Origin of the sequence: Halodesulfovibrio marinisediminis DSM 17456, assembly GCF_900129975.1 — a bacterium.
Lineage (GTDB): Bacteria > Desulfobacterota > Desulfovibrionia > Desulfovibrionales > Desulfovibrionaceae > Halodesulfovibrio > Halodesulfovibrio marinisediminis.
Genome location: NZ_FSRG01000007.1, coordinates 173,015 through 219,762, shown reverse-complemented (window position 1 = coordinate 219,762; position 46,748 = coordinate 173,015). Strand labels below are relative to the sequence as shown.

46 protein-coding genes and 2 pseudogenes (1 of these 48 cut by a window edge) are annotated in these 46,748 nt (G+C 43.4%); 15 read left to right on the top strand and 33 right to left on the bottom strand.

Translation table 11 applies throughout. The features are described from left to right. Together BUR09_RS16995 and BUR09_RS15125 are read left to right on the top strand one after the other, a co-directional pair. Window positions 1–1,216, top strand: a pseudogene (locus tag BUR09_RS16995) (hypothetical protein); the annotation flags it as partial. A gap of 183 nt (window positions 1,217–1,399) precedes the next feature. Beyond that, window positions 1,400–1,978, top strand: coding sequence for a TetR/AcrR family transcriptional regulator (locus BUR09_RS15125; protein WP_074217785.1), 579 nt, complete (start codon window positions 1,400–1,402; stop codon window positions 1,976–1,978). 96 nt (window positions 1,979–2,074) lie between these two features. Here BUR09_RS15125 and BUR09_RS15120 read toward each other — a convergent pair whose 3' ends face one another. The 12 genes from BUR09_RS15120 to BUR09_RS15065 all read right to left on the bottom strand — a co-directional run bounded on the left by BUR09_RS15120 (window position 2,075) and on the right by BUR09_RS15065 (window position 12,424). After that, on the bottom strand, window positions 2,075–2,566 hold the full coding sequence (locus BUR09_RS15120) for an FCD domain-containing protein (RefSeq protein ID WP_074217784.1): 492 nt from the start codon (window positions 2,564–2,566) through the stop codon (window positions 2,075–2,077). 220 nt (window positions 2,567–2,786) lie between these two features. Further along, window positions 2,787–4,154: a hypothetical protein gene (locus BUR09_RS15115; RefSeq protein WP_074217783.1), complete on the bottom strand. Its 1,368-nt coding sequence runs from the start codon at window positions 4,152–4,154 to the stop codon at window positions 2,787–2,789. A 12-nt stretch (window positions 4,155–4,166) separates the two neighbouring features. Then, window positions 4,167–4,658 carry a hypothetical protein gene (locus tag BUR09_RS15110; RefSeq protein ID WP_074217782.1) on the bottom strand — a complete coding sequence of 164 codons (492 nt, stop codon included), beginning with the start codon at window positions 4,656–4,658 and terminating at the stop codon, window positions 4,167–4,169. Beyond that, the gene (locus BUR09_RS15105) at window positions 4,637–5,116 is read right to left on the bottom strand and encodes a hypothetical protein (RefSeq protein ID WP_074217781.1); all 480 of its coding nucleotides are present in this window, start codon (window positions 5,114–5,116) and stop codon (window positions 4,637–4,639) included. Before BUR09_RS15105 ends, BUR09_RS15110 begins: the two co-directional genes overlap by 22 nt. Beyond that, the gene (locus BUR09_RS15100) at window positions 5,113–7,170 is read right to left on the bottom strand and encodes a hypothetical protein (RefSeq protein WP_074217780.1); all 2,058 of its coding nucleotides are present in this window, start codon (window positions 7,168–7,170) and stop codon (window positions 5,113–5,115) included. Before BUR09_RS15100 ends, BUR09_RS15105 begins: the two co-directional genes overlap by 4 nt. Before the next feature lie 29 nt (window positions 7,171–7,199). Continuing rightward, a complete protein-coding gene (locus BUR09_RS15095) occupies window positions 7,200–7,760 on the bottom strand; it encodes a hypothetical protein (protein ID WP_074217779.1) in 561 nt (186 codons plus the stop codon). Between the two features lie 95 nt (window positions 7,761–7,855). Further along, the gene (locus BUR09_RS15090; protein ID WP_074217778.1) at window positions 7,856–8,257 is read right to left on the bottom strand and encodes a hypothetical protein; all 402 of its coding nucleotides are present in this window, start codon (window positions 8,255–8,257) and stop codon (window positions 7,856–7,858) included. A gap of 20 nt (window positions 8,258–8,277) precedes the next feature. After that, complete coding sequence (locus tag BUR09_RS15085; RefSeq protein WP_074217777.1) at window positions 8,278–9,192, bottom strand: major capsid protein; 915 nt, start codon at window positions 9,190–9,192, stop codon at window positions 8,278–8,280. 12 nt (window positions 9,193–9,204) lie between these two features. Further along, complete coding sequence (locus BUR09_RS15080; RefSeq protein ID WP_074217776.1) at window positions 9,205–9,948, bottom strand: hypothetical protein; 744 nt, start codon at window positions 9,946–9,948, stop codon at window positions 9,205–9,207. A 61-nt stretch (window positions 9,949–10,009) separates the two neighbouring features. Next, a complete protein-coding gene (locus tag BUR09_RS15075; RefSeq protein WP_074217775.1) occupies window positions 10,010–10,387 on the bottom strand; it encodes a hypothetical protein in 378 nt (125 codons plus the stop codon). A gap of 14 nt (window positions 10,388–10,401) precedes the next feature. After that, window positions 10,402–12,132 (bottom strand): portal protein, encoded by a 1,731-nt coding sequence (locus tag BUR09_RS15070; RefSeq protein WP_074217774.1) that lies wholly within the window; start codon window positions 12,130–12,132, stop codon window positions 10,402–10,404. Between the two features lie 64 nt (window positions 12,133–12,196). Next, window positions 12,197–12,424, bottom strand: a complete 228-nt coding sequence (locus BUR09_RS15065; RefSeq protein WP_074217773.1) for a hypothetical protein — start codon at window positions 12,422–12,424, stop codon at window positions 12,197–12,199. Window positions 12,425–12,868: 444 nt separating this feature from the next. Between BUR09_RS15065 and BUR09_RS15060 the strand changes: the two genes are divergently transcribed. Then, window positions 12,869–14,233, top strand: coding sequence for a M23 family metallopeptidase (locus BUR09_RS15060; protein WP_074217772.1), 1,365 nt, complete (start codon window positions 12,869–12,871; stop codon window positions 14,231–14,233). A gap of 82 nt (window positions 14,234–14,315) precedes the next feature. On the opposite strand, the gene BUR09_RS15055 is transcribed toward BUR09_RS15060, so the two are convergent. The 4 genes and pseudogenes from BUR09_RS15055 to BUR09_RS15040 form a co-directional block, all read right to left on the bottom strand. Continuing rightward, window positions 14,316–15,380 (bottom strand): metallophosphoesterase family protein, encoded by a 1,065-nt coding sequence (locus tag BUR09_RS15055; RefSeq protein WP_074217771.1) that lies wholly within the window; start codon window positions 15,378–15,380, stop codon window positions 14,316–14,318. 280 nt (window positions 15,381–15,660) lie between these two features. Further along, window positions 15,661–17,040, bottom strand: a complete 1,380-nt coding sequence (locus BUR09_RS15050; protein ID WP_074217770.1) for an alanine/glycine:cation symporter family protein — start codon at window positions 17,038–17,040, stop codon at window positions 15,661–15,663. Between the two features lie 447 nt (window positions 17,041–17,487). Further along, on the bottom strand, window positions 17,488–18,054 hold the full coding sequence (locus tag BUR09_RS15045) for a hypothetical protein (protein ID WP_074217769.1): 567 nt from the start codon (window positions 18,052–18,054) through the stop codon (window positions 17,488–17,490). Next, window positions 18,047–19,351 (bottom strand): annotated as a pseudogene (locus BUR09_RS15040) (phage terminase large subunit family protein); the annotation flags it as partial. The gene BUR09_RS15045 and the pseudogene BUR09_RS15040, both read right to left, overlap by 8 nt. A gap of 270 nt (window positions 19,352–19,621) precedes the next feature. On the opposite strand from BUR09_RS15040, the gene BUR09_RS15035 reads away from it, so the two are divergent. Beyond that, complete coding sequence (locus BUR09_RS15035; RefSeq protein WP_074217768.1) at window positions 19,622–19,831, top strand: hypothetical protein; 210 nt, start codon at window positions 19,622–19,624, stop codon at window positions 19,829–19,831. Window positions 19,832–19,838: 7 nt separating this feature from the next. Here BUR09_RS15035 and BUR09_RS15030 read toward each other — a convergent pair whose 3' ends face one another. Both BUR09_RS15030 and BUR09_RS15025 read right to left on the bottom strand, forming a co-directional pair. Further along, window positions 19,839–20,219 (bottom strand): winged helix-turn-helix domain-containing protein, encoded by a 381-nt coding sequence (locus tag BUR09_RS15030; RefSeq protein WP_074217767.1) that lies wholly within the window; start codon window positions 20,217–20,219, stop codon window positions 19,839–19,841. A gap of 36 nt (window positions 20,220–20,255) precedes the next feature. Then, window positions 20,256–20,576, bottom strand: a complete 321-nt coding sequence (locus tag BUR09_RS15025; protein WP_074217766.1) for a helix-turn-helix domain-containing protein — start codon at window positions 20,574–20,576, stop codon at window positions 20,256–20,258. Window positions 20,577–20,887: 311 nt separating this feature from the next. Here BUR09_RS15025 and BUR09_RS15020 point away from each other — a divergent pair, with 311 nt between their 5' ends. Then, on the top strand, window positions 20,888–21,148 hold the full coding sequence (locus BUR09_RS15020; RefSeq protein WP_074217765.1) for a hypothetical protein: 261 nt from the start codon (window positions 20,888–20,890) through the stop codon (window positions 21,146–21,148). Between the two features lie 198 nt (window positions 21,149–21,346). Next, complete coding sequence (locus tag BUR09_RS15015) at window positions 21,347–21,670, top strand: DUF2958 domain-containing protein (protein WP_074217764.1); 324 nt, start codon at window positions 21,347–21,349, stop codon at window positions 21,668–21,670. 82 nt (window positions 21,671–21,752) lie between these two features. Here BUR09_RS15015 and BUR09_RS15010 read toward each other — a convergent pair whose 3' ends face one another. From BUR09_RS15010 to BUR09_RS16920, 4 genes are all read right to left on the bottom strand, one after another. Next, window positions 21,753–22,202, bottom strand: a complete 450-nt coding sequence (locus tag BUR09_RS15010) for a MucR family transcriptional regulator (RefSeq protein WP_074217763.1) — start codon at window positions 22,200–22,202, stop codon at window positions 21,753–21,755. A 158-nt stretch (window positions 22,203–22,360) separates the two neighbouring features. Next, window positions 22,361–22,768: a replication protein gene (locus BUR09_RS15005; protein ID WP_074217762.1), complete on the bottom strand. Its 408-nt coding sequence runs from the start codon at window positions 22,766–22,768 to the stop codon at window positions 22,361–22,363. 16 nt (window positions 22,769–22,784) lie between these two features. Then, entirely contained in the window at window positions 22,785–22,928 is a 144-nt protein-coding gene (locus tag BUR09_RS16925) for a hypothetical protein (protein WP_175566048.1), read from the bottom strand. Window positions 22,929–23,675: 747 nt separating this feature from the next. After that, window positions 23,676–23,831: a hypothetical protein gene (locus tag BUR09_RS16920; RefSeq protein WP_175566047.1), complete on the bottom strand. Its 156-nt coding sequence runs from the start codon at window positions 23,829–23,831 to the stop codon at window positions 23,676–23,678. 556 nt (window positions 23,832–24,387) lie between these two features. Here BUR09_RS16920 and BUR09_RS14995 point away from each other — a divergent pair. Together BUR09_RS14995 and BUR09_RS14990 are read left to right on the top strand one after the other, a co-directional pair. Next, the gene (locus tag BUR09_RS14995; RefSeq protein ID WP_074217760.1) at window positions 24,388–24,951 is read left to right on the top strand and encodes a tyrosine-type recombinase/integrase; all 564 of its coding nucleotides are present in this window, start codon (window positions 24,388–24,390) and stop codon (window positions 24,949–24,951) included. A gap of 184 nt (window positions 24,952–25,135) precedes the next feature. Further along, window positions 25,136–25,387: a hypothetical protein gene (locus BUR09_RS14990; RefSeq protein WP_074217759.1), complete on the top strand. Its 252-nt coding sequence runs from the start codon at window positions 25,136–25,138 to the stop codon at window positions 25,385–25,387. Between the two features lie 147 nt (window positions 25,388–25,534). On the opposite strand, the gene BUR09_RS14985 is transcribed toward BUR09_RS14990, so the two are convergent. Then, complete coding sequence (locus BUR09_RS14985; RefSeq protein WP_074217758.1) at window positions 25,535–28,258, bottom strand: DUF5906 domain-containing protein; 2,724 nt, start codon at window positions 28,256–28,258, stop codon at window positions 25,535–25,537. 767 nt (window positions 28,259–29,025) lie between these two features. On the opposite strand from BUR09_RS14985, the gene BUR09_RS14980 reads away from it, so the two are divergent. The 3 genes from BUR09_RS14980 to BUR09_RS14970 all read left to right on the top strand — a co-directional run bounded on the left by BUR09_RS14980 (window position 29,026) and on the right by BUR09_RS14970 (window position 31,828). Next, the gene (locus BUR09_RS14980) at window positions 29,026–29,427 is read left to right on the top strand and encodes a very short patch repair endonuclease (protein ID WP_074217757.1); all 402 of its coding nucleotides are present in this window, start codon (window positions 29,026–29,028) and stop codon (window positions 29,425–29,427) included. A gap of 411 nt (window positions 29,428–29,838) precedes the next feature. Then, window positions 29,839–30,942: a DNA cytosine methyltransferase gene (locus BUR09_RS14975; RefSeq protein WP_074217756.1), complete on the top strand. Its 1,104-nt coding sequence runs from the start codon at window positions 29,839–29,841 to the stop codon at window positions 30,940–30,942. Between the two features lie 67 nt (window positions 30,943–31,009). Continuing rightward, window positions 31,010–31,828, top strand: a complete 819-nt coding sequence (locus BUR09_RS14970; RefSeq protein ID WP_074217755.1) for a Cfr10I/Bse634I family restriction endonuclease — start codon at window positions 31,010–31,012, stop codon at window positions 31,826–31,828. Window positions 31,829–32,101: 273 nt separating this feature from the next. Here the strand turns inward: BUR09_RS14970 and BUR09_RS14965 are convergent, their stop codons facing one another. The 5 genes from BUR09_RS14965 to BUR09_RS14945 all read right to left on the bottom strand — a co-directional run bounded on the left by BUR09_RS14965 (window position 32,102) and on the right by BUR09_RS14945 (window position 35,743). Beyond that, window positions 32,102–33,145, bottom strand: a complete 1,044-nt coding sequence (locus BUR09_RS14965; RefSeq protein ID WP_074217754.1) for a tyrosine-type recombinase/integrase — start codon at window positions 33,143–33,145, stop codon at window positions 32,102–32,104. After that, on the bottom strand, window positions 33,145–33,384 hold the full coding sequence (locus BUR09_RS14960) for a hypothetical protein (RefSeq protein WP_074217753.1): 240 nt from the start codon (window positions 33,382–33,384) through the stop codon (window positions 33,145–33,147). Before BUR09_RS14960 ends, BUR09_RS14965 begins: the two co-directional genes overlap by 1 nt. 164 nt (window positions 33,385–33,548) lie before the next feature. After that, the gene (locus BUR09_RS14955; protein WP_074217752.1) at window positions 33,549–33,929 is read right to left on the bottom strand and encodes a hypothetical protein; all 381 of its coding nucleotides are present in this window, start codon (window positions 33,927–33,929) and stop codon (window positions 33,549–33,551) included. A gap of 313 nt (window positions 33,930–34,242) precedes the next feature. Beyond that, entirely contained in the window at window positions 34,243–34,620 is a 378-nt protein-coding gene (locus tag BUR09_RS14950) for a hypothetical protein (protein WP_074217751.1), read from the bottom strand. A 226-nt stretch (window positions 34,621–34,846) separates the two neighbouring features. After that, window positions 34,847–35,743, bottom strand: coding sequence for a GGDEF domain-containing protein (locus tag BUR09_RS14945; RefSeq protein WP_074217750.1), 897 nt, complete (start codon window positions 35,741–35,743; stop codon window positions 34,847–34,849). Between the two features lie 166 nt (window positions 35,744–35,909). On the opposite strand from BUR09_RS14945, the gene BUR09_RS14940 reads away from it, so the two are divergent. Together BUR09_RS14940 and BUR09_RS14935 are read left to right on the top strand one after the other, a co-directional pair. Next, on the top strand, window positions 35,910–36,557 hold the full coding sequence (locus tag BUR09_RS14940) for a peroxiredoxin (RefSeq protein WP_074217749.1): 648 nt from the start codon (window positions 35,910–35,912) through the stop codon (window positions 36,555–36,557). 267 nt (window positions 36,558–36,824) lie between these two features. Continuing rightward, a complete protein-coding gene (locus BUR09_RS14935; protein ID WP_074217748.1) occupies window positions 36,825–37,937 on the top strand; it encodes an NAD(P)/FAD-dependent oxidoreductase in 1,113 nt (370 codons plus the stop codon). Window positions 37,938–37,983: 46 nt separating this feature from the next. Here BUR09_RS14935 and BUR09_RS14930 read toward each other — a convergent pair whose 3' ends face one another. The 5 genes from BUR09_RS14930 to BUR09_RS14910 all read right to left on the bottom strand — a co-directional run bounded on the left by BUR09_RS14930 (window position 37,984) and on the right by BUR09_RS14910 (window position 44,252). After that, entirely contained in the window at window positions 37,984–38,196 is a 213-nt protein-coding gene (locus BUR09_RS14930; RefSeq protein ID WP_084539515.1) for a hypothetical protein, read from the bottom strand. A 212-nt stretch (window positions 38,197–38,408) separates the two neighbouring features. Next, window positions 38,409–38,663 (bottom strand): DUF2188 domain-containing protein, encoded by a 255-nt coding sequence (locus BUR09_RS14925; RefSeq protein ID WP_074217747.1) that lies wholly within the window; start codon window positions 38,661–38,663, stop codon window positions 38,409–38,411. Window positions 38,664–38,790: 127 nt separating this feature from the next. After that, on the bottom strand, window positions 38,791–40,677 hold the full coding sequence (locus BUR09_RS14920; RefSeq protein ID WP_074217746.1) for a peptidylprolyl isomerase: 1,887 nt from the start codon (window positions 40,675–40,677) through the stop codon (window positions 38,791–38,793). Between the two features lie 41 nt (window positions 40,678–40,718). Then, window positions 40,719–42,650, bottom strand: a complete 1,932-nt coding sequence (locus tag BUR09_RS14915) for an aconitate hydratase (protein ID WP_074217745.1) — start codon at window positions 42,648–42,650, stop codon at window positions 40,719–40,721. A gap of 168 nt (window positions 42,651–42,818) precedes the next feature. Beyond that, window positions 42,819–44,252: a sigma-54 dependent transcriptional regulator gene (locus tag BUR09_RS14910; RefSeq protein ID WP_074217744.1), complete on the bottom strand. Its 1,434-nt coding sequence runs from the start codon at window positions 44,250–44,252 to the stop codon at window positions 42,819–42,821. Between the two features lie 203 nt (window positions 44,253–44,455). Between BUR09_RS14910 and BUR09_RS14905 the strand changes: the two genes are divergently transcribed. Both BUR09_RS14905 and BUR09_RS14900 read left to right on the top strand, forming a co-directional pair. After that, window positions 44,456–45,595: a pyridoxal phosphate-dependent aminotransferase gene (locus BUR09_RS14905; protein WP_074217743.1), complete on the top strand. Its 1,140-nt coding sequence runs from the start codon at window positions 44,456–44,458 to the stop codon at window positions 45,593–45,595. Window positions 45,596–45,883: 288 nt separating this feature from the next. After that, window positions 45,884–46,748, top strand: partial view of a sigma-54 interaction domain-containing protein gene (locus BUR09_RS14900; RefSeq protein ID WP_139296869.1) — the 5' end (the start) only. It continues 998 nt past the right edge of the window; 865 of the gene's 1,863 nt are visible here — the first part of the coding sequence; the start codon lies at window positions 45,884–45,886; its stop codon lies off the right edge, out of view.

The window sequence follows — 46,748 nt, the reverse complement described above, 5'->3', positions numbered from 1 at the left end:
AGAGCCAGAGCCAGAGCCAGAGCCAGAGCCAGAGCCAGAGCCAGAGCCAGAGCCAGAGCCAATAGTTCTGCTAAAAGAAGATATAATTCAAGTAGAAACCACAACGGAAGAACTTGAAATTACTTCAGAGGCTGATGCTGAACCATCTTCACCTATTGTAAAGAAAACTCTGCAGTCAGAGTTTACTGAAAAAGAGCAACCTGCTGATGATGGTCACTCAACTGAAGACCCTCTTGAAACTATCGATTCATCCATCCAACAAGATGACGTTACTGAAGACCTGACTGATGACGCGAAGCCCGCTCCCAACAAGGACGAAGACTGTGAAAAAGCTGAACAGTCCGCTACCCAGTTTAACGCTGAATACACAAAGCAATCAGATGAACACGAACAGGGCAAAGTAGATGAAGAATTTATTTTAGAAGAAATTGAAGAAACGCTTGTGCATGACTCTACTGACGCGGAGCTACCCACCCCAAAACTGATTACTCCAGAAGAGGAAGCGTACTTAAAAGAAGTGCTCGAAAGTAATAGTGGGGCAGGAAACACGTCTGAGCAACCTGATGCATTTTCTGACAACAATGAAGAGTTGCTACTTGATGAAAATCAAGCACATGACCATATTATGGAGGAAGAAGAAAACAGCATAACACCTCCACCGTTATTGTCTTTTGATGATTTGGATAGCGAAGAAGCTACAAACGCGATTTTTGAACGCATAGCTCAAGAACGAAGAACTCAAGAAGCCCAGAGCCGTGTAACATCTGATAACCATGAAGCCTTCAACAGCATTACTGAAAACAATGAAGAGACACCAACCTGGGATGATACCCCCCTTACTGAGGCAGTAAGCCACCTGACACTTAATTCAGACAAAGTGTCCCATCCGGCAGAGGTAATTGATAGTGTGTTTCTTCCACAAATTCCTAAAATAATCTCTCAACTGCAGGAAACTTTTGAAGAAGCCTCTCTTCTTCTTGAGCAAGAGAGTATGTCAGGAATTCTCCATACTGCCGAAAGGCTACAACTGCAGGCACAAAAATATGCACTCCGCGAAATTGATAAAATGGCAAGTTGCGTTGCCCGTGCAGCAGAGGCACAAGACCAAAAAGCAGTTGTTAATCTTATGAAAGAATTAGAATCGACAGTGGTACAAACAGGTAAGGCCTTGCGAGATGTCTACAAGCACAGCACAGACACAACAGAAAATCTGTAGAAAAGCACGGTCTACGTGCCCTGCACGCTATTCGCCCCTAGGTGAAATTTTATAGCCTCCCGTACCGAATATCTGCTTCAAGTCGTTGACAGCCTCACGGTATCGCGTTATCCCCTCTCACCTGTGCGAGTACACACTGGCGCAACTGATTCACATACTGACAAATACAGGTATGAGGCTACCATGAAACGCGATATTATTCTTGATACTGCTGCACGTCTTTTTGCTGAACGTGGATTTAGTAATACACCTACCAGTCTTCTCGCCAAAGAAGCAGGTGTTGCAGAAGGTACCATATTCCGTCACTTCCGCACTAAAGACGATATTTTTCTTACACTCATTACAAACGTAAAAAACCAGCTCATTGAAGATATTGAAAAATATCTTGAAGTACGTGAGCCGGAAAATGCGCTTGAAAAAGTAGAATCTGTGATTAAATCTTTTTACGTCTTCGTAAAAAAGAATCACATGGAATTCTCCCTTATTTTCCGCGATGCACCAACCCGTTACTGCGGTAACAGCGAAGATTTCTTCGTACAGATCAAAGAAATCTATGCATACGTTACTGGCTACCTTTGTGACTCTATTGAAGAAGGTAAACTTGACGGCTCAATCATCGCAGACATTGATTCTCAGGAAACAGCGGACATGCTTATGGCTACTATGGTCGGTCTTGTTCGCGGCATGCACTTTGGCTTTATTGAGCCATCTGACAACATGCTTAAGACTGTTTTGCGTAACTTCAAAAAAGTTCTCTGCTAAAACAGCCTGATTTACTCGCAGCACCCGCGCAGCTTCCGCACGAATATTTCCGCTGCCGAGTACACATAAAAAAAGCCGCTTTATGCGGCTTTTTTGTCAATTAAGATACACAGAATAGTATGTTCCCATTCGTAGCAACTGGCCGCGTAAAGCAGCACACGCACCTACTTCGTCAAACTCTTCAATACAACGCACGAGCTTTTTATTATGCTCATACAACACCTTTCGGTTAAACACGACTGACATGTATAGTTCCCGACCTTCTTCAAACATCGGTATCAACTGCACTGAAAGCATAGACAACATACAGTTTGAGGCCAAAACAAAAAGCTCTTCATAGAACCGACGCAAAACAAGCTTTGTTTCGACATCCGAATGTAACACGGCTTCCTGCATTGATAGCAAATCGTGCAACCGCCCGACCCCTTTGACAGTGGCATTTCTCACCACAGATTCAAGTAACGCCGTCTCAATGTTGTACTGAACTTGTAAAATATCCTGCAAACGAGAGCTATACTCGCACGCTCTTCCATTCGGGCCACACGAACCACTACACACCTGTTGAACACACTTCATCTGTTGATACACGACTACTCCTATCACTTAGAAATAAAAGGATATCAGAGAAAAGTGTAAGCTCCATTATATTGTATAGCTTAATTAAACAACAAACAACATCATCCTCTATTCTATCTACATATAAGAAGAATCTTCCTCTATAAAAAATCTAGACATCAATTAGTCTTATTATATGCTGTAGTCCTTCTAGAAGCTATACAACAAACAGGACATTGAGCATAGCCTGCGACTAACAAAAAACATCTTTCTCCAACGCATTCAAAACCGTAGAAATGTCCTTATCTTCTTTTCGAGCCGAAATTACAGAAAAAAATATATAGCGCAGTAAGGTCACATCCAATAGTACACCCCGCCGCTCTAGGTTATAGTCAGCATCTGCATATTTAATCTTTTGTTCTGTAACCAGCATCTGCAACTTTGATTGAGCTCTTTCCAACAAGTCTAATAGGCGTTCATTTTCAAACTGAATTTTCGGCGAATACTCCTCTAGAACATCATACAGCAACAGAACATCATATGGAGCCAACGCCTCATCTGGAAAAACACAATATGGTTCTGCATCACGTTCACCGTTTACAGCAGAAGCAAAGGCTTCGACAAACCTCTCAGGCTTCGTTTCCCACCGCTGTTTGCGCAACACGTGTAATAGAGCTTGTCGGTCACTTTCAGGAAACAGCTTGGAATCATACAAAACTGCTACTGCCTGTACTCTATCGCCATTGACCAAAAACTCACACATCTCTCGTGCTGCATTTCTTCGTTTTACCGCTGTAAGCATAGTATCAATCTGGAAAAACTGTGCACGCTCTGCTTCAACCCGTTCCAACAAGAACGAATGACTTTTTTCTGAAATATTTAAAGATGTTGGCGAAGTCTCATGACAAGAAGTATATAGTTCTTCCACACGTTGATGCGGATCATCGGTAGTCAGTGTTTTTAAAAGTATACTATAAGCATGATCACTTGCACTGCGCAAAAGAATATTCGACACGGTCTCTGCATCTGCCTTCCGAAGCAACTCTTTGCGTTCTGCAAATAGTACCGATGCAGCATTAGGATTATAGACAGCAATCTCAGAAAGGAAACTGCACAACAGAGCTGAAGTATTTGTACGCTTCTGTACCATGTTCTCTGCACAGTTCTCACCTCTGACTGCCCATACCAAATCTTCAGTCTGTGACATCTTCTCCAGTAAGTCATTCAAAGCTTCCAGCATACTTTTCCGAGAAACATCGTCACTTGCTGACTCACTAGCAGTTGCATACGCACGACCAAGAAGCATAGCATCATCACACAACCCTTTAAGACGGGTACGGCACAATACTTCTGCGTGCTCTTCTATCTGCTTTTTGTTTGCAAACAGTTCTGACTGTGAATGTAGCACGGCACTGCCTATCAGCTGAGAAGCAACTGCACCTTTTGTAAAGTCGTTTCCACCGGACATCGCTTCAAAAAAAACTTCAGAAACGGCTGCACCAGACGTCAGTCCGTTATCTGCCACCGAACGCATTTCCTGCTCGGCACTTACAACTTTCTCAAGAGCTTGCAACGCCTCTACAGAATCCACAGGCATAGCTTTCTTATCAGTATTACGCATGGTCATTAGCCCTTACTTAAATAGTGAAAGCCCTTTTTGTGCTGATTGAATAAGAAATAACGGGTCAGAAAGTGTCTCTTCCCACGAATCTCGTTCATAAGACTGTCTCGGAGTAACACTGCGGGCTTCAGCCTTGGTTTTGGCCACATCATATTCCCATGCTTTAATTTCACTTTCATAACGAATATCGTTCATCCGCTCCTGAGCATAGGCTCTGTTATTTACAAGCAGATCAAGTGCACTTCCAGAAGCAAGAGATACATTGTTTGCCGCAAACGTACTTTGTATGCGACCTTCAGATTGGAGGTAGTTACGCCGCTCCCGTTCAACGTTACGCTCTCCCTCCGCCAAAGCATAACTTGCTTTTTGCTGTGCTGCGTATGCATCAACCGGTGCCGTATTAACTGCGTAGCCACTGGTTTTGATTTTTGCACTCCCCTGATTACTCGCCACTGCCGACGCAGCAACGCTCAGCAAAACACCTACCCCCACGACGGAACACATACTCTTTCCTCCTTATAAAAAACATAAAACGGCATATTGAACGGACCATACGGTACAGAAGTATCTTCAATGGTGAACCCCATTCTCCGAAGCCAGCAAATCGACCTGGTATTACGGGCATCAACCCTATTTCTAAGCACCGGAAAAGCCCGATGCATCAATAATAGAATTTGCTTCGGCCAACGAAAAAACACCCGTGGATCGGAACAAATTTCATCTGCTCCAAGCAACCAAGGTTGCCCTACTCCCAATTCATCTATCGAAGGGGCAACACCGAATACAGCCACAATAGCCTCACCTTTTTCTGCACACCAGAGCATTGTAGAAAATCGGGCGCATGCAACCAGCACATCATCCGGATTATGCCCGTAGGCTGCCCATACCTCATCATAATCCTGCTGCCGCAAACGCCCTCGTAACGCTATTGCGTCCTCAATCGTTGCCTTGCGGACTATCATCGTTCACCTATTTCGACCTGCATTGAATATGAAAGTAACGTAAAAGGAAGCGGCTCTTCCTGTCTAAACAGAACATTAGATTGCATTTCATAACCGCCATTAACCTCTACAACCGTTTCCCCGCTAAACAATGCAGGTGTAGCATCAAGGACAGCACCATCACCCAACAGCACCGGTAGAGGCTCTACATTTCCAACCCCGACCTGAACGCCCGAAGATTCGTACAGATGCAGACACATTCTGTTTACACGCCTAGTTCGCCCTCTACTACTGCCGCTTTTCAGCATCACATCTTGCTCAGTTGGAATAAGTTCCGATGAGTACTGTAATCCGGCATGCACAACAGACGCAGCGTACGGCAAGATAATCCTACCTTCTGACACAACTTGCGGAGGTATTACAAAACCATCAGCCAAAATCTGAATGCTCTTTCCTTCAAGATGATCAAGCCCTGAAAATGTAGCTGTTTTCTCTCCACGATAGCTTACACCCGAATCAACAAAGAACTGTTCCTCTATACCATCCATACTGTATGGAGCCAGTCGCTCAACGTAACGATATGCTGCCCCGTTAACATTGCGCGTGACCACACACCACAGCTCATCCCCTTCACTCCCCTTGATGCAACATACCGACTCAAATTTTCCTTCAGTCACATGTCTATGCCATCCAACCACATCATGCTCACGCTCGTAGGTAAAGGCGGCCAAGGAGCCATCTGACAGCACGCACCACACAACAGAATACGGCTCCTGCTGATACGCCCACGACACAACAGGATTTCCTTTAAGCAAGTGTTCAGAAAGAATTGAAAGCTCAGTCCCCATATATCCGTCTTTCTGCAAGGAATACAGGAACTCACGGATAACTTTCCCTCCTTGCTGTAAAAAGAGAATACTTTCTCCAACAACCAGAGGTGGAACAGGTGCTGCACCAATGGTGCTTTGTCGTTCGAACTTGATTGAGGACGGGGTGACAGCCTTGTTATCTCCGCCACTCAGGCTCCATTCACTTCCCGCTGTGCCAACTATGAGTTGTCGCCCCGGAACCATCCATTCAATCTTGTTCACCCTCTCTGCAGCAAGAGTTGCAGCAATACCGTCATCATCACGTAACGGGTCAGATATATTGAAATTCGTATAGCTTCCCGAGCGACTCATCCAGATTGTCTGTGGCTGACTGCGGGTTGCAGCAAAACACAATCGCTGTTGATAAAACTGCACTGCACTTGGATACTCATCAACACGCTGAAATAATTTACGAGAAACTGGATATCCCTCTGAAAAATCAGGAGTTGCCCCGCGATCTACCCATTTTTTGCTGGAGGCATGTCCTACAAATCCATATTTTCCGGACTCATTCCAGCACTTATAGATGGCATAAACAGCGTCAGCCTGTTCCGACTGCCATGTGAGTGTTACAGTAGAGGCAACAGAAATAGTTTCAGGTCCCTGAAATGTTATTGCTTCAGAGGGCTCACTTTCTTCCCTAGTAAATGGATCAATAGCAGTAACCACATATGAATACTCTCTTGAAGCGATTCCCTTACTCTGCGCATTCAAGTTTATCGGCGGCTTCATACTGCTACCCAAAACCATCTGTTCAATGTACCACAGAGCATGGCCTCCACGGCACAACTTATGAGGCAGAGTAAAGCTGCTCGCAATAAAAAGGACATCCGCAGACTGACAGATTGAAAGAAAGTCCAGCATCTCGCTAGTCCATGGAGTTCCAATTTCTATAGGAGTACCTGTTTTGTTAACAACTAGACCACCATCCTTCCACACCCGAATATATTTATTTCCAAACTCAAGAATATATGTCTGGTCTACATTAAATGAAAAAGGAATAAGCCTGACACGGGAGGTGTTCTCACGACACTTGCCTATGAACTGAAACCCCGGTCGCCGCAATGCTGGCCCATGAGGAAGCACCAGCATGTTGTGTAATTTTGTACAGCCGTTCCCGTACCTAACCTGATCTGTCCGGGCTCCCATGAGAGGAGATAACTCACCCCCGTTAAAGTTGTTCTGTATTACAGTGACCGCACTCATTCTTCTCTCCCGTTACCCCGCCTAAAGACTTATAGCGTTCTGGCCTGTAACCAACCATCAGACTCGTCAACCTGCTGTACACCTTCTGCTCCATCTACCGCCGCAGCCCGTGCAAAGGCATCAGCAAACTTGCGATACATAGTTTGTTCAAGCTTTGTACTGTTCATCAAGGGCACGGCCAGCTCAGCAGCGAGTTTGCGTGCCAGCACCTCAACAAAAAGCGCTGGATACTGCGCTGGATCTGTCACTCGTACTGTAATGATAGCCTTTGCCGGATTACTATCCGTGTACAAAACACGTCGCTCCACAACTTCAAACGGTTTGCCGTCCTGTAACTGGCGTACACCAATGCAGTCTGCTGGAAGCTGATACGCCCATTCAAAACCAAATGGCGGACTGTCGGGTAGCTTGGGCAGCCGTTCGTAACGAGTTGCAAAACTCCAATGATGCGCCTCCAGCAATTCATCGCGAACCTCTTCATACAGATAACTACATAACTCGGCCCCGCGTGTTTTTTCTTCCAGTGAACTGATGGGACTGCCTCCTACAAACTGCAAACCTTTATTGCAGATGGATACTGCTGACCTCATAAATACTTCCTTTTCATAAATCCTTACATGTCCAGAGAGCTGGGCATACCCTCTGGACATTATGGATAACGCCCTTTGATATCGCGTTTTATTACTTATCGAGGCAGGAAGTCACAGAAGACATCCACGCCTCCAGTCACTCCCGTCTTATTCGTAACTATTCTGCAACGAACATGCTTTGGGGCATTAGACGGAATAGGCAGACGAGCAAGTTCTTCGCCTTTCTTGTACTTTGTTACGCTGCCCGCAGTGGTCACAACAAAATTCACAGGCAGCAAAGTGAAGGTTGTATTATCGTCACTACCTTCAAGCTGTAAGGTCAGCTGGGTAGAAGCCGGAATACTCACAGCATCCGCCGCCGCCATCACAACTTCAACAGCCCCCATGGTAGAACCTGCTTTAATAGAACCACCGTTTCCTACAGAGCTGCTGTTAGCAGGAAGAGTCTGCGCCTTTGCCAAATACTCGCCGTTTACTCGCAAGGTATGCTTATACATTGTTGTCTCACCTCATTTCGTTACACAGTTCGCGCTGCTTCTGTACCATCAAGGAAGTTGTATGAAGTCACAATTTCCACACCGTTCCAGTGAGTAATCTGACGATCAAGATCGCGACCGCCAGGGAGCACCTGAAGTGATTTCCCTTTATGTTCATTGAGCAAAGTCTGCGCCTTACCATGCATAAACAGATATGTAGTGCCAGAGGTCGCACGCACATCTGCAAGAAGGTCATCAATCATCATCGCAGTAGGTGTGTTACTTTTGTTGATGTTAACCAAAGCTGCTACAGAATACGCATTGGCAATCTGCAAACCGAAATAGGCTTTCAAGCGACAGCCATAACAGAGAACTCCTTCATGCTTCCCAGAAGACGCCTTATAAAGCTGACCGCCGTTGATTGGCTGTACATCAAGCAATGTGCCCTGCTTAAAGCTTTCGCTAGAATACAGGCCGGTGGTTTCACCAGACACAAAACGTACAGCAATAATTGAGTAGCAATCGTCAGTAGAAGCGCCGGCACTTACCACACGCTTGTTATCTGCTGCCCAGCGGAGAAAGTTGTCGTAGATAATGCGCTGTTCCGCAGCCATACCGGATTTACGGATAATCTTAGGAAGCTTGCGTGCAAAGTAGGCTTCCTTACTGCCAAACATACGAGCAGTATCTTCCGGACACTCAATTTCACCGCCAAGAATGGAAAGATCGACTTTTTTAAGATCGCTGGTTACATCCACCCCCGGTAAAGGCGCATTCATTTCAACCCAACCTGCACCTTCAACGTCTGTCACATCCTCGTACATGTTCCACAGGCCATGGGATGCTTCCTCAAATGGAATAACCCCCAGTACCGGTGCTTCCTCGGTTAAGCTATCCACCTGCTGTGGCTGCTTTGTGCTGTGAACAGTTGCGAGCTCTTTCAGTGTTGCACCCATAATTCACCCCTCCTAACGGGTTTTAAATACTTCGTTACGTAAGAAATCTTCAGTAGACATAGAGCGTGCTGTCGCACTGCCACCCGCATGCGGAATAAAATTCTCCTCCTGAAGCAGATCCCCCACACAGGCCATCATTTCTGCAAACACATGGTTGTTACCCAACCCTGCCTCAAGCATCGGCTTCAGGCGTCCACCAAGCTGTGTATCCAAGGCACGCACTGCACTGTTTGCCACCGCTAGGCGCTGTTCAAACTGTCCTTTCCATGCGCCGTTCTGCAAAATATTCATAGAGAGCTCACGCTCAGCATCCATCTGGCGCGTCTGTTCCTTCAAGTAAAAGTCTACCGCCTGTTGAGCCTGCTCGTTACTCAATCCACAGTCCGCACAAAACGCCTGATAATTATCCAACAGCTCCTGGCTTACAGGAATATCGTCTGGAAACTTCACAGCAAACGGCGACATCTGCCCAACCTGAGAGCCCGCGGACTCCTGTTGTCCATTTGTAGACTGACTCTCTCCCTGTGCTGAAAAAGTCTGCGACACGTCCTCCACACCTTGTTGATTTGACTGACTGTTGCCACTCAATACAGTATGTCCTGTATTCGCAGTGGATTGTACAGGCCGCCCATGGGCACCTACGCCTGTTGAACTATTCTGTTCTGCACCCACAACAGGGGCAGAAGAAACGCCCTGCTTACTCCCATCCGCTTTCAAATCCGACACAGTACCTGTTTTATCCATCACGGTATGCATATCTACCCTCCCGTTTTCGACGGTGCTACCGAGTTCCGTTCATTGTTATCCCAACCGCTAGTTACATTCCGCTGTTCCCAGTTGCCGCCCACTCCTGAGAAAACTGGAGTTGCAATCGCACGTGGCATACCGGATCAGCCAATGCGACATCCGCCATGCGGTCACGCGCATACTCCAATAGAGCCACCCGCTCCCGCATATGCTCATCCCGTGCAAGCCTGTTATTCATACATGCCTCATCCAGCCACATGCGCAGCACTCGCACCCCTGCTCCAGATTCAAGGCGCAGCACTTCCCGTAAATCTTGTAAATACGAAATAATCCGAGTCTCTGCGTCTGCGCTTCGTGCCTGTTCCACACCATAGTCTTCTGCTAATAGCCGCGAGAGTTCTGTTTCACTCAATTCACACAGCCCTTGCAGTTCTGTATCTGTCTGCATTTTCTCTCCACAGTCTACCGTCCAGTGAATGTCAGAGCTTCCTTAAGCAGTTTCTGTGACTTCACGTCCGTTCCACTGCCAACTACAGAACCAACCATTTCAAGAAGTTCAGGAGACTCTTTAGTAGCTCCCACAACAGAAGAAACAGCACTTGCCATCTTTTCAATTTGTTCCGGAGCTTGAAGCTCTGTAGCTTGAGCCCTTGCAGCCTCACGTCGCGCCGCAACATCTTCATCAGACCTGAGAACCCGTGCCGGGACACCTGCTGTAGAAGCAAGCTCATCCACACATTGATCAAAATCCAATTTATCGAGAACTGACGGGGCCACTGTCGCCATTCTTCCAACCTGTTCCGTCAACTGGCGGATTGCATTAGAGCCTGCAAGCTTCTGCGCCTGAGCAAGCACAGACACGTACTCTACTTCCAGCGCTCTGCCATCCAACTCCGGTGGAGCTTCCGGCATTCTTCCGCTACGCTGGAGAACACCAAGCATTCGCGCCAGCAACGGATCAAGGATTTCTGTCTGATGTCTCTCTATGACCGGTCCGAGCATGACCATCTTTTCCTGACTACGCTCAAGCACCTCTGTTGCGGTGATATTGCTGCGCCCTTCTCCCGTGAACATTAAGAACAGGTCATTAAAAAAGCCTTCGCGGATACCTCGGCGCACATCATCTATCTTATAAGAAACAGCCTGAATATCAGGATTAATTTGATACAGCGGAGAAACCGCATCCTGCTGTGTGCTGTTTACAAAGTTCTGTGCACCCGGAATAAGATTCAGACGCTGCTTATAGCCCGCTGGTACACGCATTGGCGGATTCACCACCTTATGCACCGCAAGCAATTGGCTCTTTGCCATTTCCTGAAGCATCTTTACATCCGGCATTACATCCATTGCCGGTGAATACCCGTAAGTATCCATGCCTGTTACATCCCATCTACCGCACAAATGAGGGAATTCCATAAAGCCACTTTCATTCAAGACTGTGGTCGCGTCTGTTCCCATTTCAAATGTAATGGATGCCCACGGCATGTTTTTCTTACCCACGAAAAATGGTTTGCTTTTCCCAGAAACAACAATGCTTTTCCCCTCTCGCGGGCAAACAAGGTGCCCAACCTCAATCATATTGTACGGATCACGTGCCAGCATTCGTCGGGCAGTTGCGGACAAACCCTCCTCACCAAACAGTGCTGCCACCTGACGAACAGTCATTTTTGTGCGGCGAAGCACGGTGTCTATTTTTCCATAACGGTCTGACGCCCATGCGTACTCACCGCATGTCAAACAAGAAAAACTGAAAGGTCTTTTCTCATCCGACGCCATGTACATATTTGCTGAGCCGAATGCTGCGAGCTCGGAGTACATACTGTGGGCTGCCTGATAAAACCCTGCATGTGCCAGTTCGTTGTAAATGCGGTTCTCAACAGCATCGAGCCACAAACGTACCGGTGCATACTCCATCAAATCCCTATCCACGAGTCGCAGCCTGAACCACGGCTGCGCCGGAGACGTAAGCCCACTCTGCATTCCTGCTGCAAGAATGCGGATTGACCTAGATGCCGTTCCATCAATAATCTTCTTACTGAACCGAGAAGTGCTTCCAGAGTCTGAAAAACCAAAAGTCCCCTTATGCGGCACAATATAATGCGCCACATCCCGCCATGCAGGTTCCCAGTCTTGCTTCTGCGCCTCCAAAAACGCGCTCGTAGTTCTGACGGCCTTTAATAATGATTGGGACATAATCCTTCCTTCTGCCTATTCTCCGAACTGCCATTACGGCTCCTCAGGACAGGCCTCCGTAATCTTAGCTACCAAGCAGGGTACTTTTCTTCAGCTGCGCCTCCGACTCATCCCCCTGGCTACCTGTCAAAATAGTTGCTCGTCTGCTGTCCTTACCAGCCTGACGGCTTGTGATGCTGGAATACATCTCAGTCTTACTCACAGTATTCTGTTCCTGCACCGGTGGAGCCGCAGGAGGCACAGGTGCTGGTGGTGGCGCTGAAACAGAAATCTTTCCTTTTCCTCCGCCCATCTCAACTCTCCTTACAATTTGAATAACTGCCGGTTGTACTAATTCTAACCATCAACCGATCTAACCAACTTCGCCAAGTATGATCACATCAAAATAGCCAACCGGCAGCATCTCTACCCTGTAAAAATACTGACACAAAAACAAAAACGCCCTGTGCTCAGCACGCAGGGCGACTCTAATGCATATTTTTTTCAAATTCAGTGAAACAAGGGTGATACGAGGGTGATGACATGGTTCCATACATGCGAGAGAAGGGTGGACGCCATATAAAAGAGAATACTCACCTGCATAATGTTAAAAAATGTAAACAATGCGATGATGATTATAATCGGAATAACGTTACAGCTATTCAACTGTGTATAATTTCACCCAAAAAAGAAGGGGTAGACAAGTATCATCGAAGCAAGTAGTGCACTCCGAGCATTGGGAAACGAGAAAACACTTATGAAAAGCTATTTTTTAACCAAACAAAAAAAGGATTATCTGTTTTTTACCGTCGCGTTACTACTATTTACTTCACTACTTGCACTCCCTAATCTTGCAAACGCTTCTGCGACTAGTACCGCATCTATAACTAAACGTTACGATCTTTCCTATCTCTTAAACGGTTTAGAACAAGGTAATCCCAAAAAGCCGCTCCCTACGGAGCAGCTCCCAGATTTCGCCAACGAACAACTCATTACCAAAAAGGTTACAGTAAAAAGAGGGGACACCCTGTATGGGGTGCTCAAAAAAGCTGGCGTTCCGCTAAAGCAACAGCGTCAAATCGTTGCTACCACATTAAAACAAAAGGCTTTCCGATTCGACGTAGGGGAAACTATCACCCTATCACTGCGCAAGATTCCAAAAACAAAAAGAAAGGAATTAGTGCAGCTCAGTGTACAGCTTAACAAAACCAAACGTTTTGCTGTAAGATTGCAGCCAAACGGCACGTACAAAGCTGGCGTCGAGCGTACTCAGTACAAGGGAAAATTGCAGTACGTTGTAGGTGTCATCAAGAACTCATTTGTTAAAGATGCACAGCATTTTGGACTCCCGGCCTCTCTGGCAAAACAAGCCGAAAAGCTGTTAGCGAAGAGAAAGAAACTAACTAGAAAAACCATTGCTAATAAAGACTTTGAAGTTATTTACGAAGTCTACCCAAAAGCCTCTGGCATTGCCCCGCGTATCCAGTACGTTCGTTTAGGAAAAACCCCAGCCCTGCAACTCTACTACTTTGAAGGAGAATCAGGAGGATCGTACTACGACGCAAACGGGAACACCACTGTCAGCAAAGGAAAAATCGAACCTGTTAAGAATGCTCGCCTTTCTTCCAAGTTCGGTTACCGTCGCCACCCTGTCCTTAAGCGCAGATTGATGCATAAAGGAGTAGATTACGCAGCACGACGGGGGACCCCCATTTATGCTGTGGCAGACGGTACAATTGACTTTATTGGACGCAAAGGCGGATTTGGTAACCACATCAGCCTCCGTCACGATAAATCCACCCAGACAACATACTCACATATGCGAAAGTTCAAAAAAGGGCTCAAGCGCGGCAGCAAAGTAAAAGCTGGTGATATTATCGGGTATGTTGGGAATACAGGTCGTTCCACTGGACCGCACTTACATTTTGAAGTGCGCAAGAATGGTAAAGCAGTTAATCCGCTTACAGCGCAACTGCCTCGCCCTTCCAAGCTTGAGGGTGTTGAACTTGCTCAGTTTAAACTCTCTCAGGTACGTTTATTCTTACAGGTTGCACAGCAACGTGTGATGACAGAAACACTGGCGTCACTGACCCCAGAAGCTCTTGCTAAAGCAGCCTTATAAAGTTTGCTTACATTGCTAAATAAAAGCCCCGCAGAAATTTTCTGCGGGGCTTTTTCATACCATAAATCGGACTAATAAGTAGCTAAAGTATCTTTGTACCGATTCTCTGAGAATTTTTTTCGTAGAATTCAAGAACCTCAACATCATTCGTTCCACTGCGTTCTGCATACTGAGTTTCACGCCACCATTTCGCGCCTAGCAAATTACTACGAGCCTCAACATGTACTGATTCAGGAACACCTACCATAGGAGTTTTCCATGTCACCGCCTCCGGTGATACCGTCAAGACAGAGTATCGCATAGGGTGTGTGTTAGCAGACGGGGCAACCATATAGTTCACGCCAGCAAGCTCATTCACACGCATGCCAATATGACGATGCCCTGTAATCATAAGCGGTGCTGCTTCAGCATGTTTTTCCAATACCGCACGAACTGCTTCAGCATTGTCCACACAGAACCACTGCTTCGGACCGCCCTTCAGTTCATCACTGGACCAAGGAATAACATTGTGATGCATGAATACGATATTCATTTCGTCTTTGTGCTCTGTCAGCTGCTTATCAAGCCACTCCAACTGTTCCTGCGGGAGCACACCACCCCATTTCTTTTCTTCATGAGGCAGGTTGGCATCAAGACCAATAATACGCAGACCAGGAACAATAGAATGTGCCCAGTACCGCTTACCAGAACCATCATAGCCTTTGCCTTCAAAAAACTTAACGAACTCTTCAATAGTGAGATAATCAAAGCCACCACGATGCTTCGCGGGATTTACAGGAACAAAATCGTGGTTACCAGCAATAACAAAATACGGCACCTTCAAAGTATCCAATAATTCTTTAATAGCTTCTGCATTCTGCTTTTCACCATCAAGAAGCAAGTCCCCAGTAACAACTACAAAAGATAATTCTTTTTCCTGATTAAGTCCGTTCACGGCCTGACGAACGCAATCCACACTTGCTGCGCTCATCTTCATGCCGTTTTTACCTTTAATATCAAGATGCGGATCAGAGATCACACCAAAACGTACTGGAGCAAAGCCTGTTTTACTTGGAGCAGCAAAAGCTTTGCTTCCCATTAAAGACATCCCCATCAGTGTAAAAGCACCAGCCTGAAGAAATTGACGACGATTTGTACTTTTTTTCATTGCTCACTTCTCCCTAAGAGTTACAAGTTCCGACGATTAAATAAGAACTTCAAAAAGCTGAATTCTTCAAAACAACTTATAGCTTTCCGCGCACGGCAAGCTATGTACATCTAACTCAACATAGCTTTATATCTTCGTTATCAATTTATTTCAAAAGTTACAGTAGAACTCTAGCAGTATCAGGTCACACACTTCTCTATGTCACCGCAGCAATTCTTTTTTGTGACAAAAAAAGCCCCTTCTGAGAATTCAGAAGGGGCTTTTCTACTTGTTCAGTTAATTATTTGTTTGTGTCTTCTGCCTGAAGCAATGCTTCAGGTGCAATACCTTCTTTCATTGCAAAGTATTCACGGGTTTCGCGAACAATAACAGGGCTGAGGAAGATAAGGCCAATCAAGTTTGGAAGAGCCATGAGACCGTTGAATATGTCTGCCAATGTCCAAACCAGACCTACTTTCTGTACAGAACCAAAGAGAATAGCTGCAATGTACACAAGGCGGTAAGGTTTAATTGCGCCAGCACCAAGGAGGTATTCAATAGATTTCTCACCGTAGTAACACCAACCAAGAATGGTGGAGTATGCGAAGAGAATGAGACCAATGGTTACGATGTACTGTCCACCTTCAAAACCGAGACGGAATGCTTCAGTAGTAAGGGAAGAACTAGTAAGACCGGAATCCCAGTTAAACATGATAATTACAAGACCAGTCATGGTACAGATAACGATTGTATCGATGAAGGTCTGAGTCATGGAAACGAGAGCCTGATCTACAGGGTGCTTGGTTTGTGCTGCTGCCGCAGCAATTGGAGCAGAACCAAGACCGGATTCGTTGGAGAACACACCACGTGCAACACCAAAACGAATAGCTGCAGCAACAGTTGCGCCAGCAAAGCCACCAGTAGCTGCAACAGGGTTAAATGCGTATTCGAAAACAAGGCCGAAAGCAGGGCCGATTTTTTCAACGTTTGTAAGAAGAATAAACAGAGCACCACCAACGTAGAATACAATCATGATCGGAATAAGGATAGAGGTAACTTTACCAATAGACTTAATACCACCAAGAACTACGAGAGCAGTCAAAACAGCGAGAGCTACACCAACAATGAATGGATCAATACCGAAGGTGTCTTTAACAGCAAGTGCTACAGAGTTAGACTGTACCATGTTACCGATACCGAAGGCAGCAACAGCTGCAAAGAATGCGAAAGCAGAACCCAGGCCTTTCCAACCAAGACCACGTGCGATGTAGTACATTGGACCACCACACATTTCGCCATTCTCATCTTTAACGCGGTATTTTACAGCAAGTACGGCCTCACCGAATTTGGTAGCCATACCAACAAGGCCGGTAATCCACATCCAGAACAATGCGCCTGGACCACCAACGGCAATCGCAGTAGCAACACCAGCAATGTTACCGGTTCCAACAGTTGCAGAAAGAGCGGTCATTAAAGCTTCAAAGTTAGTAATATCCCCTTCTTCTGCATCATCATCTTTACGCTTAATAAGCGCCAGATAGAGAGAATAGCCAAGCTTTCTAAACTGCAAACCTTTCAGCATAATTGTGAGCAAAAGACCAGTACCTACCAACAGAGTCAGCATTACAGGACCCCATACCCATCCGTCGATCATCTCCAGCCATGACATAAAGCTTTCCATCAGCATACTCCTGTCGCTTCTTTCACGCTTTTACACTCAACATATAGAGCGGCTAAAAACGTGCACAGGGACAACAGACCTTCATCCGTCACCCGCAGCTATGACTTAATACCTTCTCGAAATAATTCGAGAATATGGGTCTAGCCACTAGTCAGAAAGCTGCAAGTCCCAGTACAGCTCGCCCGACCAAGTCAAAATACTAAAGCCCATTCGACTAAAACGAATCATGAGCCATGTTACGCTGTTTTACTATTTCGTCAACATACTGACTTTTTAGATTTGCACACTGAATGGTCAAGCAAGATGCCTTTTTTTGCTTTTTTGTTGAAATCTCCGTAATTGGTCGAAATAAGTTGGTCACATAACCAGCCAAATAACATATCTTTTCAGGCAGTTACAGTGTAAATGAGTTTTTTCACAAGCTCATCCTTTTAGCATCTTTTCACGTTATTCTAATATGTTAAGATACTCACGGCGTATAATCGATAAAACTGCACTTTTGAGGCATTTTTTTTCTTTTTTTTGAAAAAAAACTGATGAAGGCATCTCTGTCACTAATCGAAACCCCAACTTTTTAATAAAGCTTAAAACATGTCGATACACACGAGGAGTAAGGCCATAGAAGGCATCAAAGCAATATTGCCCCTCATGTTGCGAAAAAAGCATAAAATTCAATAAAAACAGTGCAGTACCTTGCTCTTTCCCCTTAGAATTGTAAAACATTGTAAAATGCATCATTGCACACCGCCCAAGAAAGTTGTTCAGCCAGACCAAAGCCAAGACTTCCCCCCTCTCATAAACAGCATACACATAGTTCATATCATCCTGCATAAATTGAATAAATTCTTCTTCCGTAGTGATTTCACCATCGTAAAAAACAATCTTTTTTTTCCGCTCATCACACAGTTTTTTCCAAATAATTGCTAACTCTTGTTCGTTTAAACAATTTGTAAAATTAGGAATATGGGCTCTAATTTCATATCTTCCAGTTAACACTTCTAAAGAATCATGCATACAAGTCATACTCCATATTTCCTAACTCATTCTGTACTAACCTTAGATTCAATGCTGAAGGAAATTCAACTCCAAGCACAGGCTCTAAAATTCGAGCCATACAATCCAGCATGTCATCATGAGAACTCACAGGAAACGCCATATATTCATCAGAAACAAACTCTTTGGTTAAATCCCGCCACGTCCCCTCTTGATCTCTAAAAGGTGCTCGCACTGGTAAATACATACGTCCTTGCTCAAACAACGGAATTAACTTGCCTATCCTATCTTTTTTTGGAACAGCACCACCAAGCTCAACCACGTCAAACCGATAGTTCCTATTCTGCATTTCAAACCGCAGATGTTCGATATCTGCCTGCATGCCGTACCGTTCATAACCAACAGCGACAGGCCGATACTGACGATGTAATGAAAACAGACATGAAGCTCGTTCAGTTAAATTCATACGATCACGCACTCCACCGATAAGGTAGTAGTTGCCATCTTCAGCAAGCCCTATTACCAACATGACTGTATAATCACTGCCCACCTTCTTCTCACCGGCAGGGTCAATCACGATATACCGATTCATGCCTTCCCAGTGGGCAGGCTCTGAAGGCTGCCAATACCGTAGCCACTCTTCCTTAAATCCCTGCACACTGTCCGCCTTAGGGTCTTGTAACATCTGACAACCGAAAACATACGGCCCCATCTGCCTGCGTTTTTTTGCTAACTCTTCAGGCGGTAAAAACACCGGTGTACCATCTGTTTTTCCATTTTCCGTAGCAGCATAAATACGCGGTTCAGCACCCCGCCGTTCCATTATGGTTTTATAGGTGTCATTAAAATGATAGCGGGTGCCGATGTAACGCTGCTTTCCACCATGCATTCCAAGATTCAATGAAAGCGCCCAGCATTCTGTTACCTTACTGATCATTTCCGGAGTTGACACCGAATCACGAGTCACAACATCGTCGTACACAAGGATTTCAAAGTGCTTACCTGTCGGTTGTCCATCCACGAGCCCCCATGCTTCAACAGTAGCTTCTTTCGGATTCTTCTTCCTGCGAACAACGATACCGCTATCAACAGACCACCGAGGCGATTCTCGTTTAGGCGATTCCCAAAGGATCTCCGGATAGCAGCGTTTGAGCACTTCATTCTGCTCAAATTCATACTTAATCTGGTTTAAAAAACCTTTCGCGATAGGACGTGTGTGCGAAAAAATACCAACAGTGACTTCTGGATTAACGAGAATATTTTGAATGGTGAGACCGAAGGTGATAATCGTCGATTTATTATACCTTTGACCTCTTAGACCTTGGTATCATTGGCTTCATGAAAACTGATTATACACGTTATTATACAAAGTTAAATATGATTGACCATATAACAACCTTTTCCATATTTTACTTACTAACTTTTAAATATTCCTTACTGACTTCGAGTTCTTCACTTTTCAACCTCCATGACGTCCGAAAATTGCCCACAAAAAAACCTCCTGACATCAATTCAGAAGGTTTCCATGTACACGTATTTTCAGATGAATTATCCAGAACAATCTAGTTCAATTAACCACGGATAACTCATGTCTCAAAAAGATTTACTCGACCTATATGATCAACTCTCTCTATCGTTCTCACCGATTGAAAAACTATTTCAGACCATGTCCGCTATCGACGCTAAGAAACATGGGTCACTGACTACTAACTACGGTGAGATAGGTGAACGACTTTCAGAACAGTTCAAAAAAGAACTTCACAAATTGTTAGTCCAGTCCGATGGCGAACTCGATTAGTCATTTTTTACTCAGGATATTGTCCCTTGAAGTCACCATCTGGAACAATAGCATTTCTTTTTACTGCAAAATCCAACAGTTCTTTTCGACTGTCTTCAACTGACTGTTCTACTTTTGCTTGGAACTTCTCAGTGAAACACCAGAATCCACGCTCTGAGTTAGTAATATAACCGCCATCCTTCATATAATGACGTGCCCAACCAGCCCGATAACCTAGCACAATCCCATTATATTCTTTCTTAGTCAGCATTTCCTGCTGCATCGAAGGTGGAAGATTCATGGCTTTTAGTATCGCATTGTTTATCTCTGCCACTGAAACAGAACCCTTACTCGCAACAAGTACATCAAAAATTGGAATAAACATCTCAGCACTATCAGGATACCGCACAACTACCTTCCTAATTTTCATCAGAATTAATTAAAACTAACTCAGGACACTTTTTGTAACCCTGTATAGTAATTTTATTTTCTCGTCATCAGCTTCACTGATCATCCGGTTAATTTCTTTTCTCAATTCCTGACTATCAGCTTCATGATCGTTCTCGAAAAGTTCACTAGTTGGTACCCCAAGTCCCTCAGCAAGCTTACTGACTAAGGTAATTGTCACATTAGCTTCGCCACGTTCTAACTCACTTATGTACTTAGCTCCTGAGTCAGCTACAGTTGCTAGTTGTTCCTGAGTCATCTTCTTGGCTTTACGTAATGTCCGTACTCTTTTTCCAAACAGTTTCAGTTCAGTAGACATGATGTCCTCCTATTAGAACATCATGTCCTTTGATCGAGGACTTCAAAACAAGCTATGACAAGACTTTTTACAGTAAAAGTATGTTATAGAATGAAAAAGAGTTGACATTTTCCTTTTATCAAAAGAATAATCCTAAAAAAGTTCGTCATAGGATGAAGTTTGAGGTTTATCCTGCTCACTTCCGAAAACTGTTTCTTACTTTACAAACTCAGTTTTCCTTCGAGCACATTAATATTCCACACCCCATGTACGAGTTCATGTAGTCCGTATAATACTTATACAACCTACTAATATTTCTAAGGGAGAATGCTATGAAGCTGTTTTTTACTGGTCTGATTGCTACTTTGTTAATGTCCACTCCTGCCCTTGCTTCTGATTTTGATGGATATGACACTTCAGACATTGCTATGGCTAACCAAATCATCAACTCTGATTCATGCTCAAATGAACAAAAAGCTGCTCTGGATGATCTTTTTGATGCTGCCGATCTTTCTGCTTACTTCTCCGGAAACTCAAAACCATCAAATGCAGCAGAAGCTACCTTGATTAAAGCTGCTTCGATCTGCCATTAAGAACCTTATAGATACTTACTCCTATAAAATGGGTCATGAGAGTTGTTCTCGTGGCCTGTTTTTCTTTTAGATATAGTTTCTTATTTACCAATCAGTTAATGCGCCACTCGTGGCAACGTCATGTCACATCCAGTTAATTCATCATCCGTTTACGTCCCTGACTAACAGTATATAACTATCTAAAAGTCAGGAGATTAAATGAACATTCAAGAAGCTATCCAAGCTACAGATATTCCCGATCTATATTCCACAGAAAATATTACGAATGAAGACAAAATGATACATTGTCACTTTGTCTTCGGTAACTGTCATTGGTTCGCTGCTGAGTCCGACAAAAACGACACTTGTTTTGGCTACGTAATACTAAATGGGGATTTTCAAAACGCTGAATGGGGCTATTTCTCACTTCAGGAATTACAAGAAGTTTCACTTGGTGCTTTCCATATTCAGATTGACACCAACTGGAAAGTACAACCAGCTAAGGACATTGAACTGATTAAACTTTCTGGTGGTATATTTTAAATTTCAACTCCCCCCCAGAGACAGCAACAGCTCGTATTGAACATTCAATACGAGCTGTTGCTACATTAATATGTCTATAAAGCTATTTCTTCTTATCAGGCTTACTATCTGAGTCATTTTTTTCGCTCTTCGAGTTCTTGCTTGTCTTCATCCATATCTTGGTAGAAACAATCTTTTCTCTGCGCTTCTGTGTAACACTCTTGCAGACCAATGAAGTACCTTTCTTGTATCCCCATTTTTCGCGATATTCATCAGATGTTAATCCGTGACTTGCCAAATGCTTCTTAGAAAGAATCTTAAACTTCGCTCCACACTCAACACATATAATATGGTTAAGTCTGATTGCTCTTTTAGGTTCAATAAAAGGTTCCTGAATTTCAGATTCAACTTCTTCAGTTCCAGAAACATAGTTATTGAGTCCTTCAGCAACCTCTTTTGTCATCTCCACGATTTCAGCAGGAGTCATTTGCTTAACGCCTGCCTGTGCTTTTACCATTTCCATTGCCTGTTCAAGATACGGATTCGGATTCATATATTACCCTCTGTATAAAAAAATTTGAGCTTACCCTAAACGGATAGCTCAAAAAGTACACAGGAGTGTTATCAATCCACTCGTTCAGTTACGGCATGTGGGTCTGTGTTGTTTCGATTTCCTGCACAGAACCACTATGCTCATATCATTTAACCAACTTAACTATCAAAACAGTCTTCAGGACTTGCTAAATCAAGGTTCCATTCATGAGTATCATGAACAGTGATACAACCTTTTTTATATGTAATTATCCCCAACCCATTCAAACTCTTCAGAGCATTGGATACAGACACCTTACTTACATCAAGATACTCCATAAGTGCTGCTTGAGTTACCGACTTTGATTTCTTTCCATACCCAAGAGTTAACCGATATATTACAAGAAGTAAGCCCAGTTCTGTTTTCGTTAATTTTAATGCTGGAAGTAACAGCAGAAGCCTATTAGGAATTTGTGTAAAACCACTAAGTTCACCTTTGCCACTCCATACTTCAAAATTGAATCTCTTCTCCTTCTTCACTTCTTTGTCTTTTCCCTTAACAATATTCATTACATCTTCTAATTTCATCTAGCTTCTCAGCCTCCTATTTCATTTTTCTATTTTTTTGCTTTAAAAATTCTTTAATCGCATTTTCATACATTTTTTTTACTGTAGCACCTTCGTTCAATGCTACCTTCTTCATTTCATAATGAAGCATTTTTTCTACAAAGACACATGATCTTTCCATATCAACTCCTCACTAGATATATTCTTATATTAATACACTTCAACAACACTATTAAACAAAGCTAGTTAATCTTCTTTTAATTATTGTTAAACACTCCTTTACTCAAAGGTAAAGGACGCTTAACAACATATTAAACATGTGTTTAACTCAAAACCTTCTCGACATTAGGGACGCCTATCTTTCCGACTCCTTAAATAAAGTAATAAATAAATATAAAATAAAGACCATGTTCTTTGAGAACCTTATGCTCTTGAAATTTCTCGTTGCACTCAAAATTTCAAGAGCAGCAAGTTTCCGCACTTTGTTCGTCGTGCTCACAAAGAGCTGAATCATCGCTGATCTTGTGCAACAAAGTTGCTCATAAGTTAACAATATTTCCATCACATTCCATATAATACTTATCAAATTCTGCGAGCAGAATTTACGTAGAATTGTGCTAATGTCGCTCTGCTCCATTAGAACAATCCGTACGAACCTTACCGGATTGTCATCCGTTTAAAATTATCTATATGTAAGCGCAAAGCGCATCATTCTATTAACTCATTAAAAGTGTCCATCTCCCATGCTCACGAGTTCACATGTTCAATGGACTCCACATTGGTAACTCGTTGATCTTGTCACAAGGTCTCTAATGTTGCCAATCTTCCACAAAGAAATTCATGACGCCGTTGATAGCAACTATCAACAGCAATGTTACTTTCAATTCCATCCTCAACAATATTCTTTTTAGTTGCTTCCCTGTATAACTTAGCATTGTTGACCTTTTCTTTTCTCTTTTAGCAACTCAAGGACTTGTTTCATCTTCATGCTATAAAGCTTTCCAACTGGTATTCCTGACTCTTTGGATTCATTTTTTATCTCGTGACACACTAATCTATAAGGATACATTTCGTAATTCTTCATCTAGAGACTCCTGTTTTGGTATTTTTATATATTTATATAAAAATATACAAAATCAACTGGTTCTGAACCACAAAGTACGTCCTGAACCATCAAACAAACAGTCACGAATAGTACTCTCAGGACAACGGTAATCATTTAAACCACTTACAAAACCAACACCCTTACAAAAAGATAAACAAATTTAATAGGTTACGAAAAACAGAACTCATTTTTTACGTTTTTACTCAAAACACCCTATAGATACTTTACTGTCACAGGTCATTTCGAAGAAAACAGACTGATTTCCACTATCAGTGATTTCCGTACCTCCCGTCATCCTCCATTAGTACCCATCACCACGAATGTTCACTCTTTAGTAAAGAGTTGACGTTCAAGAACAAGTGTAACGAGATTAACCACTTGTAATATCGTACCTTTTCCGTTTACGACAACACGTCACCTGTTATTATCAGACTAACATAACTGAACATTCGCACCTCAAACCAACATGACAACTCTGTTTTCGGAAAACAGAAAGTCCAGCCGAGGAAGGAAAAAACACAAGGTGATATATACTATGGATAACTCCGTCGATCCCATCAGAGACCTCCGAGCAATTGATAACATCAAACGTATGACTATGAGTAAACCGAGAGACTACCTGCTTTTCATTATGGGTATTAACAACGGAATTAGGATAACTGACCTGCTTGATCTCAAATGGAAGCAGGTAGCCGACAAGCAAAAAGGAGATGTTGTCCAGATCAAGGAAAGAAAAACAGGGAAACAGAACTACATTGTGATTAACGGAGCAGTGGCTAAGGCTTTGCGCCTATATAGGGAAAAGTTGAATCCGGCAGAAGATTGCTATCTATTCCGATCTAGGAAAGGAAAAAACCAACCTGTGACAGTTACTCAGGTAAATCGGTTAGTAAAATCTTGGTGCCAGTTAGCAGGTTTGTCAGGAAGATATGGAAGTCGGACACTTCGTAAGACATTCGGGTATGTCCAGAGAGTACATCATGGAGTAGGATTTGATGTTCTAGCTAAGAGATATAACCATTCTTCCCCACGAGTAACAATGGTGTACCTTGGGATCATGGATGATGAGGTTAAGGACATCCTGATGAATGAAATTTAACTACCACCTGAACAATAAATCTCGTCAACCGACTATGAAAATAAGGATTACACATTCGGAGAGCAACTGCGTAGCATTGATTTCACAAAGATAGGAATGTATTTACACAGATCGAGAGACATAATAGGCATGTCTTATCGATCAACAATGACAGTCCATAACAGAAGCGAGAATGAGTTTAAAGATGAATGAAGTAATTGTTGTTACCGTTAATAATGAGACATTCCTCATGGCAGCCGATAAGGAACTCACCAAAGACGTAAAAATTGAACTTGAATCAATTTGTGAAAGTCTGGATGAAGATTATGCAGATGAGGTCAGTGAACTAGATACATTCCAACTCTGTGAGTGGTTTGAAAACAAGGTACGAGAAGAACTCTCAATCACCTTGAAGCCTGTAGGAATAGGGTTAGAATTAAATTTGAACAACCTATGATAATATCCCTCCTCTAACATTATCGAACTCCGACTCACTTTCCAGCAGTCGCTTCTACAAAAAAATAAAGGGCAGCTTATCGACTGCCCTTTAGTAGCTAAATGAACCTCACTGAGTTCATGATATTAGCTGCCATATTGATTATCTTTAATCCCATGTATTCAACAACGCATCAAGCTCTTCAAATTCGTCGTCACTGCCTGTAGATTGAGGCTTGAAAGCCACCTTCGCTACCGGTCTAAGTTCGGCGGGAAAATCATCAAGCTTCCTAACCGCTTTCCCATCAACTTTTTCTGACTCAGCTTCAGGCTTAGCTTGTGGTTTAGCTTCAGGCTTAAGGTACTTAGGTTCTAAAGAATCCAATTGCGAATCAAAATCATCAAGACCTGCATATTCACCCATGAGAAGCTTATATGCTTCTTCCCGATCTATAAGCTGTATATTTCGAATTCCACCTGACTTTTGAGCTGTCTTAAACCCCATTAGTCGTTTCAATTCGCGGGTTAGTTTAGCTTGTTCAGTAATTCCAGTTTTAGCTATGTGAGCATTAGCCTTTTTTGCAATACCAACCCACTGTTGAAAATGATCAAACAAATCTTTCGTTGGCACCCAAGAATCCCACTCAAATGTTCGGTCAATATCGCCAAATGTGTCGTATATGGCATGTTCTTCATAAAATACGAGGTCATAAAGCCAGCTTTCTACAGGACTAAAACTTGCTACCACATCTTCGAGTAATGCAGCAGTCTTCGGTGCATGTCGCAGAGTAGACATTTCCACCTCGTACTTACTGAGGTAGTCCATAAAGGCCTCTGCTCCACCGTTCTCAATTTCATAAACAAGCTCTCCGAAGTACTGTTCGTTACCAACTTTTTTATCACTGGCTTTCAGTACAAAGAAACGTCTCTCACCTCTTGTTGCCGGAACTGCCCAATGTTCATTTGTGTTCAAAAACAGTCGGCAGTAAGAGTCAACTTCTCGCAGATCATAACCTTTAGCTTCTACAGGAAGTAACCGATCTGTAATTAATGACTTAAGAGTTCCCTCAGCAGCTTTATCACCTGCCCATACAGCCTCTTCTAGTACAATCATGAGCTTGTCTTCAAGATGAGCATTGAACCTACCAGTCACAGTACCTTGCTTATCGAGTTTCAAAAAGTGTGCACCGAGTATCTTTTTCCACAACTTCTCTTGAATGATACTCTTGCCAGCACCTTTTTCACCTTTAATAACTACAGCAACTCCCGGTTTCTCTTCTGGCGTCTTCACCATATGAGCAAACCAAGTCATTAAGTAATTGAAATATTCTTTATTACCTCTGCACCAGATCATGCGAAGGTGATCTAAAATTCGTTCACAACTACCACTTTTGGGTTGAACTGAAAAACCGCGCCATTTGTTATAGAATCGGTCATTATCCCACACTCGACCAATTCCAACAGGTTTGAATATAACATTAGCGTATCGTCTTGCTCCACTCCACTTTTTCCATTGATGGACTAGAGACCGTACTTTTCCATCTACAATAACTTCTCTATCTGCAAAAAACTGCTCAAAGTTTTTGAATTGATACGCAATGACTTCTGGCTCACCTCGATAGTTCTCAGTTTCCCAACAGAAACGCACGTCAGACCCAAATGATGCTATAAAATGGTCCTCATTGAACTCTTCAAGTGCACTTTCAAGATCAGAGGCTTGGTTCTTAGCAATTTTTTTCTGAATCTTTCGTTCGTACTCTTTTAAATAGTTAGCCCAGTTAGCATGGTAGTTATCTCCAGCTAGCTGAGCAAATTCAAGGGTACACTTCTTCCAATCGTAACCTCCAATACCCTTGAATTGTAATGAAAAAGCTTGATAGAGAAACCATGCGGTTTTATGTTGAGCATTACATTTAGGGTTATAACATCTGTACTTGCTAACTGTAAGTTCAACTGTGCCCTTGGCACTACAAAAAAGACAATCCTGCCTTGTTTTGCCAGAATTAAATTCTCCCCCTCTAGCTTCGTATGCTTTCTTCATGGTGACACTTTGAGTGATATCAATCCATAATGGGTCGTTGGAGAATTTGTATAAATCGTCTTTTGAGCTAGATACAGACTTCTCTGTCTCCTTTCCAAGCACTTGGACTTCATAGGCCAAGTGCATAAATGGCTTCTCTCGTTCAATTCTATCCAGCAACTTAGATTTTTGTGCTTCGTAAGTTATACCAAATCGATTTAGCACTTGTGCCAACTCTACAAAATCAACGTCAGCAATCGGTAACTCATTAATAGGGGCGTAGACTTTTCCCTCTCCGATCTTGCTGTTAGCTCCTGTAGCAATTGCACCATATCCGATAACTCCAATTAACGGTTTCAGATTGAGTTTCTTTTTCTCGTAGCTACCATCGTAGTTTTCTATCCACTCAACTTCTTCAGCATCCGTCATAGGAATGTAGCGATTAAGCCTGTAAGCTTTCTCACCCACATCAGATTTAATATATACGTGTGGAAGTTTCCGATTTGCACTCAGAGTTGTAAAAGTATCCGGTAGCAACTCTGTAATACTTTCACCTTCTTCAGCATCAACATTCAGAATAACAAGATCGCCATGTCCACCGACTACAGCATATGCGGGATATTTCTTCAGATGCTTTATCAGTTTAGGCGAGTTGTACAGTGGTGCATCATTCTTCCATTTGTGAACAGGTCTTATATCACCTTTTAGCTTTTCACCTTCAGGAAGTACCCCAGTGAACCTGTATGACTCATCTCGTAGTTGCCAAGGAATAATATTTTTAGGCTCTTCTGATTGAGAAATTTCACTCTCAGAGTTCGATGCTTCTGTTGCAGCTTCAGCGGTAAGTTCAGATTCAGTTCCATTTTCAGTCATCACATCCCCATCCGATACTTTTAAACTTTATAAACCTTCCTTTACATTTACAAAAAATAGCATAGTGACATCTTCAGGTGAACCACCAAATCTTTTCGACTCATTACACACCTAACATGCTGAATTAAAATAACAAAACCACACGTAGAACATCAAGAAAACAATTAAACACCATAATTACCAGTAACCACACTAAATTTAACCTAATAAAAACAATATCCCATTCAACCTAAACACATCACAATTACCACCGATTACAACACTGGTAAAAGTGGTAATACTGGTAAAGAAGTACTATCCCTAACAAGTAAGTACTTCTTTTCCCAAAATACCTTTACTGTACCGTAGTCTATTCCTTCGACTCCATGTCTTCTCATAAAAAATGAACTTGATAGTTTTCTCAAAGAACTTTCCCAAAGCCAGTGAGAAAATTTCGACAACAAAAAAGCCACGTGAAAACTAATTCATGCGGCTTTTCTTCATTTCAAAAAGAGCAAATCGGCACTCGGAAAGTTCAATACAGAACTCAGTAAGGTTTCTTGTGGCTCAGAATCAACACTCAGGTCTTAACAGACTAAGAGTTAAGGATTTTATTAACAAGGCATTGAGAATATCGAGAACTAATATCGGTCTCTGAGGTGATAACTCCGAAAAGTGACTTTTCATCAACTTCGACAACATGATAACGTAATCGTGTTATATTCCCACTAGCTTACAGCAAATGAGGACACCCTCATTCCTGAACCATAACTAACAAAGGTTATCTCATGGATATTGTTTCAAAAGAAAAACGCAGTGAAATGATGAGTAAAATAAGGGGAAAAAATACAAAGCCAGAGCTTGTTGTTAGGTCGTTGCTACATTCCATGGGATATCGATTTAGACTTCACAGGAAAGACCTTCCGGGAACCCCAGACATAGTCTTACCCAAATACAAGACAGTAATTTTCGTAAATGGATGCTTCTGGCATGGGCATAAAGGATGCCCAATTTACAAGCCCCCGAAGTCTAATGTGCAATATTGGGAAGAAAAAATTGCTAAAAACAAAGAAAGAGACCGAATTAACACCTTGCTGCTACAAAAGTTAGGCTGGAAAGTCCTTGAGATTTGGGAATGTGAACTAACTGACTTATACACACTCTTATCGAAGCTTAGACACCAGCTTTAGCAACTGGTTAATGATAATAAGAAACACAACGAACACGTAATAACTATCACGTTGGGTATCCTCTTTGGGGAAACCATATAGCTTTATCTTTCACCTCTACGAGAGCAAGCCCAGTCCGAAAGATAAAATCTCCGTTAACTCTCACACTTTCTGACGTAACAACAACCATGCAACTTACCGAAAAACAAAGATCTTTTTCACAAAAAAAATCCGGTACTTTTTTTAAACAATATATTAACAAGTCACTACTAATCAAAAAGCTGGAAAGACGCCCCCTTTTATCACCAATTGAGATTTTCTTGCTGGTAAGATAAGCAGGTTCAACTTGAGATGTGAACCTTCCATTCAAGTACCCTAGAAACTAGCCTCGAACTTTTCTAAGATTTTACTACTCCTCTAAAGAGCATCTTAATGAATATATATTCCTTCTTTTCTGGTCTCGGTTTTTTAGACTTGGGCTTTGAGTACAATGGCTTTGAGATCAAAATGGTAAATGAAGTACATTCTCCATTCCTCAACGCTTATGCCTACGCTAGGAACCAACTGAACCATATTGTTGACCCAGCTACAATGTTTAATTGTAGTATTGACGAGTTCTTGCACGAAAAAAGAGAATTCCTTAGCGACTCCCTTGAACAAGACAGAGCTGAAGGCACGATTAGTGGATTTATTGGTGGTCCTCCATGTCCAGACTTCTCTGTTGGTGGAAAAAACAAAGGGCACAAAGGGGAAAATGGTATCCTCAGTGCTACTTATACTTCTTTAATCCTAACCCATCTTCCAGACTTCTTTGTTTTTGAAAATGTTAAAGGGCTAATTCGAACGAAGAAACATCGTGAATTTTATGATAGCTTGAAAAATAAGCTTTCCCAACACTACAATCTGACTGATCGGCTACTAAATTCTATAGAATTTTCTGCTCCCCAAGACAGAGAACGCGTTATCTTAATTGGTTTAAAAAAGAACACATTTACAACGATCCACAGTTCTGAAGAACTTGATAGCCTTTTTCCGTGGGATGCAAATAAAACTTTCCCTAACAGAGAAGCTTTTGCTTTTAATTGGCCAACAACATCTCCATTTGTTGAAGACTCTGTCGTAGAACCTCTCGAAGAACTTCCAGTAGAATTAACGGTTCAGTATTGGTTTGAGCAAAATAATGTTGCAAGTCATCCTAATGGAAAAAATCACTTCACCCCTAGAGGTGGCTTACAACGCTTCCAAACTGTCCTTGAAGGAGATGACAGTAAGAAATCATATAAAAGATTGCATAGATGGCGTTATTCTCCTACTGCCTGTTATGGAAATAATGAAGTACATCTACACCCATATAAGGCACGAAGAATTTCCGCTGCTGAGGCACTAGCGATCCAATCACTACCGACTCAATTCTCCCTCCCGCCTGAAATGAGTTTAACGAACATGTTCAAAGGAATTGGCAACGGTGTTCCTTTTATCATGGCTAATGCATTAGCAAATACCTTGCGAACTTTTCTTATGGCACACAATGGTTAGTGGGCATTGACCCATAGTTCTCATACTGTTAAGGCTCCAGTAATATTACTTTACTGGAGCCTTACTTATGCCACTAACCACTCGACTTCCCTCAGGTCACCTTCAAGTCAATAAACTTGAATCATTTTGCTCCTTAATTGAAGCGACCTCTCCCCCATCATCAAAATACTTTTCTGAACTTTTCCGTGAGTTCGATCACGAAATCAGGAGAAGACATCCCGAAATAAAGCAAGGGGCATTAAATAATGTTCATGGAGATTGGTATGAATACCTCATTGCAGTTTTTTTCAACAACTATTCGGTGAAACACAATCGCAATTGGGTTGCCATCCCACTTCCAAATGTTAGAGTATATGACCTAGCTCAAGTCTACACTCCAAGACTCTTCAACTACATTGAAGACTTGCGATTCAAACTTGCCCGTGAACAGGTAAGCCTCATATCCTCAAATCCAGACTTCATCATTGTTCATAAAGATAAGCTTGATTCAAGACTTACTATAAAGTCACTTTGTTGTACCGATATTGAGCATCTTTCTTGTCTCTATCGTGAGCTGAGTGGTAAATGTGAGCTGAATGATATAAAAGGATACTTCGGAGTTAAATCTACAGTTCGTCCAGACCGACGCCTACAGCTTGCACATGAAGGTAGCTTATTAAAAGCAATGTATGCTCATTTACAAACTCGTGACTGGATTATTAATCCGCAGGGTATTTCATATTATGCAGCCTCAACGAATCTAACTCTTGCTGACAAGGTTGGACTACAAACCGTTGCGACACACTCCATTGTAACAGTCCATGACAAACCAAAATCAGCAGTAGATGATGCTTTTAGGGTCGACAGCATCGCAGACTGCTATGAAATGGCTTCACGAGTATTATAATTTCAATGGGTAGAGTTACTCTACCCATGTTTTCTAACCATTCAAAACGATGCTACATCCACGAAGTTACACATAGGTCCTCTCTTCCAAATCCTGAAAATACTCCTGTTATCTATTTGGGTATAATTATATTTTCATCTCCCCTACCAGCCATGGTAAACACTTCACCCCATTGCACGATACAATAATTATTTCTGACTCCTAACAATAGGTCATAAAAAAGGGCAGCAATAAAAGCTATTGCTGCCCTCTAGGTGTTCGTTTTTCATTGTATTAGAGTTTTGGAAGTTTCGGTTTTGCCTCGATGGCTTTCCGCCGTTCACCTTCGAGTTCATGGTAGTACACTTCAGTTAACATTTTAAGCGAGCGATGACCCAAGAGACCTGCTACAGCACGTAGGTCAGCTTTTCCCTTAAGAGTTTCTGAAGCATACAAATGTCTTACATGATATAAACATACGTTAGACTTAATACCAGCAGCTTGCACAGCTTGGGCGAACGACTTACCAACCTTACGTTTAATTGGCTTACCTCGATACTCAATCAGGTAATCAGTCTTAGCTTCTTGCTTTTTCTGTTTCAGAATATCCATATAGTCATCATCAAGTGGAATCACCCTGTCAGCACCTTCTGTTTTTGTACCCCTGACACGAATATTTTTACTCTCCCAGTTAACATCAGACCATTGCAGTTTAAACAATTCTGTGGGACCGGGGCGCACCCCAGTTGCCCACAGAGTTTGTAATGCGAACTTCAGATGTGGCTGAGCGTGCTCCACAATCCTCGCAAAGTCATTAAATGTTATCGTCAACTTCCTGCGAGATGATTTATACTTGTTCTGACCCAACCATTTCTTCATCGGGTTTACCGGAATGTAATCCATGATCTCAGCATAGTTAAAAATAGCATTCAACATGCCGAGATAGTTTCCAGCAGTACACTCAGCAAGATGAGCATACTTATTCCGGAGCGGATTAAAGTCCGTCCAAATGATTTGATTCATTTCTTTGTTTTTAAATAACACTCGCCAATCTTTGTTAATCAACCTCCTAACATTGCTGACATACGCTTCACTCATCTTCTTAATTTGCAACTCCTCGACGTATTCCTTTGCGACCTCCATAAAGTACTTATCATATGTTATCGGTGCGTTGAACTCACCTTTCTTCTTTGCCAACGTGATCTCTGCGTCACGGATTTCAGCTTTCCGTTTCCCCTCAGGACCTTTCCCACATGCTTCTTTCACTGGAGCCTTCCCAACCGCATTCGGAATACGGTATTGAACATACCAGTTTTCACCTTGTCGAACGATACCCACTATACAAACTCCGGAATATTTCTACGACGTGGTTTCTGGGTCATACAGAATGTGTGTGGGTTCTCCATGAACCTATCCAAGTCTTCGACAGAGTACTTTGAGTTGTCAGGTCCCTTACGCGGGATACTGTATTTGCCCTCGTACTTTCGGAAAGTTTCAACTCCGTATCCGCAATATGCAGCGGCATTTTTTTGGTTTACATATTTACGTGGAATGAGACTTAGTTGCGGTTTCGCCATAGCTTACCTCCGGTTGATGGTTGTTCATTATTAATATGATTGTACGGTACAGTACATGGTCACTGAAAACATTTTAACACGCTGCCATCTGTAACAGCGTGTGTGGAAGTCACCACACACTCTGCACAGACGATCATTTTAACTAGCTGAGGCAGCTAACGAAACTACTTCGTTTCAAAGAAACAGCAGTAGCGGTCTTTATGCTTGTAGAAATGTTTGAAATAAACCTTCTCAGCTTGCACCGGAAAAGCCCTTGAACGGAAGCTGAGTGACCCATGACCACGTTTCTCACCCAGTACAATTGTACGCCCAGAGTCACACCCTTTGAAGGTCAGCATGTTCAGCTTCTCACTGTAACCAACATCGACGCCTTTCTTCCCTTCCAGAATCTCGTCGATAAAATCTGCTGAGAAACGAAAAGTTAAACTCTTATCCTCACCCTTTTTACAATAAGTGAGGTCTGCTTCAGGTGCATGTTTATGAGCGATAACAACGTCATCAAAATTGATCTCTACAGGTGCGTTTTCAAGGACTGTTACTTTCATTTTTTTCTCCAAGGTGGTCATTTTTCGTTGACCACAGTTTTAATAAAGTTATGATCAAAAGTTATTAACTCACTGCAAGCTAACTCCCTCGATCGAAAGTACGTGCACTATATCGCAACCGACTCAGGATGTTATCTTGGAAAATGAAATTTATTCCCTCTCTAAGATTATCCACAGTTTCTTTTCATTTAAGCAAGTTAAGCTGTGGATAAGTGAAAAAACTTACTGTTTACTTACTCAATCGCAGAATGTTTCATCAAAAAAATCTGGATATCGGAGAAAAACTTTCCGAGTTGGTAGGAGTCCCGAATGTTCACTTTCGGGTTAAGGGGTGAGAATTATACACAGGATTATACAAATCAGCGCAGAAACGGCTCGTGTGTATAATTTTATCGAGAAATATTAAATAATTTAAAACACTTATACATTTAATATAAATAGTCGATTTATAATGCTCTCTTGCCCACAGATCGAGCATGCCATCCGGTTTCTGCTGCACTTCCTGACATCGGGCAAAGTGCCAGTCATGGTCCATGTCCTTACGCCCAATAATCCGTGTCAGCAGAAAGAATAGATCACGACGCCCTAGCTCAGCCATCAAACGAATAGCTGACCTCTCAGACTCCTTACGGGCAATGCGAAATAGTTCTGCATAGTGGGCGGCTGCTTCATGCCGATTCGTAAACTCCATTTTCTCTCCTTCTAATTATGGTCGAAGGGGAACAATACATATGGAATTTCGTACAACATAACGAGGCAAAGATATGAAGGATACGTAACAATGGTCTCAAGGCACCGTACCGTATCTGGGGGGGAGGAAAAAAAGACGCCGCACCCGAATACGGATGCGGCGCTGCTCAACATATGCAATAGATCTCGGCTATTACTTTGTATAAATTTTTATTTGTAAAAAAGAGTTACACAACGTCTTCGGTAAGGAACTTGTCACGTCCATCCAGCTTTGCAAGATACAAAAGACTATCGGCTCGCTCTACAAGCTGTGCTCCTTTCTCATTCTCTGCCATTTCGGCAATACCACCACTCACGGTAATTGGACGCACCGTGCATGACAACTCCGCACTGCGTAACTGCGCTCCAAAAGCCTCCATCCGCATCAATGCTTCTTTAGCACTGCAGGACGGCAGCAGAACTAAAAACTCTCCACCACCAGTACGTGCCATAACGTCACCTTCACGCATGTGCTGGCCAAGTAATGCCGCTAGATACCGCAATACTTCATCCCCGCAGCGCCTGCCCTGCGCTTCATTAAGACGGGTGAAATGATCAATATCAAACACACAAACACTCAACGAGTTTTGCTGTTCAACGACATCAGAGATTGTTCTTTCCAATAATACCGGTGCGTAACGCGAGTTATACAACCCCGTGATAGAATCCACAACATCTAACTGATCAAGCATATAAGAACGCGAGCTCAGAATATCAGACACCTGCTTGCTCTGCGTTACATCTTCAAGCGAAAGAAGTACATACTTTATCTGTCCGGCGTCTCGAATGGGATTCGCTGTCATTTTAACCCATTGCAGAGCATCCTGTTTAGACGCTCTCTGTCTGAGAAGAGTTTGTGACACGGAGCGATTTGATTGAAGTGCCTGCATCACCGGATGCTCATATTGAGAAATTGTTTTTTCCCCAACCCCGGTAGCGAATCCCTCCAGCACATCATGTTTTCCATGATTCCACATAGTTTGTGCTGCAGGATTTGAGTACAAGACCTCACATTCGGGTGAAAAAATCATAACACCATTCGAGAGCTGATCAGCGAAAAACAAAACATCTTTAGACAGACTCATAAATCAAACCCCGTTCATAGAATTTATGTCATTATGGTACCCTGTTACACGCAATTTCAACAAAATAATATTAAAAATGAACTAACTACCTTTTTTGCACAAAATTGACATCTAAACCATGCAACAATCGCAAAAGCAATATGTTCTTTCATTATAGGAGATTGTAATGACAACCTTATTCCCATTACTAGGCGATCCGCTTCCGCAGATTGAAGTAAAAACAACACATGGAACAATGACGCTTCCTGATGATATGAAAGGAAACTGGTTTATTCTTTTCAGCCATCCTGCTGACTTTACCCCCGTATGTACTACAGAATTTGTTGGTTTTCAAAAACGCATTAAAGACTTTGATGCACTTAATTGCAAACTTATCGGCATATCCATGGATCAGGTTTTTGCGCATATCAAGTGGGTAGAATGGATTAAGGAACAAACCGGTGTCCAAATCTCCTTCCCTATTATTGCTGACTCTGGTGAAGTGGCCGAAAAACTCGGCATGGTCCACCCAGGCAAAGGCACAAACACTGTCCGTGCGGTTTTCTTTATTGATCCTGACGGGCTTGTTCGTACAGTCTTCTACTACCCACAGGAAGTCGGGCGCAATATTGATGAAGTTATCCGTACCGTAAAAGCATTACAAACTTCAGACAGAAACAAAGTTGCCATACCGGCAAACTGGCCCAAAAACGAACTTATCGGCGACCGTGTTATTATTCCACCTGCACAGACTATTGATGATGCAAAAATCCGGCTGGACACCCACGAAGGATATGACTGGTGGTTCTGCCATAAAGAGCTCAAAGAAGAATAGGTTAAAAAGCCCCCGCACGGGGGCTTCACTTTTTACGTCATCCCCAACAAGGCCTTAAAGTAGATCATTGAATATTTTTAGTTATAACTGCTATGGTTGACTAAACCTTAAGGAGAGTTGTTATACATTAGAAACAATTTCTCATATCATGTTAGATTAGTAACGACTGAGAATGTAAATTTCATCTGAAAAGAAAGTCCATCTCAACAGTCTAACTGCTGTTATGGCCCCCCTCTGTACGCTTCATAGATATAAAAAGGAGCACCCATGGCAAAACTCGCACTCGTAGGGGCAGGACATGCCCACATGACACTTATGACCACCATCAACGATTTCATAGAACAAGGTCACTCTGTTGACGTTATCGGTCCGGGAGAACGTCATTACTACTCAGGCATGGGGCCTGGCATGTTGGGTGGAACTTACTCCTCAAAAGAGATCAGCTTCCCTGTGAAGCATATGTGCGAGGAGCAGGGAGCAACTTTTCATGTGGACAGCTGTGTCGGGGTTGATCCTGAACAACAAATAATCAAACTGAAATCCGGCAAAGAAATTTCTTATGACGTGGCTTCATTCAACACAGGAAGCTCCATAGTTGATGATCTGGTTCAACCTGACTCCAAATATGTTTACACGGTAAAGCCTATTGAAAAATTACAGGAAGGAAGAAACCAGATTATCGAACTTGCCGATAAAAAATCATTACATATCGGCGTTGTTGGTGCAGGACCTGCTGGAGTAGAAGTCGCCGGAAATGCGCTAGCTGCAGCACAGGAAGCTGGAGCAAATGCAACAGTCCGTCTCTACCACGGAAAAAATTTTATGAAGAGTGCCCCTGAAAAAGTACGTCGCTTAACACGAAGCATTATTGAAAAACATGGGGTGCAGCTTATCGGAGGCCAGTATGTTTCAACGGTTTCTACTGGCACCGTAACTCTCACAGATGGTACAGTATACAACGACGATATTATCTTTGTTGCAATGGGAGTTCGTCCACGCCCACTCTTCGAACCTTCCGGCATTCCATCCGGTCCTGATGGAGGAATGCTTGTTAATAAGTACCTGCAAAGCCCCAAATTCGACAACCTGTTCGGCGGGGGTGACTGCATATGGTTTGAACCTCAACCGCTAGACAAAGTTGGAGTATATGCAGTTCGACAAAATCAGGTCCTCACTGATAATGTGATGGCACGGTTGAGCAATGAACCACTAAAAGAATTCCTGCCGGGTGGTGATTATCTACTCATTTATAACACTGGGAAGAATACAGGAGTATTGCACAAGTTTGGTATATGCTTCAATGGTCGTCTGGCATTTCTCATTAAAGACTATATCGACTCAAAATTCATAGCCAAATTTAAACCAGACTATGACAAATAAAAAAATCTCCCCTAACCTACTTCAGGTAAGGGGAGATTTTTAGCTACTACGGCAAGTGATAATGTTCCGGCATACAATGATGACAACCGTTTGCATCCGGATATATTTTTTTTGCTGATTCCATTGCCTGCTTCGAGGTTTCAAACTTCCCTACACAACACAATTGATCATCCGGAGGACACCAGTCACATCCTTCCACGTGAACCTCATGATCCCCGCTAGCCATCATTTTGGTATGAATGTGATACTTAACAGCCATGTGTCCCTCCTTATAGACAGTACTGCTTGTCTCAACGCCAAAAACAGTAACTATAGAATTGTACTGGCAAAATAGAAAAGCTTTCTTCCTAGCAACATGCTCCTGTGGGAGTTTTATACTACCCCTTATTGATGCTTTTGCCTTTATAACATCGCATCCCACTCAGGCTAGTTGCACATCTTTCTGACACAGGTCACAGCCACCACTCACGACTACCGTCTTTTTAGGCTGCTCCGACCTCTGCCTTCAAAAAGAACTGAGCAGTTAGTGTGTGTCCATTCCTGTTGAAATGTTCCATCTTCCTTTTCAATAATAATCTGCGCCGGTGAAAATTCACCAGCAAGTATACGAGCAACGCGAACCCCTTCCTGCTTTGTTTCACATACGCGATACTCTTTTTCCGCCCCCTCTCTTTTGACCTTCCACTTTCCGCCACTAGGACGGACAAAAAAAGTTACTCGCTTCATTAGTACTCCTTCTCGCTATAGTTGATTCAACCATAACACACGAGTACACTATTGTTCCAGTTTGGAATTAAACCACAAAAAAGCCCCTCCAAAGAGGGGCTTTAACAGTTCATATAGCAAGTAAGAACTACAGCTTATCAAGAATTTCTTGGTTCTTGATAATGATCTCTGCTTTGTCAGCAAGAGATTTTACAAAGCTCTGTTCCATCTGCTGTTTTTTGCGCTGGAGAAGTGCTTTATGAACTTCATCTTTTGCTTCCAGCCAAACTTTTTCAGAAGGCTGATCAACTTTGTCCAAGCGAACAAACACAGCACCGGATGGGGTTTTGTAAGGGCCCATCCATTTTTTGCCATCTGCTTCAAACACTGCTTTTGCAACTTCCTGAACAGCGCCGATACCAGGGATAAAGCCCTGACGGTCAACAAGCGGAGTAGTTTCTACTTTTGGCTGACCATCAAGCTTATCAGCAAGTACGTTAGCAGAAGCAGCTTTTGCAGCTTCAAATGCAAGCTCTACAGATTTATCTGCAACGAGCTGTTCTTTGATGGAGGCAGCTACCTGCTCAAGCGGCATGCTTGATTCTGGCTTGGAAGTTTCAACTCGAGCCACAATGTAGCCATTTTTAGCTTCCAGCGGAGTATCGACAGTTGTACCTGCAGGAACAGCGAACAACTCTTCTGCTGCTTCTTTGGTAACGCCTACAGCAACAGGAGCCTGCTCAAGTGAGAACTCAGGAGAAGTCACGAGGGTAAGGTTCTGCTCTTTAGCGATGTCTTCAAGAGACTTACCGGAAAGCATCTGCTCCATTGCAGCATCAAGAGTTGCGGTTACTTTATCTGCACCCTTATCTTCTGCAAGCTTGGTCATGATCTGGCCTTTTACTTCTTCAAATGCAGGAGTACGGGCTTCTTCAAGCTTGTTAAGCTTAATGATGTGCAGACCAAAGCGAGTACGAACAGGTTCAGAGATTTCACCATCTTTCATTGAGAAGACTGCGTCTTCAAACGGTTTAACCATCTGTCCGCGGGTGAAGGTACCAAGAGCACCACCAGTAGGAGCGGATGGACCTTCAGAGTATTCTTTTGCCAGCTCGCCGAAGTCCTTACCACTGCGTGCAAGCTTAAGCACTTTTTCGATCTTCTTAGTTGCAGCAGCTACTGCTTCTTCAGATGCATTTTCGTCGAGCTTCACAAGAATATGACTGGCGTCTGCCTGCTCATCTTTACGAAATGCTTCTTTGTTATCAGCGTAGTATGCTTCAGCTTCTGCTTCATCAACAGTTACGGTGCTTGCAAGACCTTCAGGAGTAATCGCAAGGTATTTGATTGTTACCTGAGCAGGTACAGCATAACGGTCGATGTTTGTATCGTAAAACGCCTTGATCTCATCGTCCGTAACAGTTGCTTTGTTAAAGAAGTCAACTGCGGAGTACATAAGGTAATCCATGGAACGTTTTTCACTGGCGTATACAAACGCTTCGCGTGCTTCTTCGTCAGAAACGCTTGCAGAGATTGCAGCGTTCTCACGAACTTTTTTGGTTAACAGATCTTCTTTGAACTGACGTTCAAAGCTACCGGCAGACATTCCCTGTGCAGCAAGCATCTGCTTGTACACTTCAGGATCGAACTCGCCCTGAGCATTCTGGAACAAAGGAATAGATGCGATCTCTGTTTTCAATTCAACAGGAGTAACAGTCATGCCAAGACGTTCTGCTTCCTGAAGCAGGAGTGTGCGGGCAATAAGTCCCTGCAATACCTGCTGACCCATTCTCAGCTGTTTAAACTGAGACTCGTCAATTCCAGGAAAACGCGCTTTGATGGCACTCATCTGAAGTTCATATGCTCGCTTGAACTCAGGCATCATAATCGCAGTATCGTTTACAGTGGCCATCACAGCAGAGTTTGAAGGGCCGTTCATGGAGCCCACACCCCAGAACACAAAAACTACTACAATGAGAGCAAAGGCAAGTTTAACACCCCAGGATTGGGAATTTTGCCGAATGGAATCCAACATACATTACATCCTTTTCTATGAGGATATGGTAAAGCCTGCGCCTAGGCTTCACACTTTTTTGAGAACCGGACGTAATTAAGCAGACCCCCTGCTCTGATTATATCCAGTTCTTTTTGCGTCAAATCGTTCGTTACTGCCACACGCTTTCCAGAAGACAGAACAAGCTCAACAGGCTCACCGGCAGCAATCGTAACAGCCGGTAATGTGACATTCTGTTCCTGCGCAAACTCTGCGTATGCTTCTTTATCTACCAACATAAGTGGCAAGATGCCGAAGTTAACAAGGTTAGCACGATGAATGCGTGCAAAAGATTTTGCTACGACAGCACGGACACCTAAATGGCGCGGCGCAAGTGCTGCATGTTCTCTGGAAGAACCCTGACCATAGTTTTCACCGGCAACAATAATACCATTTTTGGTATCTTTTGCTCGGCTTGCAAATGATGCATCCATTCGCTCAAATACATGCTCACTGATCGCCGGTACATTAGAACGTAATGCCGTGATAACAGCGCCAGCAGGCATGATATGGTCAGTGGTAATATTATCCCCCGCAACGATGAGAACATTGGCTTCAATGTCTGCATCAACGGATGCGAATTGTTCAAGTGGCACAATATTCGGCCCGCGCACAACTTCAACGTTCGAACCGTCTTCCGGTGGGAAAATAAACTGATCCCGAATAGACGGAATAGTTTTTGGCAGTTCTGGAATCTGTGGTGCATCCCCCCATGTTGCCGGGTCCGTGAATTCACCATGTAATGCAGCCATAGCCGCAGTCAATGGGCTCACAAGATACACCTGAGCATCCTTGGTACCGGAGCGTCCTTCAAAGTTTCTGTTAAAGGTTCGAACAGACACACCTTCTGAAACAGGAGAACCGCCCATTCCGATACAAGGACCGCAAGAACACTCTAAGAGACGAGCACCGGAATCAATAATATTCTCGAGCAAGCCTTCACTAGTCAGCATTTTCAGCACCTGCTTGGAGCCGGGACTGATCAGCGTATCGGTTTCAAACTTCACATGCTTGCCTGCAAACAGATTTGCCACTGAAGCAAGGTCTGCATAGGAAGAGTTTGTACAAGAACCGATAGCAACCTGATTCACTTTAGTTCCAGCAAGGCTGGCAACAGTAACAACCTGATCCGGCATATGCGGCTTGGCAGCAAGTGGTTCAAGGTCGTTGAGTGTAATGCGAATTTCTTCGTCGTACTCTGCGCCTTCATCCGCAACGAGTTTCGTCCAGTCCTGCGGACGTCCCATGCGAATTAAAAATTCTCGAGTGTTTTCGTCACTCGGGAAAATAGAAGTAGTAGCGCCGAGCTCTGCTCCCATGTTGGTGATAACAGCACGCTCTGGTACGGAAAGGGAAGCTACACCAGGACCTGCGTATTCAAACACTTTGCCTACGCCGCCTTTAACAGTGAGCTTACCTAACAGGTGCAAAATAACATCTTTTGCAGATGCCCAACCGGTGAGTTCGCCTTCAAGATAAACACGAACAACTTCAGGCATGGTGATGGAATACGGTTCACCTGCCATTGCCAAAGCAACGGACAGACCACCAGCTCCCATAGCAAGAGAGCCTAAGCCGCCTGCGGTTGGGGTGTGGCTATCGGAACCAACCAGAGTTGCACCCGGTTTGCCAAAATTTTCAAGATGAAGCTGGTGACAGATACCTGTACCAGCAGGTGAAAACACAATGCCGTACTTTTCTGCAACCGTTCTAAGGTAACGATGATCGTCGGGGTTTCTGAATCCCATCTGGAGTGTATTGTGATCAACGTAGCTTACAGACAAATCTGTCTTTACACGGTCTACACCCAAAGCTTCAAACTGCAGACATGCCATTGTTCCTGTGGCATCCTGAGTAAGTGTCTGGTCAATACGCAGCTCAATTTCGCTGCCGGCACTCATGGTTCCGGAGACCAGATGTCCGGAAATAATCTTTTGCGTTACGTTCTGTGGCATCCCTTGTTCCTCTTTGGCTACGGGTAGTGATCTACCCACTGTTCAAACAATATTGTTGGTCACATTCGATATGCTGCATCATGCCGCGATACCGGCATGCATGCACACCAATCTGCGAAGAACAACGAATCCATCCCCTGTCAGTACAGTTACGTCTGCGCGTTGCGCCTAAGGAATATCCATTCCTTGACTACGGTACTCATTAAGCTTGTTTCGCAAGGTTCGAACAGATATCCCGAGCAGGTCTGCTGCCTGCGTTCGGTTGCCCGATGTCTGCTCCAAGCCTTTCAAAATAAGTATGCGTTCCATTTCGTGAATAGGAATCACACTACCGCTGAAGTTACTGCAATCACCACTTCCGGAATCAGAATCAGTGCCGGTTGCAGCACATTCTTCTACACCGTCTTCTTCAAAGAGCGGCCAGTTATCCGGATCAAGCAGGAAGTGGCATGGCTCAATAACATTGCCACCAGCAAGTAATACAGCTCGTTCCATAAGGTTTTGTAGTTCACGAACGTTGCCCGGCCAGTCGTATGTTTTCAGCCACGAAACAGCTTCGGCAGACAATTTTGCAGCCGGCAGCGAGTATTCCTTTGTATACATGTCAATGAAGAACCGTGCGAGTTCTATAACATCATCGCCACGTTCTGCAAGTGACGGAAGTTTCAATGGAATAACATTCAGGCGGAAGTATAAATCCTGGCGGAACTGCCCTTCCTTAACCCAGTCTTCAAGCTGACGGTTTGTTGTTGCCAGTACACGGACGTTAACCTTAATCGTCTCAGTACCGCCGACACGGTCAAGCTCACCTTCCTGAAGTACACGCAAGAGTTTTGCCTGCAATGCAAGATCCATTTCTGAAATCTCATCAAGCAGGATAGTGCCTGTGTGTGCTAATTCAAACTTACCGAGCTTTCGTGAAATTGCACCGGTGAACGAACCCTTTTCATGCCCGAAAAGTTCGCTTTCTAGCAAGTGTTCCGGTAACGCAGCACAGTTGACTGCAATAAATGGATTATCTCCACGGTCAGAGTGGGCATGCAGATACCGTGAAAACATTTCTTTACCGGTACCGGATTCACCGGAGATTAAAACGGTTGCTTTTGATGGTGCTACCTGTCGCGCCAAAGCCATTACCCGCTGCATAGCACGGTTGGAACCGATAATGGTCGGTCCTTTTTCCGTCGCAGGAATAGCGGGTTTATTTCCACCAAGAGTAGTGGTGGGCGGGACAGCCTTAGGCTTTTTCCCCTTTTCAGGAATAGCCGCACATATTTTTTCAAAAAGTAGCGGCTCAAGCCAGTAATCGTGGGCACCCATTTGAAGAAATTTTTCAGCTTCGCTTGCGCTTCCTTTATCAGAAAACACAACAATAGACGGAAAATCTGCATCCGCCTCAGCAGCAGCAAGCAGTTCTTCCACCGAATAACCGGACAATGAAGGTCGAGAGAAAATTATATCAGGACGGGACTTCGCAATAAATGCAAGTGCGCCTTTATAGTTCTCCGCGAGCCCTACTTCAAAACCTGCGTCTTTAAGCTGGGGAAAAATACGAGTAATCGAAGTAGCCGGGGCAAGAAAAAGTATACGTCTTGATGACATGCAGTCCTCTATGGTGACATCAAAAAAACAGAAGTTTAAAGAGCGTTCAACTCTGCCATAAATTCATCTGATTGGCAAAGTCTTGTTATACTGGCGGGCTCGCACAGCCTCTTTTAAAAAAAAAGCACTTCACGTATACCCGCATCAACTTGCTGCATTACCTACAACAAGGCACTACGCATATATGGAGATTTTTTACCATCATGAAAGATTCCACAACATCCACACAACAAGGCGCTCACGGGGGCGAAGTATTTCGTATTGCACGCGAAACAGGCACTGCGCTTTCCAACATTACGGATTTTTCCAGTAATGCCAATTCACTGTGCCAAGACATCACAGAAGAAATTCTTTTCTCCAATATGCAAGGAGCATACAGCGACTACAACCATTATCCGGACACTTGGTCGTCTGAGCTCACCGCAGCAATTGCCACACATGAATCAGTCTCACAGTCAGAACTAATTGTCGGTCACGGTTCTACCGAAACAATTTTTCTCACGTTTCAACAGCTTAAGCCCAAAAAAGTTTTACTTGTGGGACCGATGTTCTCAGAATACGCCAAGGCATGCTCTGTATTTGCTGAAGAATATGAAGTGATCAACTGTCCATCTGATGTTTCTTTTATTCCAGACCCTGCTGAATTTGCAATCACAGCAGACTACGACCTTGTAGTCCTCTGTTCCCCTAACAACCCTGCCACTGTCACCTACCCGAACATGCGGGAAATTCTTAAAGCAATAAAAAGCCCATATATATTGCTAGACTCAACCTATCGAGAATTTTTGCACGGGGAGCCGGAATACGATGCTACACGCACAGCAATGTACCGTGAATGGTGCAATTCGAGCACGCGCATCATCACCATGCATAGCTTTACCAAGTTTTTTTACTGCACAGGTGTCCGCCTGGGATATGCCCTCAGCGACACTGACACCATCACAAAACTCAAGCAAGGTAAAATGCCATGGACAGTTACTGCTTCTGCTCAAAAAGCAGGCATTGAATTCCTGAAGCGCATCGACCGCTACCGTGAGCGTCTTCCGCAAATGCGCACCTATCGTACCATGTTTACAAACGAGATACGTTCAACAGACGTATTTGCTTCAGACGCAATTTTTTGCGGAGTTAATTTTTTGTTCTGCCGATTGAAAAAGCCTGAACAAGGAGCACAGTTCTATCAATTTTTGCTTGAACGAAACATCCTTGTGCGGCTTTGCGACAACATTCCCGGAACAGAGAAAGGATTTATTCGCATGCAGGTAAAATCACCTGAAGAATGGAAAACGCTTATTACAGCGCTGCATGACTGGAACGCTCTTCTCAACACATCCCGTTGTTAAAAAAAGCCTTTAGAACGACAAAAGCCCAGTGAGGGGAACACTGGGCTTTTGTCAAAAATGAAGCGACTGAATCATTTCCGTGAAGCGAGGGACCACACGGACTTGACACCGAAAAGAGCGGTATTTACCGTTCTTTTGTTTTTCTATTAGCACATCCTGTGCCAAAAACAGCGTTCACGCTAATAAGGCTAATACCAACACTTTTCCGTTGACGCATACGGATGAGTAAGCTACGAAATTTCGTTGATTACGATTTTTCGTAACGAAATAATGGAGCGAGGGGAAATAATGGCACCATCTAACAACAACTTACATGACGATTCGGACACGCAGCGTGTTGAAAAAACCTCAAAACGAGTTTTCAGCACCACGTTTTCCGGACGTGATGTCACGATTAGTGACTTTCCTTTACCTAAGGATGCCAAACAGGAGTCTTTTCCCCTACCCGCTACACCGGAAGAACGACAGGAACAAAAACATCCTAAAAGCTATAAGAGACTCCAAACAAAACTCAAATCGCTGGACATCACTCCATTTCTAGATTTGATGCTGTCTGTAGCACACGAACGCGATCCATCAAAAATTATTGAACGGGCAAGCACCGGTTACAAAGGCACCCATGTCACCATGGGGGCTTTCTGGCTTCGACCTACACAAAAGATGGCTGACATTGTCACTCCACATCCGTCAGCTGACTCCATGTTGAAGTTAGTGGCATATTCTGGCATTGGTGACCGTACACCATCTGACTGGAATCATACTCTTGGAACCTTCGATCTTGTTCCAGTTACAGAACCTATTTTTGCTTCATGCCAAAAAGGCATTCCTTCCATCGGTCCTTCACCTGAAGACTGGAACCGTCCTAAATGGGCTATTGAGGAAGGGTACTACGCCTACTCATCATTCCCTGTAATGTACAACGATGAATTCCTTGGTATTTTATCAACGTTTTACGACCGCCCAATGATAGGACCGTTCGCTCAGCTGCATTCTATGCATCAAAAGATGCACAAAATTTTTGCGGACACCGTCGCACGTGCACTAGTTAACGCTGTAGCTTTTGAAGAGATTCAAAAGCTGCGCGGTGAACTTGAGCTGGAAAACGAACTTCTACGCCGTGTGGTGCAGGAAAGACGCCTCGATGACAAGCTCA

Bases quoted from the DNA above. Each gene is read 5' to 3' on its own strand.
- BUR09_RS15125 (WP_074217785.1), top strand. From the start codon at position 1,400: ATGAAACGCGATATTATTCTTGATACTGCTGCACGTCTTTTTGCTGAA.
- BUR09_RS15115 (WP_074217783.1), bottom strand. From the start codon at position 4,154: ATGCGTAATACTGATAAGAAAGCTATGCCTGTGGATTCTGTAGAGGCG.
- BUR09_RS15110 (WP_074217782.1), bottom strand. From the start codon at position 4,658: ATGTGTTCCGTCGTGGGGGTAGGTGTTTTGCTGAGCGTTGCTGCGTCG.
- BUR09_RS15105 (WP_074217781.1), bottom strand. From the start codon at position 5,116: ATGATAGTCCGCAAGGCAACGATTGAGGACGCAATAGCGTTACGAGGG.
- BUR09_RS15100 (WP_074217780.1), bottom strand. From the start codon at position 7,170: ATGAGTGCGGTCACTGTAATACAGAACAACTTTAACGGGGGTGAGTTA.
- BUR09_RS15095 (WP_074217779.1), bottom strand. From the start codon at position 7,760: ATGAGGTCAGCAGTATCCATCTGCAATAAAGGTTTGCAGTTTGTAGGA.
- BUR09_RS15090 (WP_074217778.1), bottom strand. From the start codon at position 8,257: ATGTATAAGCATACCTTGCGAGTAAACGGCGAGTATTTGGCAAAGGCG.
- BUR09_RS15085 (WP_074217777.1), bottom strand. From the start codon at position 9,192: ATGGGTGCAACACTGAAAGAGCTCGCAACTGTTCACAGCACAAAGCAG.
- BUR09_RS15080 (WP_074217776.1), bottom strand. From the start codon at position 9,948: ATGCATACCGTGATGGATAAAACAGGTACTGTGTCGGATTTGAAAGCG.
- BUR09_RS15075 (WP_074217775.1), bottom strand. From the start codon at position 10,387: ATGCAGACAGATACAGAACTGCAAGGGCTGTGTGAATTGAGTGAAACA.
- BUR09_RS15070 (WP_074217774.1), bottom strand. From the start codon at position 12,132: ATGTCCCAATCATTATTAAAGGCCGTCAGAACTACGAGCGCGTTTTTG.
- BUR09_RS15065 (WP_074217773.1), bottom strand. From the start codon at position 12,424: ATGGGCGGAGGAAAAGGAAAGATTTCTGTTTCAGCGCCACCACCAGCA.
- BUR09_RS15060 (WP_074217772.1), top strand. From the start codon at position 12,869: ATGAAAAGCTATTTTTTAACCAAACAAAAAAAGGATTATCTGTTTTTT.
- BUR09_RS15055 (WP_074217771.1), bottom strand. From the start codon at position 15,380: ATGAAAAAAAGTACAAATCGTCGTCAATTTCTTCAGGCTGGTGCTTTT.
- BUR09_RS15050 (WP_074217770.1), bottom strand. From the start codon at position 17,040: ATGGAAAGCTTTATGTCATGGCTGGAGATGATCGACGGATGGGTATGG.
- BUR09_RS15045 (WP_074217769.1), bottom strand. From the start codon at position 18,054: ATGCATGATTCTTTAGAAGTGTTAACTGGAAGATATGAAATTAGAGCC.
- BUR09_RS15035 (WP_074217768.1), top strand. From the start codon at position 19,622: ATGTCTCAAAAAGATTTACTCGACCTATATGATCAACTCTCTCTATCG.
- BUR09_RS15025 (WP_074217766.1), bottom strand. From the start codon at position 20,576: ATGTCTACTGAACTGAAACTGTTTGGAAAAAGAGTACGGACATTACGT.
- BUR09_RS15020 (WP_074217765.1), top strand. From the start codon at position 20,888: ATGAAGCTGTTTTTTACTGGTCTGATTGCTACTTTGTTAATGTCCACT.
- BUR09_RS15015 (WP_074217764.1), top strand. From the start codon at position 21,347: ATGAACATTCAAGAAGCTATCCAAGCTACAGATATTCCCGATCTATAT.
- BUR09_RS15010 (WP_074217763.1), bottom strand. From the start codon at position 22,202: ATGAATCCGAATCCGTATCTTGAACAGGCAATGGAAATGGTAAAAGCA.
- BUR09_RS15005 (WP_074217762.1), bottom strand. From the start codon at position 22,768: ATGAAATTAGAAGATGTAATGAATATTGTTAAGGGAAAAGACAAAGAA.
- BUR09_RS16925 (WP_175566048.1), bottom strand. From the start codon at position 22,928: ATGGAAAGATCATGTGTCTTTGTAGAAAAAATGCTTCATTATGAAATG.
- BUR09_RS16920 (WP_175566047.1), bottom strand. From the start codon at position 23,831: ATGAAGAATTACGAAATGTATCCTTATAGATTAGTGTGTCACGAGATA.
- BUR09_RS14995 (WP_074217760.1), top strand. From the start codon at position 24,388: ATGGATAACTCCGTCGATCCCATCAGAGACCTCCGAGCAATTGATAAC.
- BUR09_RS14990 (WP_074217759.1), top strand. From the start codon at position 25,136: ATGAATGAAGTAATTGTTGTTACCGTTAATAATGAGACATTCCTCATG.
- BUR09_RS14985 (WP_074217758.1), bottom strand. From the start codon at position 28,258: ATGACTGAAAATGGAACTGAATCTGAACTTACCGCTGAAGCTGCAACA.
- BUR09_RS14980 (WP_074217757.1), top strand. From the start codon at position 29,026: ATGGATATTGTTTCAAAAGAAAAACGCAGTGAAATGATGAGTAAAATA.
- BUR09_RS14975 (WP_074217756.1), top strand. From the start codon at position 29,839: ATGAATATATATTCCTTCTTTTCTGGTCTCGGTTTTTTAGACTTGGGC.
- BUR09_RS14970 (WP_074217755.1), top strand. From the start codon at position 31,010: ATGCCACTAACCACTCGACTTCCCTCAGGTCACCTTCAAGTCAATAAA.
- BUR09_RS14960 (WP_074217753.1), bottom strand. From the start codon at position 33,384: ATGGCGAAACCGCAACTAAGTCTCATTCCACGTAAATATGTAAACCAA.
- BUR09_RS14955 (WP_074217752.1), bottom strand. From the start codon at position 33,929: ATGAAAGTAACAGTCCTTGAAAACGCACCTGTAGAGATCAATTTTGAT.
- BUR09_RS14950 (WP_074217751.1), bottom strand. From the start codon at position 34,620: ATGGAGTTTACGAATCGGCATGAAGCAGCCGCCCACTATGCAGAACTA.
- BUR09_RS14945 (WP_074217750.1), bottom strand. From the start codon at position 35,743: ATGAGTCTGTCTAAAGATGTTTTGTTTTTCGCTGATCAGCTCTCGAAT.
- BUR09_RS14940 (WP_074217749.1), top strand. From the start codon at position 35,910: ATGACAACCTTATTCCCATTACTAGGCGATCCGCTTCCGCAGATTGAA.
- BUR09_RS14935 (WP_074217748.1), top strand. From the start codon at position 36,825: ATGGCAAAACTCGCACTCGTAGGGGCAGGACATGCCCACATGACACTT.
- BUR09_RS14930 (WP_084539515.1), bottom strand. From the start codon at position 38,196: ATGGCTGTTAAGTATCACATTCATACCAAAATGATGGCTAGCGGGGAT.
- BUR09_RS14925 (WP_074217747.1), bottom strand. From the start codon at position 38,663: ATGAAGCGAGTAACTTTTTTTGTCCGTCCTAGTGGCGGAAAGTGGAAG.
- BUR09_RS14920 (WP_074217746.1), bottom strand. From the start codon at position 40,677: ATGTTGGATTCCATTCGGCAAAATTCCCAATCCTGGGGTGTTAAACTT.
- BUR09_RS14915 (WP_074217745.1), bottom strand. From the start codon at position 42,650: ATGCCACAGAACGTAACGCAAAAGATTATTTCCGGACATCTGGTCTCC.
- BUR09_RS14910 (WP_074217744.1), bottom strand. From the start codon at position 44,252: ATGTCATCAAGACGTATACTTTTTCTTGCCCCGGCTACTTCGATTACT.
- BUR09_RS14905 (WP_074217743.1), top strand. From the start codon at position 44,456: ATGAAAGATTCCACAACATCCACACAACAAGGCGCTCACGGGGGCGAA.